This window comes from Streptomyces sp. NBC_00236, assembly GCF_036195045.1.
Lineage (GTDB): Bacteria > Actinomycetota > Actinomycetes > Streptomycetales > Streptomycetaceae > Streptomyces.
The window spans coordinates 6,225,647-6,282,827 of the sequence record NZ_CP108100.1 but is presented as its reverse complement, the minus strand read 5'-3'; the positions used below and the strand labels follow the sequence as shown (position 1 = coordinate 6,282,827).

Below are 57,181 nucleotides of genomic sequence, written 5' to 3'. Positions count from 1 at the left end.
CATCGTCGCCGAACTGGCCGCGCACCACCCCGACTCCAAGGTCCCCACCGCCCCGGAGGCGCTGGCCGACTACTTCTCCTTCACCGACTTCGGCCACTTCATCGAGGTGTACCTCTCGGTCGTGGACCTGATCCGCACCCCGGAGGACGTCCGGCTGCTGACGTTCGAGGTCGCCCGGGACATGGCGCGGCAGAACATCCGATACGCGGAACTGACCGTCACCCCCTTCTCCTCCACCCGCCGCGGCATCCCCGAGCAGGCCTTCATGGAGGCCATCGAGGACGCGCGCAAGGCCGCCGAGTCCGAGCTCGGAGTCGTCCTGCGCTGGTGCTTCGACATTCCGGGCGAGGCAGGCCTGGAGGCCGCCGAGGAGACCACCCGACTCGCCGTGGACCTGCGGCCGGAGGGGCTCGTCTCCTTCGGCCTCGGCGGCCCGGAGATCGGCGTGGACCGCCCGCAGTTCAAGCCCTACTTCGACCGGGCGATCGCCGAGGGCCTGCACTCCGTGCCGCACGCCGGGGAGACCACGGGACCGCAGACGATCTGGGACGCGCTGACCTCGCTGCGGGCCGAGCGCATCGGCCACGGCACCAGTTCGGTCCGCGACCCGAAGCTGCTGGCCCATCTCGCCGAGCACCGCATCGCACTGGAGGTGTGCCCCACCTCCAACTTCGCGACCAGGGCGGTCACGGACATCGAGCAGCACCCGGTGAAGGAGATGGTGGAGGCCGGTGTCCTGGTCACCATCAACAGCGACGACCCGCCGATGTTCGGTACCGACCTCAACAGTGAGTACGGGGTGGCGGCCCGCCTCCTGGACCTCGACGAGCGGGGTCTCGCGGCGCTCGCGAAGAACGCCGTCGAGGCGTCCTTCCTCGACGCGGCCGGCAAGCGCACGCTGGCCGCCGAGATCGACACGTACACGACGGACTGGCTGGAGCACACCGGGCGGTGACCCCTCGGTGGTGACAATGGCCCCATGGCCACTGTCACCCCTGTCACCCCTGTCGCCCCTGTCACCGCCGTCGCGCACCGCGGAGATCCCTACCGCGTCCGCGAGAACACCCTCCTCTCGATCCGCTCCGCCCTCGAACGGGGGGCGGACGCGGTCGAGATCGACGTCCGGATCACCCGCGACGGCGTACCGGTCCTGCTGCACGACGCCACGCTGGAGCGGCTGTGGGGTCATGACGTGCGGCTGGACCGGCTCACGCACCAGGAGCTGACCGAGCGGACGGAGGGCGCGGTGCCCACCCTGCGCGAGGCGTTGCTCGTCGCCGGGGCGCACCGCCTCATGCTCGATCTGCCCGGGTCCACGGCCGATTCCGTCCGCAGGACCGTCGGCGTGGTCCGTGAGTGCGGGGCCGGTGAGCGCGCCTACTACTGCGCGGGGCCCGAGGCGATGCTGCGGGTACGGACCGCCGACCCGTCCGCCGAGATCGCGATGACCTGGACGACACTGGCCCCGCCCCGGGCGGCGCTGCTGGAAGCCGTACGGCCCCGCTGGCTGAACTACCGGTTCGGCCTGGTGAGCCGGGAACTGACGGACCGCAACCACCGTGACGGGCTGCTGGTGTCGGCGTGGACGGCGGACACCGGCCGCACGATGCGCCGGCTGATCCGGCAGGGCGTGGACTCCATCACCACCAACCGCATCGACGTCCTGCACAAGGTGATCCTCAACTCCAGCACGCCTCAGGGATCTTGACCGGTCCGGCATCATGGACGGGACCTCATCGTCCTGATGCCAGGCCCGGCGCCAAGGAGCCAGACGTGACCGCCCCCCGCAGCAATTCCCTCCCCGCCCCCGTCCGTTCCGACGTCGCCCACAACGCCCGCGTGTGGAACTACTGGCTCGGCGGCAAGGATCACTTCCCGGTGGACCGTACGGTCGGTGACCAGGTCACCGGCATGTATCCGAGCATCGGCGAAGTGGCCCGGGCCGACCGGGCGTTCCTCGGCCGGGTGGTGCGGCATCTGGCCGGCGACGCGGGCATCGGCCAGTTCCTGGACATAGGCACCGGCCTGCCGACGGCGGACAACACCCATGAGGTGGCCCAGCACACCGCGCCCGACGCCCGCGTCGTCTATGTCGACCACGACCCGATCGTCCTGGCGCACGCCCGCTCACTGCTGACCAGTTCGCCGGAGGGCGCGACCGAGTACATCGACGCGGACGCCCGTCACCCGGACCGGATCCTGCGGGCCGCGGAGCCCACCCTCGATCTGGAGCGCCCGGTCGCGGTCATGCTGCTGGGCATCCTGAACTTCGTCCTCGACACGGACGAGGCGCTGCGGATCGTCCGGCAGTTGATGGCCGCGGTGCCCTCCGGCAGTTACCTGGTCCTCACCCACCCCACCCTGGAGCTGGGCGGCGAGGGCAACGAGGCGGCGATGCGGTTCTGGAACGAGAACGCCACTCCCCCGATCACCGCCCGCGGCCGTTTCGAGTTCGCCGCGTTCCTGGACGGGCTGGACATCCTCGATCCGGGCATCGTCTCGTGCGCGCGCTGGCGCCCCGGTCCCGGCCCGGCCGGACCGGAGGTCGCCCAGTTCGGCGCGGTGGCGCGGAAGCCCTGACGGCGCCGCCCGACGCGCCTACGCGACATCACCGCGCGAGCAGGGCGGGCCGGTCCCGGAACGGTCGGCCACCTCATCGCGCTTCCCACGGCGCCGGACATCCTGGTGGCCGCCTCCGGCGCCCCGACGGGCAGGTGACTCAGGCCGCCGGGGCGGGCGCCGCGGCAGGCGCCGGCTCCGGTGTCCTCCCCATCGCCTCCAGCCGCTTGATCTTGCGGTGCACGATCAGCAGCGGGATCACCCCGAAGACCCCGAAGGACATGTCGATGACCGACCACCAGAAGGGGATGTCGCGGATCGGTCCGCAGATCAGGGCGAGCGGGATGATCCCGGCACAGGCGATCATGCCGAACTCGATGACCCAGATGTTGCGGACCGGATCGCGGTACGGACCGTAGAAGGCGACCGCGATCACGAGATGCGCGAAGGCCAGCCAGTCGGTGCCGTAGAGCACGAACGGGTACTCGGCATCGGCCGTGTCGATGCCGGTGCGGACACGGCTGATCCATTCCATCAGGGCCGGGAAGTGCTCGGGCACGGGCGAGGCCGAGGAGCTCAGCAGGTCCTCGGCCCAGCGCAGTTCGTGAACGAGCGGGAAGGCGGTCAGCCCGCTCAGAACCAGACACACGATGAAGACGGCCAACCACACGCGTATACGCCTTCGCAGGGCGCTTCGCTCGCTCATGTCCGCAGCGTACGCCCGTGTTTACCGGCCCTTTACGCCGCCCCTGGACGTCATCACAGACCGACGACGGCGTTCCACTTCTTGGCGAATTCCGTGCGTTCCCCGGACGTGATGTCACGGGCGATGGCCAGCCGCTTGCGCATGTCGTCGTCGGGGAAGATCAGCGGGTCCTCCGCCAGCGCGGCGGTCTCCTCGTCCTTGGAGGAGGCGAGCACCTCACGTGCGGCCGGCACCGGGCAGACGTAGTTGACCCAGGTGGCGAGTTCGGCGGCGACCTCGGGCTCGTAGTAGTAGTCGATCAGCTTCTCCGCATTGCGCTTGTGGCGGGCGAGGTTGGGGATCATGAGCGACTCCGCCCACAGTTCGGCCCCCTCCTCGGGCACCACGAACTCGATGTCGGGGTTGTCCGCCTGGAGCTGGATGACGTCACCCGAGTAGGCCTGGCAGGCGAGCACGTCTCCGGTGGAGAGGTCCTTGATGTAGTCGTTGCCGGTGAAGCGGCGGATGTGCCTGGTCCTGACCAGCTTCTCCACCTGGTCGCAGATGTCGTAGAAGTCGTCGCGCTTCCAGCGGGTGATGTCGACACCGTTGCCCTGCATCAGCAGGGCGAAGGACTCGTCGAGCCCGGACAGCAGGGTGACCTTGCCGCGCAGGTCGTCCGCCCACAGCTCGCTCGTGTGCCGGATCTCCCGGCCGAGCCTCTTGCGGTTGTACGCGATACCGGTGATGCCGGACTGCCAGGGCACGCTCTGCGTCCGGCCCTTGTCGAAGGCGGGCGAACGCAGCTGGGGGTCGAGGTACTTCGTCACGTTGGGCTGCTTGGCCCGGTCCATCTCCTGGACCCAGCCGAGCCGGACGAACCGCGCCGCCATCCAGTCACTGATGACGATCAGGTCGCGGCCGGCCTGCTGGTGGTTCATGAGGGCCGGGCTGATCTTGCCGAAGAACTCGTCGTTGTCGTTGATCTCCTCGGTGTACGTGACGGAGATCCCGGTCCGCTCGCTGAAGGCGTCGAGGGTGGGCCGCTTCGACTCGTCCTCGTCGTCCGTGTCGATGTAGAGGGGCCAGTTGGCGAAGTGCAGGGTGTGATCGCCGGCGGAGTAGTCGCGTCCGGCACGGTCACCCGGCTCCACGAAGGCGGCGGGGACTCCGCAGCCGGCCAGCGTGGCGCCGGCCGCTCCCGCCCCGAAGGCGCGGAGCAGGGACCGGCGGGACATGGGGTGGTTCGGAATCGCTCGCACCTGCGCAGGATGCCGGTCGGCCGGAGCGGCGGGCAATGGACCAACCGTCCAGCGCTGCCCGCCCGCCGCGCACAGCCTGTCGAGGGGTCAGGCGCGGCGGGTGCGGGGTACGGACACGGCCCCGGGCGCTCGCACTGTGCGCCCGGGGCCGTGTCCGTGACGGATGCCGTGAAGGTCAGCCGTCGAGCGAGGTCATGACGTGCTTGATGCGGGTGTAGTCCTCGAAGCCGTAGGCGGAGAGGTCCTTGCCGTAGCCGGACTTCTTGAACCCGCCGTGCGGCATCTCGGCGACGAGCGGGATGTGGGTGTTGATCCACACGCAGCCGAAGTCGAGGTTCTTGGACATCCGCATGGCGCGGCCGTGGTCCTTCGTCCACACCGAGGAGGCCAGCGCGTAGTCGACGCCGTTCGCCCACTCCAGGGCCTGGGCCTCGTCCGTGAAGGACTGGACGGTGATGACCGGGCCGAAGACCTCGTTCTGGATGATCTCGTCGTCCTGCTTGAGCCCGGAAACGACGGTGGGCGCGTAGAAGTAGCCCTTCTCGCCGACCCGGTGACCGCCTGCCTCGACCTTGGCGTGGGCGGGGAGCCGCTCGATGAAGCCGCTGACCTGGGCGAGCTGGTTGGCGTTGTTGAGCGGTCCGTAGAGCACGTCCTCGTCGTCCGGCTGCCCGGTCTTCGTGTCGGCGGCGGCCTTGGCCAGCGCGGTGACGAACTCGTCGTGGATCGACTCGTGGACGAGCACGCGGGTCGCCGCCGTGCAGTCCTGCCCGGCGTTGAAGTAGCCCGCGACCGAGATGTCCTCCACGGCCTTGGCGAGGTCGGTGTCCTCGAAGACGACGACGGGGGCCTTGCCGCCGAGCTCCAGGTGGACCCGCTTGACGTCCTTGGCGGCGGACTCGGCGACCTGCATGCCGGCCCGGACCGAACCGGTGATGGAGGCCATGGCCGGGGTCCGGTGCTCGACCATCGCACGGCCGGTGTCGCGGTCGCCGCAGATGACGTTGAAGACGCCCTTCGGCAGGATCTGCCCGATGATCTCGGCGATCAGCACGGTGGACGCCGGGGTGGTGTCGGACGGCTTGATGACCACGGTGTTGCCCGCGGCGAGCGCCGGGGCGAACTTCCACACGGCCATCATCATCGGGTAGTTCCACGGCGCGACCTGCGCGCAGACACCGACCGGCTCGCGGCGGACGATGGAGGTCAGACCCTCCATGTACTCACCGGCCGAGCGGCCCTCCAGCAGCCGGGCCGCGCCCGCGAAGAAGCGGATCTGGTCCACCATCGGCGGGAGCTCTTCGGTGCGGGTCAGCCCGATCGGCTTGCCGGTGTTCTCGGACTCGGCCGCGATGAGGTCCTCGGCACGCTCCTCGAAGGCGTCCGCGATCTTCAGCAGGGCGCGCTGGCGCTCGGCGGGCGTGGCGTCGCGCCACGCGGGGAAGGCGGCAGCGGCGGCGTCCATCGCGGCATCGACGTCGGCCTCGCCGGACAGCGGGGAGGTCGCGTAGACCTCCTCCGTCACCGGGTTGACCACATCGATGGTCCGCCCGTCGGCAGCGTCCCGGAACTCGCCGTTGATGTAGTTGCGCAGACGGCGCACCTCGGTGGTCACAACCACCCCTCCTGTCGACACGTCCAATGGGTGAGACACCCAGCCTAGTCGCATGGGTAACGGTTTCGACATACCCAACCGCCGCGAACTTCGGATTCAGTGTGATCCGAGCCCCTCCACAACGAATTTCATCGATTGAGGGTTGCGAGACAGACGAGTCCCGGTGCAGAGTGGCCCCGTGGCCAGTCGCAGCGCAGACTCCAGGACCGGGAACGGATCGTCCCCAGCGGTCGATGCCGTGTCCCTCGCAATCATCGAGCAGCTCCAGGAGGACGGACGCCGTCCGTACGCCGCGATCGGCAAGGCCGTCGGCCTCTCCGAGGCGGCCGTGCGGCAGCGCGTCCAGAAGCTGCTCGACCAGGGCGTGATGCAGATCGTCGCCGTCACCGACCCGCTCACCGTGGGGTTCCGGCGGCAGGCGATGGTGGGGATCAACGTCGAGGGTGACCTCGACCCCGTCGCGGAGGCCCTGTCGGCCATGACCGAATGCGAGTACGTGGTGATGACCGCGGGCTCCTTCGACCTGATGGTGGAGATCGTCTGCGAGGACGACGACCACCTGCTGGAGACGATCAACAAACGCATCCGGGCCATTCCCGGTGTGCGCTCCACCGAGAGCTTCGTCTACCTCAAGCTCAAGAAGCAGACCTATATGTGGGGAACCCGATAGCCGTGAGCAAGGACCTCAGCCGGACCGCGTACGACCACCTGTGGATGCACTTCACCCGCATGTCGGACTACGAGAACGCGCCCGTTCCCACCATCGTGCGTGGCGAGGGCACCTACATCTACGACGACCAGGGCAAGCGCTACCTCGACGGCCTGTCGGGCCTGTTCGTCGTCAACGCCGGCCACGGCCGTCACGAGCTCGCCGAGGCCGCGTACAAGCAGGCGCAGGAGCTGGCCTTCTTCCCGGTGTGGTCCTACGCCCACCCGAAGGCCGTCGAGCTGGCCGAGCGCCTCGCGGACTACGCCCCGGGCGACCTCAACAAGGTCTTCTTCACCACCGGTGGCGGCGAGGCCGTCGAGACCGCCTGGAAGCTGGCCAAGCAGTACTTCAAGCTCAAGGGCAAGCCGACCAAGTACAAGGTCATCTCGCGTGCGGTCGCCTATCACGGCACCCCGCAGGGCGCCCTGTCCATCACCGGCCTGCCGGCCCTCAAGGCCCCCTTCGAGCCGCTGGTCCCCGGCGCGCACAAGGTGCCGAACACCAACATCTACCGCGCCCCTCTCTTCGGCGACGACCCGGAGGCCTTCGGCCGCTGGGCCGCCGACCAGATCGAGCAGGAGATCCTCTTCGAGGGCGCGGACACCGTCGCGGCCGTCTTCCTGGAGCCCGTGCAGAACGCGGGCGGCTGCTTCCCGCCCCCGCCCGGCTACTTCCAGCGCGTGCGCGAGATCTGCGACAAGTACGACGTGCTGCTCGTCTCCGACGAGGTCATCTGCGCCTTCGGCCGCCTCGGCACGATGTTCGCCTGCGACAAGTTCGGCTACGTGCCGGACATGATCACCTGTGCCAAGGGCATGACCTCGGGCTACTCCCCGATCGGTGCCTGCATCATCTCGGACAAGCTCGCCGAGCCGTTCTACGAGGGCGACAACACCTTCCTGCACGGCTACACCTTCGGCGGCCACCCGGTGTCCGCGGCGGTCGGCCTCGCCAACCTCGACATCTTCGAGCGCGAGGGCCTCAACCAGCACGTCCTCGACAACGAGAACGCCTTCTTCACGACGCTCCAGAAGCTGCACGACCTGCCGATCGTCGGCGACGTCCGCGGCAACGGCTTCTTCTACGGCATCGAACTGGTGAAGGACAAGGTCACCAAGGAGACCTTCACCGACGAGGAGACCGAGCGCGTCCTGTACGGCTTCCTCTCCAAGGCGCTGTACGAGAACGGCCTGTACTGCCGGGCCGACGACCGCGGCGACCCGGTCGTCCAGCTCGCCCCGCCGCTGATCTCCGACCAGTCCACGTTCGACGAGATCGAGGGCATCCTGCGGTCCGTCCTGACGGAGGCCTGGACGAAGCTCTGACCGATAGCCCGGACGGCCCAACGGCCGACACCGGCTTGACCACCGCTTGACCGTCCCCCGACGGCCCTCCAGCGGTCATTTCATACGGCCCACGCGGCCCGGATGCGCCCATTCGAGTGGGAAGAAGCGCACCCGGGCCGCGTGCTGTGCGCACACCGCGGTCCGAATCCTTACGGTGCCGAGTGACCGATCGGCCCCGCCTTCGTTCCCCCGTACGGGGGAACGGGATATCTGATCTGAACCGAGGTGTACGCCATGGTGGCCCCGCCGGACAACGACGTGATCTGGGCGCGTTCCCTGCAGCACTCCCACAACGGCTCACCCGCGCTCGGCGGGGTCTCCCTGGGTATCCGCGACGGTGAGATCCTCGCGGTGACCGGCCCGCGCGGCAGCGGCAAGACGACCCTGCTGCACTGCCTCTCCGGCCAGCTCGTGCCCCAGCAGGGCGAGGTGTGGTTCAACAGCGTCCCCGTCCACACCATGGGCCCCCGGCTGCGCGAACGGCTGCGCCGCGACAAGTTCGGCTGGATCGCCCCCGAACCCCAGCTCGTCCCGGAACTGAACACCTGGGAGAACACCGCCCTGCCGCTGATGCTGCGCGGCACCGGGCACCGGGAGGCCAAGAAGGCCGCCATGGAGTGGCTGGAACGTCTCGACATCGGCATGTGCGCGCGGAAGCGGCCGCACACCCTCCAGCAGAGCCAGCGGCAGCGGATCTCGGTGGCCCGCGCACTGGCCGCCGCACCCTCGGTGATCTTCGCCGACGAGCCGACCGCCACGCTGCACCGCACCGACCGTGCCCACGTCCTGCGCACCCTCACCAGCGCGGCCCGCTCGCACGGCATCACGGTGGTGCTCGCCACGCACGACGCGGAGATCGCCGCGCTCGCCGACCGTGTGGTGCCGCTGCTGGACGGACGCCGGGTCGCCACGGCCGCCCTGCCCGCCGTGACCGATACGGAGGGCCGCGCGGCGTGCTCGCTCTCCGTCTAGCCCGCGGTTCCCACCCACTGGTCCTGATGCGGCGCCTGCTCGTCGCGGCCGCCTCCGCAGGGGTCGGCTTCCTCCTGCTGTGCACCCTCGGCTACGCCTCCGGGCATCCGGCGCACTCCGCCGGTTCCGTACTGCGGCTGCTGTGGTGCTTCGTACCGCTGGCCGCCACCGTGCAGTTCGCGGTCGCGGTGGCGCGTACCGACCCCAGCACCCGCCCGCGCGCCGGACTGTCCGCCGTCGGCCTCGGGCCGGTGCGGCTCAGCGTGCTCGCCGCGGTCTCCACCGCCGTCTCGTGCACCCTCGGCTCGATGGTGGCGCTGCTCTTCTTCCTCCACCTGCGCGGCGACCTGTCCGGGCTGCCGTTCGACGGCGCCGCGGCCGGCCTCCTGGGCGCCGAGGCACCGCTGCCCCTGGCCGCCGCCCTCGTCCTGCTGACGCTGGTGCCCGCAGCCGCCGCGACGGCGAGCGCGATGGCGCTGCGCACCGCCCCACCGCGGGCCACGGGCGCGCCGGAGGACGCCGACGACCTGCTGCCCGAGGAGCAGATCCCGGCGCCGGCGGCGCCGCCCGCAGGGCTGCCCTGGGGTGTCGCCCTGACCGCCGCCGGACTCGCCGTCGAGGCGTACGCGAACCGCGGTTCGACCGGCAGCCCCTTCCCGCTCCCCGGCAAGCTCGACTCCGCACCCGCCTGGGTCCTGGTGGGATGGACCCTGACCGCGATCGGTCTCGCCACGGCGGGCCCGGGACTGACCTACCTGTGCGGACGGCTGCTCCAGGCGGTGCGTCCGGGAGCCGTACGCCTGCTGGCGGGCCGCGTCCTGATGAACGAGGCGCGCCGGATCGGCCGGCCGCTGGGAGTCGTCTGCGCGGTCCTCTCCGCGGTCGTCGCCGCGTTCGCGCTGTACGGGACGGGGCCGCGCCCCTTCGGCCCGCTCACCGCACTCGGCGCCGTACTCGTCATCGGCTGCACCACCGCGACGCTGCTGACCTCCGCGCTGGAGGCGAAGCAGGCCCGCGCCGAGACGGCCCGGGCGCTGCTGCGGCTCGGCGCCCCGGCCTCGGCGCTGCGCGCGGCGACGGCGCTGCGCGCGGCCGCCCTCCTTCTCGTGTTCGCCCCGCTGACCTGGGCGATCGCCGAGCTGGCCGCACTGCCGCTGACCGCCTGATCGGTTCCGGCCGGGGCGTGTTCCCCGGCCGGTCCGTAGCATGGCGGTGTGCAGAACCCGCGAGAGAGCATCCCCGCGCCCGGCGTCGAGATCGAGACGCTCGCCGAGTTCGACGCGGCGGTCGCGGCCGGCCCGCTGACCGGACACCGCGTCCAGTCCGTCGACCTGACCGGGCGCAGCGCGGCGCTGCTGACCACCGACACCTCCGGCGCCGTCTTCCTCGGCTGTCGGATGGAGCCCGGGGCCGCCGAGAAGGTACGGGCCGACGGCGCGTTCGTCTTCCCTCCGGTACCCGGTCTCCCCTTCGACCCGTACCGCGGCCTGTTGTACTCCCCCGGCGCCCTCTACGACGGGCTCGCGCAGGGCGGTTACGAGGCCACGCCCGACGCCCGCGCCTACCGCTGGTTCTGCCGCACCCGCTCGGACGGGGACGCCTTCGCCTCGATGCTGCGAGCGCTCCACGACGACGCGGTCTCCGACGCGCTGGACGAACTCCTCGTCGGGGAACGGGTCGTCGGCGTGATGGGCGGCCACGCGACACCCCGCGGCAGTGCCCCGTACACGGCCGCGGCCCGCCTCGGCAGGACCCTGGCCCGCAGCGGCCTGACGGTGGCCACCGGCGGCGGCCCGGGCGCGATGGAGGCGGCGAACCTCGGCGCCTACGCGGCCCCGCACCCCGACGCGATGCTGGACAAGGCCTGCGAACTCCTGGGCACGGTCCCCTCGTTCACCCCCTCGGTCACCGACTGGGCGCTGGCGGCATTCGCCGTGCGGGAGCAGTGGCCGGGCGGCGGCGGGTCCGTGTCGATCCCCACCTGGTTCTACGGCCACGAGCCGCCGAACCCGTTCGCGGGCCACATCGCCAAGTACTTCGCCAACGCCCTGCGCGAGGACGGTCTGCTGGCCCGCTCGACCGCGGGAGTCGTCTTCCTGCCGGGCGCGGCCGGCACCGTCCAGGAGATCTTCGACAGCACCACCCCGAACTACTACGGGTCCCGCGGCGAGCCGTCCCCGATGGTGCTGGTCGGCCGTGACCACTGGACGCGTGAGCTGCCCGCCTGGCCGCTGCTCCGGGCCCTCGCGGCGGGCCGGCCGATGGAGTCGCGCATCGCGCTCGTGGACACGGTCGAGGAGGCGCCGGGGGCGCTTGCGCGGCTTTCGGCGGCTTAGAACCCGCGCCGCGTCACCGCACAGCGGGCAGCACGACGCTCTCCGCCGCTGCGAAGGTGACGCCGACCTGTGCGCCCTCGTCCGGAGTGCCGTTCAGCGCGCACGCCGCGTCCAGGACGGGGCCGCGCTCCGGGTGCAGTTTCACCGCGACGTGGTTGCCGCGGAAGGTGCGCGCGCCCACGGTGCAGCGCAGACCGTCCTGCGGGCCGCCGATGAGGACCCCGGCCGGCCGGACCAGTAGATCGCAGGCCCCCTGCGGCGATCCGGCCGGCACCGGCACCTTGCCCCAGTCGGTAGCCGCGACCTCACCGGTGACCGTCGCGTCCACCACGTTGTCGAAGCCGAGGAACCGGGCGACGAAGGCGGACGCGGGGCGCTGCCAGACCTCCAGGGGGGTGCCCACCTGGGCGATGCGTCCGTCCCGCATCACGACGACGCGGTCGGCGAGCGCGAAGGCCTCGCCCTGGTCGTGGGTGACGGCGAGCACCGTCGTCCCCAGACGGCCGAAGAGCGTGCGCAGTTCGACGACGAGGCGTTCGCGCAGACTGCGGTCCAGCTGGCCCAGGGGCTCGTCCAGCATGAGCAGTTTGGGGCGGGGGGCCAGGGCCCGGGCGAGGGCGACGCGCTGTTGTTCCCCTCCCGAGAGCGCGGCGACGGCGCGCCGTTCGGCGCCGGGCAGGCCCACCAGGTCGAGGAGTTCGGCCACCCTGCGGTCCTGCTCGGTGCGCTTCACACCGTGCATCCGCAGCCCGAAGGCGACGTTGGCGCCGACGTCGCGGTGCGGGAAGAGCTGGTGGTCCTGGAACATCAGGCCGAGGCCGCGCCGGTGCACCGGAACGCCGTCCTGGTCCGCGCCGTCGAGCAACACCCGTCCGCCGTCGGCCTGCTGGAGTCCGGCGACGATCCGCAGCAGCGTGGACTTCCCGCTGCCGCTGGGCCCGAGAACGCAGACGATCTCGTGTTCCGCGACCTCCAGGTCCACGGCATCGAGCGCCGCGCGGTCGCCGAAGCGCACGGTGGCCGATTCGAGTGTCAGCATCCCTAGAACTCCCCGGATCGGTCGGTGCGGATACGTTCGAGCAGCAGCAGCGAGACCGCGCACACGAGCATCAGAATGGTGCTGAGGGCCATCGCCTGGCCGTAGTTGAGCTCCCCGGACCGGCCCAGCAACCGGGAGACGGCCACCGGGAGCGTCGGGTTGTCGGGCCGTGCGATGAAGACCGTGGCGCCGAACTCGCCGAGCGACACGGCGAACGCGAAGCCCGCCGCGACCAGCAGCGCCCGGCGCACCAGCGGCAGGTCCACCTCCCGCCAGGCCCGCCACGGCGAGGCACCGAGCACCGCGGCCGCCTCGCGCAGCCGTTCGTCCACCGCTCGCAGGACCGGCAGCATGGTGCGTACCACGAAGGGCACCCCGACCAGGGCCTGCGCGAGCGGCACCAGGATCCAGGAGGTGCGCAGATCCAGCGGCGGTTCGTCGAGGGTGATCAGGAAGCCGAAGCCGACGGTGACGGCGGAGACGCCGAGCGGCAGCATCAGCAGCGCGTCGAACCCCCGGACGAGCCGGCCCGCCTTCCTGGTCAGGGCCGCCGCGGCCAGCCCCCCGACGACCAGGGCGATCAGGGTGGCGACCAGGGCGTAACGCAGCGAGTTCCCGATCGCCTCGATGGGGGCGACCAGGAACGTACCGCTGTTCGCCTCTGCCGATCCGAGCGCACGATAGAAGGCGAATCCGTGCCCGCCGGACACGTCGAGCGACCGCTCCACCAGGACGGCGAGCGGCAGCAGGATCAGCGCCAGCACGGTCAGCAGTACCCCGCCGAGCAGCGCCCACTGCCCCGTGCCGCGCGGCCGACGGGCCGTCTGTGCCGGGTCGACGAGCTTCAGCGCGGTCTCCCGGCGCCGCACGGTCCACGCGTGCACGGCGAGGACGGCGCCGACCGCGACGAACTGCACCAGGGTCAGCACGGCGGCGGTGGGCAGGTCGAGCAGCTGTGCGGTCTGCCGGTAGATCTCCACCTCCAGCGTGGAGAAGCCGGGGCCGCCGAGGATCTGGACGACGCCGAAGGAGGTGAAGGTGAAGAGGAAGACCATCAGCGCGGCAGCGGCCACGGCGGGACCGAGCGCGGGAAGGGTGACCCGGCGCCAGGCGGCGAACCGTCCGGCACCCAGGACCCGCGCGGCCTCCTCCTGCCGGGGGTCGAGCTGCGACCAGAGTCCGCCGACGGTGCGCACGACGACCGCGTAGTTGAAGAAGACATGGGCGAGCAGGATCGCCCACACCGTGGTGTCGAGCCGTACGCCCCACAGCTCGTCGAGAAAGCCACCACGGCCGAGCAGCGCGAGGAACGCGGTGCCGACCACGACGGTCGGCAGCACGAACGGCACGGTGACGACAGCCCGCAGCAGTTGCTTGCCGGGGAAGTCGAACCGGGCGAAGACGTACGCGCCGGGCAGCGCGATCAACAGGGTCAAGGCGGTCGAGGCGAGGGCCTGCCAGAGCGTGAACCAGAGGACGTGCTGGATGTCCGGCCGGCTCAGCACCTCGCCGAACCGCCCGAACTGCCACCCGCCGTCGGCCTTGAGCCCTCGTCCGACGATCGCGACGACGGGGTAGGCGAAGAACAGCGCGAAGAACGCGACGGGCACCGCCATCAGGCCGAGCCGCACCGCTCCCCCGTGCAGCGACCGGGCGCGCGCGGACCTCCCGCGCGCGCCCGGTCCGCGTACGGGAGTCTTCGCTACTTCACTACGAGCGAGGACCATGACTGGACCCACTGCTCACGGTTCTTGGCGATCTCGTCAGGGGCGACGGTCGTCGGCTTGTCGACCGTGGCACCGAACTTCGTGAAGAGGTCCGGCACCTTCGCGCCCTTGGTGACCGGGCTGACGAACATGTTGAGCGGCATGTCCTCCTGGAACTTCTTGCCGATCAGGAAGTCCAGCAGGGCCTTGCCGCCCGCCTCGTTCTTCGCTCCGTCGAGCAGGCCGGCGAACTCGATCTGGCGGAAGCACGTCCCGGTGGCGACGCCGGTGGGGGCGGTCTTCGGCTGCGGGTCCGCGTACAGCACCTCGACGGGCGGGCTGGAGGCGTAACTGACGACGAGCGGCCGGTCCGCCTTGGCCTTCTTGCCGCCGGCGGAGCCGGAGAACTCCTCGTTGTACGCCTGCTCCCAGCCGTCGACGACCTTGACGCCGTTGCTCTTCAGCTTCTTCCAGTAGTCCTGGTAGCCGTCCTCGCCGTAGGTGGCCACGGTGCCGAGGAGGAAGCCGAGGCCGGGCGAGGAGGTCGCCGCGTTCTCGGTGACGAGGAGGTCCTTGTACGCGGGCTTCGCCAGGTCGTCGAAGGTCTTCGGCGGCGCGAGCTTCTTGTCGGCGAAGTACTTCTTGTCGTAGTTGATGCAGATGTCGCCGGTGTCGACCGGGGTGACCCGGTGCTTTTCGGCGTCCAGCTGGACATCGGCCGCGACCTGGTCGAGACCCTTGGCCTCGTACGGCGTGAACAGGCCGTTGTCGAGAGCGCGGGAGAGCAGGGTGTTGTCGACGCCGAAGAACACGTCGCCGCGCGGCGAACCCTTGGTCAGGATCTCCTGGTTGAGGGCGGCGCCGGCGTCACCGCTCTTCAGTACCTTGACGGTGTAGCCGGTCTCCGCGGTGAACGCCTTCAGCACGTCCTTGGAGGCGTTGAAGGAGTCGTGGCTGACGAGGGTGACCGTCTTGGAGCCGGAGTTCCCGGTGGGTCCGGAGCCGGACGCCGAGTCCTCGGAGCTTCCGCAGCCGGCCAGCGCGGTGGCGCCGAGTGCGGCGGCCACGGCCGTCACCGCGATCTTCTTGGTGGTGCTCATGTGATTCCTCCTGGAGTGACCAGGAAGAGACGCGGCCCTGCCCGCCCCGGTGGAAACCGGAAGCGGGCAGGGCGCAACAGCTTGAGTAAGGTCCGAACTTCCTACCCGGAATGACCCGGGCGAGGTTCAGAGGGTCTGCGGCCAACCTGTCCTTGGTGCCGCACTCTCAGCGCTGTGGCGCTCCCCTGTCGGAATATGAAGTTGATTTCGAGCCCAGGCTACACGGCCGGTTTCGGCCGTGCGTGAGGCCCTCAGCGCTCGGATGCCGCCAGCTGCCCGCAGGCCCCGTCGATCTCCTGGCCGCGGGTGTCCCGGACGGTGACCGGCACCCCGTGAGCGGCGATCGCCTCGACGAACGCCTTCTCGTCCTCGGGCCGCGAGGCGGTCCACTTCGAGCCGGGAGTCGGGTTCAGCGGGATCAGGTTGACGTGGACCCGCTTGCCCTTGAGCAGCCGGCCGAGCCGGTCGCCCCGCCAGGCCTGGTCGTTGATGTCGCGGATCAGCGCGTACTCGATGGAGATGCGACGACCGGACTTCTCCGCGTACTCCCACGCGGCGTCCAGCACCTCGCGGACCTTCCAGCGGGTGTTCACCGGCACGAGGGTGTCACGCAGCTCGTCGTCCGGGGCGTGCAGCGAGACGGCGAGACGGCACTTGAAGCCCTCGTCGGCGAACCGGAGCATCGCGGGCACGAGGCCGACGGTGGAGACCGTGATCCCCCGCTGCGAGAGCCCGAGACCGTCGGGCTCGGGGTCGGTCAGCCGACGGATCGCGCCGACCACACGGTTGTAGTTGGCGAGCGGCTCGCCCATACCCATGAAGACGATGTTGGACAGCCGGGCAGGCCCGCCCGGAACGTCACCGTCGCGCAGGGCCCGCATGCCGTCGACGATCTGGTGGACGATCTCGGCAGTGGACAGATTGCGGTCGAGGCCCGCCTGTCCGGTGGCGCAGAACGGACAGTTCATGCCGCACCCGGCCTGCGAGGAGATGCACATCGTGACGCGCTCGGGATAGCGCATCAGAACGGACTCGACCAGCGTCCCGTCGTGCAGCTTCCAGAGCGTCTTGCGCGTGGTGTCGTCGTCGCAGCTGATGTGACGGACCACGGACATCAGATCGGGGAACATCGCCTCGGCGAGCTTGTCCCTCGATCCGGCCGGGATGTTGGTCCACTCCGCCGGTTCGTGCGCGTACCGCGTGAAGTAGTGCTGCGAGAGCTGCTGGGCGCGGAACGGCTTCTCGCCGATCGCGGCGACGGCTTCCTTGCGCTCGGCGGGCGTGAGGTCGGCGAGGTGCCGCGGGGGCTTCTTGGCTCCGCGGGGCGCGACGAAAGTGAGTTCTCCGGGCTTAGGCATGGTTCTTCCAGTGTCGCAGACAGAACAGCGAGGGCCCGCCGCCCTGTGGACAACGGACCCTCACTCATAAAAACGCAGGTCAGAATGGGTGACCCACAAGCTTCTCAGCCGGAGCCGACGAAAATCACCATCAGCAGCCAGACGACCGGTGCGGTCGGCAGCAGGGAGTCCAGCCGGTCCATGATCCCGCCGTGCCCGGGGAGGAGCGTGCCCATGTCCTTGATCCCGAGGTCACGCTTGATCATGGACTCGCCCAGGTCGCCGAGGGTGGCGCTGGCGGCGACCGCGAGGCCGAGCAGCAGGCCCTGCCACCACGTGCCGTCGTCGATCAGGAACTGCATGCACAGCGCACCGGCCACCATCGCGAAGGCCACGGCTCCGAAGAGGCCCTCGCGGGTCTTTCCGGGGCTGATGCGCGGAGCGAGCTTGTGCTTGCCGAAGCGCCAGCCGACGGCGTACGCCCCCGTGTCGCTGACCACGGTCAGCAGCAGGAAGGTCAGGACCCGCTGCGGCCCGTCGTCGGCGGTCAGGAGCATGGCGACGAAGGTGGCCAGGAACGGCACGTAGAACGCGGCGAAGACACCGGCCGTGACGTCCTTGAGGTAGTCCTCCGGCGGCTCGGTCATCCGCCAGACGAGCACCGCCAGGGCGGTCAGCGCCATGGCGATCCAGGCACCCTCCGCACCCCGCGCGTAACCGGCCACGACCATGGCCGCGCCACCGATCGCGAGCGGCACGAGGGGCGCCTTGATGCCCTTGCGCTCCTCCAGCCGCGAGGTGAGCTCCCACAGGCCCACGACGACGGCCACGACGATCACGCCGACGAAGACGGCCTTGACGATGAAGAGCGAGGCGACGACGACGGCACCGAGCCCCACGCCGACCCCTATGGCGGCTCCCAGATCACGGCCCGCACGTTTCTTCTGCGGGGGTGGTGGCGCGGTGGACATGGGCTCCTGCGGCTTCTCGTCGCGGAACAGGGGGCCGCCGCTCAGGCGTCCGGCCCCCTGGTTCCGGTCATCACGGTCGTCAGCGTCTCTACCTGCGTCGGGAACGTCCGGCACGATGGGCATGGGCCGAGTCTGCTGGGCGTCATGCACATCGTATGCAGGACCCGCCGGAGCGGCCCGCATCTCGGGCGCAGCCCGATGACCGACGCCCTGCGGGACGCCCCAGGAGGAGTCGTTCATCAGACTTCGAGCAGCTCGGCTTCCTTGTGCTTCAGCAGCTCGTCCACCTGCGCGACGTACTTCGCGGTGGTGTCGTCGAGCTCCTTCTCGGCGCGGCGGACCTCGTCCTCGCCGGACTCCTTGTCCTTGACCAGCTTGTCCAGGGTCTCCTTCGCCTTGCGGCGGACGGCCCGGATCGAGATCTTGGAGTCCTCGGCCTTCGTCTTCGCGACCTTGATGTAGTCGCGACGGCGCTCTTCGGTGAGGTCCGGGAAGTTCACCCGGATGATATTGCCGTCGTTGCTCGGGTTGACGCCGAGGTCCGAGTCGCGAATGGCCTGTTCGATGTTGCGCAGCGCGGTCTTGTCGAACGGCGTCACGACGGCCATACGGGGCTCGGGCACCGAGAACGAGGCGAGCTGGTTGATCGGGGTCAGCGCACCGTAGTAGTCGGCGACGATCTTGTTGAACATCGCCGGGTGCGCACGGCCGGTACGGATCGCGGCGAAGTCCTCTTTCGCGACCACGACGGCCTTCTCCATCTTCTCCTCGGCCTCGAGGAGGGTTTCTTCGATCACCACGTGCTCCTGCGTGTCTTGAGTGGGCCCGGCGTGCTCGGGCCCTGCGGGTCCTGCGTCGCGTCCTCACCTGCACGGTGTCCGACCGGCAGGCCGTTGTCCATCCTTCGGGGGCGCCCCCTGCGCCCCCGGGACCCCACCGGGTCGCCCCGGTACGGTCCCCCCGGTTGTCAGGCCCGGGTGCCCTGGTCACTCACGAGCGTGCCGATCTTCTCACTCTTGACGGCGCGGGCGATATTGCCCGCGGTGGTCAGCTCGAAGACGAGGATCGGCAGCTGGTTGTCGCGGCAGAGCGTGATGGCGGTGGCGTCGGCGACCTTGAGATCGCGGGCGAGCACCTCGCTGTACTCCAGCGCGTCGAACTTCACCGCGCCGGGGTTGGTCTTCGGGTCGGAGTCGTAGACCCCGTCCACGCCGTTCTTCCCCATCAGCAGTGCCTCGGCGTCGATCTCCAGGGCGCGCTGTGCCGCGGTGGTGTCGGTGGAGAAGTACGGCATGCCCATGCCGGCGCCGAAGATGACGACGCGGCCCTTCTCCAGGTGCCGTACCGCGCGCAGCGGAATGTAAGGCTCCGCGACCTGGCCCATGGTGATGGCCGTCTGGACGCGGGAGTCGATGCCCTCCTTCTCCAGGAAGTCCTGGAGAGCGAGGCAGTTCATGACGGTGCCGAGCATGCCCATGTAGTCGGACCGGGCCCGGTCCATGCCGCGCTGCTGGAGCTCGGCACCGCGGAAGAAGTTGCCGCCGCCGATGACGATCGCGATTTCCGCACCGTCGCGGACGACGGCCGCGATCTCGCGGGCGATGGCGTGCACGACGTCGGGGTCGACACCGAGACCCCCGCCGCCGGCGAACGCCTCTCCGGACAGCTTCAGCATGAAGCGTCCGCGCACCTTGCCGTCGTCGCGCTTGTGGTCACCTGTTGCGGCGTCCGCGCCCTTGTTCATGGAGATTCTCCTCGTGCACATACGAAGAAGGCCATTGCCGGTGGGTCTGGTGTCCCTCAGCGGCAATGGCCTCCTCGTCAGATCTGCGGTCGTACGGCGGTGTGCGGCCGTCGACTGCACCAGACCCTATCGGGGTCCACCGTTTTTCGCGGACGGACTCAGATGCCGACCTTGATGCGCGAGAAGCGCTTCAGGGTGACACCGGCCTCGTCCAGGACCTTCTGGACGGACTTCTTGTTGTCCAGCGCGTACGGCTGGCCGAGGAGGGTGGCCTCCTTGAAGAAGCCGTTGACGCGACCCTCGACGATCTTCGGGAGCGCGGCCTCGGGCTTGCCCTCGGCGCGCGTGGTCTCCTCGGCGACGCGGCGCTCGGCCTCGACGACCTCGGCCGGAACGTCCTCGCGGGACAGGTACTTCGGCGCGAAGGCGGCGATGTGCTGGGCAATGCCCTTCGCCAGGTCGGCGTCGGCCTTGTCCAGCTCGACCATGACACCGATCTGCGGCGGCAGGTCGGGCATGGTGCGGTGCATGTACACGGAGACGAAGGCACCCTGGAACTGCGCGAAGCGGTCCAGGACGATCTTCTCGCCAAGGTTGGCGTTGGCCTCGTCCACGTACGCCTGGACGGTCTTGCCGGGCTCGATCTCGGAGGCGAGGAGCGCCTCGATGTCGGCCGGGGAGGTCGCGGCGACGTGAGCGGCGAGCGTGTTGGCGACGGCCTGGAACTTGTCACCCTTGGCGACGAAGTCGGTCTCGCACTTCAGCTCGAGCAGAACGCCGGACGTCTTGTCCTCGGAGACGACGGAGACGACCGCGCCGTTCTCGGCAGAACGGCCTTCGCGCTTGGCGACGCCCTTCTGGCCCTTGATACGGAGGGCTTCGACGGCTCCGTCGACGTTGCCGTCGGCCTCGTCGAGCGCCTTCTTGCAGTCCATCATGCCGGCGCCGGTGAGCTCACGGAGCTTCTTGACGTCAGCGGCGGTGTAGTTCGCCATGAGTCTGTATTTCTCTCTCGAAGTCTGAAAGATCTACGGGTGAACGGCGGGGGCGGTGCCTGTGGCACCGACCCCCGCCGTCTTCAGCCGTGACGGGTGTCAGGCCTGCTCGGCGTCCGCGGCCGGAGCCTCGGCAGCGGGGGCCTCAGCCGCAGGGGCCTCGGCGGCAGCGGCGGCCTCGGCGGGAGCCTCAGCGGCCTCCGCGTCGGCGACCTTCTCGGTCTCGGCGGAGGTCTGGACCTCGGCGTCAGCCTTCTTGTCGCCCTCGAGCAGGTCGCGCTCCCACTCGGCGAGCGGCTCGCCGGCGGCCTTCTCGCCCGGCTTCGAGTCGCCGGTCGCAGCGCCGGAGCGGGCGATGAGGCCCTCGGCGACGGCGTCGGCGATCACGCGGGTGAGCAGGGTGACGGAGCGGATCGCGTCGTCGTTGCCCGGAATCTTGTAGTCGACCTCGTCGGGGTCACAGTTGGTGTCGAGGATCGCGACGACCGGGATGTGGAGCTTGCGCGCCTCACCGACGGCGATGTGCTCCTTCTTGGTGTCGACGATCCAGACGGCGCTCGGCACCTTCTGCATCTCGCGGATACCACCGAGGGTCTTCTCCAGCTTGGCCTTCTCGCGGGAGAGAACCAGGAGCTCCTTCTTGGTGAGGCCGGAGGCGGCCACGTCCTCGAAGTCGATGAGCTCGAGCTCCTTCAGACGCTGAAGGCGCTTGTAGACGGTGGAGAAGTTGGTGAGCATGCCACCGAGCCAACGCTGGTTGACGTACGGCATGCCGACGCGCGTCGCCTGCTCGGCGATGGCCTCCTGGGCCTGCTTCTTCGTACCCACGAACATGATGGAGCCGCCGTGGGCGACGGTCTCCTTGACGAACTCGTAGGCGCGGTCGATGTACGACAGCGACTGGAGCAGGTCGATGATGTAGATGCCGTTGCGCTCCGTGAAGATGAAGCGCTTCATCTTCGGGTTCCAACGACGGGTCTGGTGACCGAAGTGGACGCCGCTTTCCAGCAGCTCCCGCATCGTGACGACGGCCATGGCCGTACTCCTTGAGGTGCTCGGTTATCGCGACCGCAGGTTTGCTGTCGCGCCTGACGCCCCGACGCGCCGTGCCACGAAGGACCGAGGAGCGCGGCCACCTCCGCAGAGAAGGAGGTGGCGGGGCGTGCGAAGTCGACCCGGTGACCCGGATCGCCAGAAGAAGTGTACGGGACCCGCCGGGTGCCGGGTGACGGCGCTGTCCACAACCGGCCGGTAGTCCACAGATCCACTCCATGATCCCCGCGGATCCCCGGGGCGGGGGACGGTGGACGGCATGAGATTCACATCGGAACGTCGTTGTCAGCGGATCCGGTCCGGTCGCCGTCCTGCCGCGCGCCGCGGTGTGCCGGACGGCGGGAGCGGGCGGCGGGCCGGCAGCTCCGGGCGGCGGGGCCGCGCCTCCGGGTGGTCGGCCCGCACTTCCGGGCGGGCCCGTGTTTCCGGGTGGTCGGCCCGCACTTCCGGGCCGCGGGGCCGCGCCTCCGGATGGTCGGCCCGCACTTCCGGGCGGCGGGCCCGTGTTTCCGGACGGACGGCCGGCCGCGCGGTGACGGCCGTCTCGGGTCTGCTGCTCGTGGGACTGCTCGCGATGGGATGCGGCGGGCTGTACGCCCGGGCGGCGCAGCGGCCACCACCGAGCCCGCTGGGGGATGCGGATGAGGTGGTGACTCCGGGTGCGGCGGAGGGACGTGCAGCCGCCCCGGTGGATCCGGCCGGTGGGCGGAGCTGGCCGCTGGAGGGCAGACCCCAGGTCGTACGGGGGTGGGAGCCGCCGGCCACCGAGTACGGGCGCGGACACCGCGGAGTGGACCTCGGCGCCGGACCGGGCGCACGGGTCCTCGCGGCTGCGGCGGGCCGGGTGTCCTTCGCGGGCGGCGTGGCGGGGCGTGGAGTGGTCGTGATCGAACTGGCCGGGACGGGCGATCCGCCGCTGCGGACCACCTACGAGCCGGTGCGCCCGTTGGTCGCGAAGGGCGACGAGGTCGCGGCGGGGCAGGTGGTGGCGATCATGTCGGCCGGGGCGTCCCACTGCGCGTCCGGCTGTCTGCACTGGGGCCTGCGGCGTGCGGAGGCGTATCTGGACCCGCTGTCTCTGCTGCCGCCGTCCCTGCTGCGACGCGGGCCCTCGCGGCTGCTGCCGGTGTGGGGCGTGCCCGCACCCGGTCCCCCGTAGGCCTTGACGACGACAGGAAGCACTCTGCCCGGCCCGTGCGGCGCGGGCGGTCAGCCCTGGTCGTCGCGGATGCCGCGGACGCCGTTCAGGACCATCGCGACGGCGGTGTCCGCGATCACGGCCGGTTCCTCCGCCACGCTCAGCTCGATGCGCCGGACCGCCGCGTCCACGGAGCCCTGGAGCAGCATGGCCGCCAGCCGGGGCTCCTCGTGTCCGAGATCGCCGAGCGCCTCCACGATCATGGTGATCAGACCACCGTGTGCCGCCCGGATCTTCTCGCGCGCACCCGCGTCCAGTTCGCTCGCGGAGATCGCGACGACGGCCCGGTGGCGACGGTCCCCGACGAGGCCGAGCTGACTCCGGACGTACGCCTCGATCTTGTCCTCGGGCGTCCCCGCCCGCTCCATCGCGCTCTCGACCTCCGCCGCCCACACGGGGAAGTCGACGGCGCAGAGCTCCTCGACGACGGCGGCGCGGGAACGGAAGTACTCGTAGACGGAGGACCGTGCGAGGCCCGTGCGTTCGGCGAGGGCGGGGAAGGTCAAGGCCTCCGTGCCGCCCTCGGACAGCAGGGAGCGCGCTGCGTCCAGGAGGGCGCCGCGCTGCATGGTCCGGTGCTCGGCCACGGAGGCCGCTCGAATCCTGGGCACACGACCACTCTACGGCGGCCGGTGTCGGAGAGGGTGCGGGCGGCCCTGATCGGTTGGCCGAAGCGTCCCTGCCGGGCCACCCACGGCCCGTTCACGCCACTCGGACCCCTCCGGAGTCCGCCCGGCGCCTGTTCGCCTCTGCCCGGTGCCGGTTCGCGTCTGCCCGGTGCCCGGCCCGTTCGCCTTGGCCCGGTGCCTGTCCGCCTATGCCCTACGCCTGTTCACCTCTGCCCGGTGCCCGGTGCCCGCCCGGTGCGGGGTCCGGGTCCCGTACGCCGTCTCAGCGGCCGGCGTCGGCCAGCTTCGCGCGCAGTTGCAGCACCGACTTGGTGTGGATCTGACTGACCCTGCTCTCGGTGACCCCGAGAACGTTGCCGATCTCGGCGAGGGTGAGGCCCTCGTAGTAGTAGAGCGTCACGACCGTCTTCTCACGGTCCGGGAGGGTGTTGATCGCGCGGGCGAGAAGCCTTCTGAGCTCACGGTCCTCGGCCACTTCCACCGGGTTGTCGGCGGCTGTGTCCTCCAGCGTGTCCATCAGGCTCAGCCGGTCACCGCCCTCACCGCCCACATGGAGCAGCTCCTCCAGCGCGACGACGTTGGCGAGCGACAACTGGCTGAAAACCGCGTGCAGTTCCTCCAGCGCGATGCCCATCTCGGCGGCGACCTCCGTCTCCGAGGGCGTGCGTCTGAGCTGTGCCTCCAGGGTGGCGTAGGCGCGCTCCACCGCGCGCGCCTTCTGGCGTACGGAGCGCGGGATCCAGTCCAGCGCCCGCAGTTCGTCGATCATCGCGCCCCGGATGCGGGTGATCGCGTACGTCTCGAACTTGATCGCGCGCTCGATGTCGAACTTCTCGATCGCGTCGATCAGCCCGAAGACGCCCGAGGAGACGAAGTCCGCCTGCTCGACGTTGGACGGCAGACCCACACTCACCCGGCCCGCGACGTACTTCACCAGGGGTGAGTAGTGCAGGATCAGCTGTTCCCGCAACCGCCCGTCGCCCGTGGTCTTGTACGAACGCCACAACTCGTCGAGCGAGGAGGGAGCGGGCGGGCGCACAGTGCCACGCGCAGCCGGTGGTACTGCCGCGCGGTCAGACCCGGAGGTGTGCTGGGGCATGTGGTGCCTTGAGCCGTTCTGCCGTGAAGTGCTGGGGGACTTGCGTCTGGGCCGGAATCCTTGTGAGCGTAGCGTGACTGAAGTGTCGCGGTCCGCGCAGGATAGGGGATCGGTGCTGTGCGCTTCCCGGCGAACGGACATGGGGCGGGGCGTGGCGGCGGACACGACTGCGCACCTGAGCGAGGACATGACGGACGTCCGGGGCCGCCGCGTCACGCGCCGGCCCCGGAAGCGCCACCGAAGGATCCACCGAGGTCATCGGGATCACCTTTTCACCCGAATGCCCCAGGTCAAGAACCGCCTCGCCGCGCGTCGCCATTGCATGTGGGCCGCTTCGTCAACCTCCATCCGTCGCCTTCGCGTTCGACGAACCCCAGTGAGTGCAGTTCGTACAGTTTGCCGAGCGCCTCGTCCTCACTCGTCGCCGCCGCTCGCGCCACCTCCCGCCCGTTGACGGAGCCGTGGGCCGGCAGTGCGTCAAGCACCCTGCCGCAGACGGGATCCAGGTGGTCGCGGGGCAGCATCGGACCACGCCTCGGTGGAGCCAGATCCCCGATGTCACCCACCATCTCGGCGACTTCCGCGGCATCCGTCACCAGCACGCCCTCGCCTCGCAGGAGTTCGTGGACACCTGCCGACAGGCCGCTGGTGGCGGGACCCGGCACTCCCATCGTGTGACGGCCGAGCCGTTGCGCGCATCGGGCCGTGACCAGTGAACCGCTGCGGTACTCGGCCTCGACGACGACGGTGCCCCGCGTCAACGCGGCGATCACCCGGTTCCGAAGGATGAATCTGCTGCGGGTGGGGTGATCGGCCGGTGGCAGTTCACCGAGGACGAGTCCTTGTTCGACGATGCGTCCGATCAGTTCGGCGTGACCGCGGGGGTAGGCGACGTCCACCCCGCAGGCCAGCACCGCCATCGTCGCGCCGCCGGCTGCCAGGGCGCCCCGGTGAGCCGCCCCGTCGACGCCGAAGGCCGCGCCCGAGACGACCACCCACCCCCGCTCCGCGAGCCCGGCGCCGAGGGCCGTCGCCATGTGGGCCCCGTACGGTGTGCAGGCGCGAGCCCCGACGACGGCGACCGAGCGCAGCGCCCACAGCCTCAGATCGGGCTTTCCCCGCACCCAGAGCCCCGTCGGCCGGGCGTCGCCCAGGTCGTCCAGCTGGCTCGGCCACTCGCGGTCACCGGGGCAGACGAAGCGTCCGCCGGCCGCGGCCGCCGCCGCCAGGTCCCGCTCGGGCTCGGCCGTCCGGGCCCGCAATCGGTATCCGGCCAGCCGTCTCGCCGTCATCCCGGTCAGTTGCTCGGCCGAACCGTCCGGGGTGGTGATCCGCCGCATCAGCTCCGTACCACCGCATTCCCGCAGCCAGCGCCCACCGCGCACGTCACCCGGCTCCAGGACCCGGGTCAGCGCCGCCCGGGCCAGCCGTTCCCGCTCGCCCGCCCCGTCGCGGCCAGCCGTGCGACCGTGCATCCGCCGGTCATCGGGCGCCCGCCGGTCATCGGGCATCCGCCCTCGCGGCCCGCCCGAGCCGCCCGCTCCCCCGGCGGCGTCCGGGCAGTTCCCCGTCCCCTGCCCCGTCATGACGCCCCCGCGCCCATCGGGGCCCCGCGCGGGATCCCGGTGCGCAGTTCCAGGGCCACCCCGATGTCCGAGGCGTCCGGGCGGTCGGCTCCGCGCAGATCCGCCACCGTCCACGCCACCCGCAGCACCCGGTCGAGACCGCGCGCCGTGAGCATGCCCCGCTCCATGTCCCGCTCGGCCGCCATCAGCGCGCCCGGTGCCGCGGCCAGCCGGGTCCGCAGCTCATGCCCCGGCACCTCACTGTTCGTGGTCCACGGGGTGCCGGCCAGCCGCTCCGCGGTCCGCGCCCGGGCCCTGATCACCCGGGCGGCGACCGTCTCCGTCGACTCGCCCCGGCCACCGCGGCCCATCAGGTCCTCGCGTCTGACCGGGTCGACGGTCACCCGCAGGTCCACCCGGTCGAGCAGCGGCCCGGAGAGCCTGGCCTGGTACCGGCGGACCGCCGAGGGCGGGCATTCGCACCCGGCCCCGCTCAGGGTGTGCCGCCCGCACGGGCAGGGGTTCGCGGCGAGCATCATCAGGAACCGGGCCGGCAGCCGCACCACACCGGCGCTGCGGGCCACCACCACGTGCCCCGACTCCAGCGGCTGGCGCAGCGCGTCCAGCGCCCTCACCGAGAACTCCGGCGCCTCGTCCAGAAAGAGAATCCCGCGATGCGCCAGCGAGACCGCACCGGGCCGCGGCAGTCCGTTGCCGCCGCCGACCAGCGACTGCATGGTCGCCGAGTGGTGCGGGGCGCAGTAGGGCGGCCGGGAGACCAGTGGTTCGCCCGGCGGCAGGATGCCGGCCACCGAATGCACCGCGGTCACCTCAAGGGATTCCTGCCTGGTCAGCGGCGGCAGGATGGCGGGCAGCCGCTCGGCCAGCATGGTCTTGCCCGCGCCCGGCGGTCCTGACAGCAGGAGGTGGTGGCCGCCCGCCGCGGCGACCTCCAGGGCCATGCGCGGCCGCTCCTGGCCCGCGACGTCCGCCAGATCCGGCCGGCTTCCCTCGCCCTGCGCCGAGCCCCGGGCGATCCCCGTTCCCATGCCGGCACCCGGCACCATCAGACCGGCCAGCATCGTGTCGGGGCGGCCCTCGTCGTGGGCGGCCGTCTCCTCGGGCACCGGCTCGTCACAGAGCACGGCGATCAGCTGCCGCAGGCTCCGGACCCCGAGCACGGAGACCCCGGGGACCAGTGCGGCCTCGCCTGCGGTCTGCTCGGGCACGACCACCTGCCGGTATCCGGCCTCCGCCGCGGCCAGGACGGCGGGCAGCACCCCGCGCACGGGCCGCACCCTGCCGTCCAGCCCCAGCTCCCCGATCATCACCACGTCGGCGATCGACGCGGGATCGATCCGTTCGGCGGCACCGAGCACCGCGCACGCGACAGCGAGATCGAATCCCGAGCCCCCCTTGGGTACCGAGGCCGGCGACAGTCCCACCGTGAGCTTCTTCTGCGGCCACTCCGCCCCGGAGTTGACCACGGCCGCCCTGACCCGGTCCCGGCTCTCCACCAGGCTCTTGTCCGGCAGCCCCACCAGGGTGAACGCGGCAACCCCGGCCTCCAGGTCCGCCTGGACCTCCACCACCACGCCCTCGACACCGACGAGGGCGACCGAGCAGGCCCGCGCGAACGCCATCAGGCCACCCCCCGCGCGTGCTCGGCCAGCGGCGCACCGCGCCTGGGCAGCACCACACCGACCAGGTCGATCCGCACCCCACCGGGCGGCGGGCCGCCGCGCCCGGCCAGCCAGATCCCGGCCAGCCGCCGCAGGCGTTCCGCCTTGACCGGTGTGACCGCGGCCATCGGGTGCTCGAAGGCCCCCGCCCTGCGGGTCTTCACCTCGCAGATGACGAGCGCGTCACCGTCCTTAGCGACGATGTCGATCTCACCGGCGCGACAGCGCCAGTTCCGTTCCAGTACGGACATGCCGGCATCGGTCAGCAACCGTGCCGCCACATCCTCGCCGTACCGCCCGAGTGCCCCCCGTGCGTTCATATCGGCACCACCTCCGGCACCGACTGTGACGCGTCCGCCCCCAACTAGTGGATCTTGGTGGACAACTCGGCCGTTGTGGAGAACTCAGCCACCCGGAAGCTCGAGATCGCTCTTGTTGAGCTCCTCGATGTTGACGTCCTTGAACGTCAGGACCCGTACCTGCTTGACGAAACGTGCGGGCCGGTACATGTCCCAGACCCAGGCATCCGCCATGGACACCTCGAAGAACACCTCGCCCTGGACCGAGTGCACCTGCATCTCGTAGTCGTTGGTGAGGTAGAAGCGCCGTTCGGTCTCGATCACATATTTGAACAGACCGACGACATCGCGGTACTCCCGGTAGAGCTTCAGCTCCATCTCGGTCTCGTACTTCTCGAGGTCCTCGGCGCTCATTGGCATGTTCCCCTTCAGCCGTGCGTTCCCCCATTGTGCGCCAGGGCCCGGTACCCCGGTCGCTCAGGCGATTTCGGGGGCGAGAACCAGCGGCGTACGCGGAGGACCCTCGTCGAGCAGCGTGCGCAGCAGCTCGGCGAGTCTGGTCGGGTACACCGTCTCACGCGCCGCCGACAGTTCGGCGGAGGTCCACCACCTCAGACCCGCGACACTGCGGCGTTCCAGCCCGGTCTGCCCGCTGGTGTCCGTCGCGGTCTGCGTCGTGCGGGCCAGGAAATACCACTCGTCCTGCTCCCAGCGCCGCCCGTCGAACGGGAAGGAGCACATCCGCTGCCAGAGCAGCGGGCCCAGCTCGACATCCGTGATCCCGGTTTCCTCGGCCAGCTCGCGCAGGGCGGCCTGCTCGCGGGTCTCGTCGCCTTCGAGGCCGCCGCCGGGGGTGAACCACCAGGTGCTCCCAGGGTCCTCCGGTTCGAACCCGTGCATCAGCAGAATGCGGTCCTCCGGATCAAGGAGCACCAGGCGGGCGACCTTGCGTGCCTCAGCGGGCACCTGCGGTCACCGTCTCCCGCTTGTTCCGCCTCGACCGGGCGGACCGCGCCGCGACCGGCCCGTACACGGCACCACCGAGGATGAGCACCACGCCCGCGGCCATGGCCCCGAGCTGAAGCTTCAGCGGCCCCTGAGCGGACACTCCGCCGGGCAGGGAGGCGAAGGCCTGCGGCCGCCCGATCATGCCGCCCAGCGGCCAGGCGACGGCATCCACCCGGGCCTGTACGGCGCTGCGCGGCACCGCGCCCTGGTCGCCCTCCTCCAGGTGGACCCGGGAATCCAGCGAGGACCTGCGGTCGTCACCCAGGAGAAAGAGCTTGCCCTGCGGCACCTCGGCCGTGAAGTCGTTTCCCGAGGCGGGTTCACCGGCCCGAAGATACGGTTCCGCGACGGGTACGCCGTTGACCGTGAGCCGGCCGTCCTTCTCGCAGCAGGCGATCTTGTCGCCGCCGATCCCGACGACCCGCTTCACCATCGGCATGGCACCCCACGCCTGATCCGTGAACACCACCACGTCGCCCCGGCGCACCTCGCTGCCGTCCACGCGCTGCGCGAGGACCCGGTCGCCGGCGTTCACCGTCGGGGTCATCGACTCGGTCGGCACCGTGTACGGCCGGTACACCACGGCTGCCCAGGCGAAGCCGCCGAGGAAGAGCACACAGCCGACGGCCACGGCCAGCCCCGACAGTTTGCTGCCGAGCCGGCCGCGGCCGTCTCCCGTACGTCCTGTTGCACTCATCGCAGCGTCCCCCATCGGAGATCGACAATCGCTGATCCGAGTCGGCACCCTACCCGGCGGTACGCCCGCCGGTCAGCCTCCGTCGCCGCCAGAACACGAGGGGCAGCGCACCGGCTACACCGAGTGCTCCCGGCGCCAGCCCCATCGCGGCGTTCAGCCCCGGCTGGTCGAAGGTCTTCGGGATCGGCAGAGTCGCCCAGCGGTTGACCGGCCACGCGATGACCACGGCACGGCCGACCACCTCGTCGGTGGAGACGGTGCCGCCGCCCGGCAGCTCCTGGTGGTACCGCGAGTCGAGGGAGTTCTGACGGTGGTCGCCCATGACCCAGATGCGGTCCTTGGGAATCTTGATCGGGCCGAACGGCTCGTCGTTGCAGGGAGTGTTGCCCTCGAAGATGAACGACTTGTCGTCCAGTGCCTTGCCGTTGACCGTGACCGGCCCGTCCTTCTTGCACTCCACCGTGTCACCGCCGACCGCGATGACGCGCTTGATCAGGTCCTTCTCCTCGGCCGACGGCATCAGACCGATGAAGCTGAGGAACTTCTGCACCACGTTCGGGTCGGGTGCGGCGGTGTCCTCCAGCCAGCCGCCCGGGTCGTGGAAGACGACCACTTCACCGCGCTCGGGCTCCGAGCCGAACCACGGCGTCAGCTTGTCCACCAGCACCCGGTCGCCCCGCTGAAGCGTGTTCTGCATCGAGTCCGAGGGAATCGAGAACGCCTGCACCAGGAATGTCTTGATCAGCAGCGCGAGGATGAGCGCGATACCGATGAGGAGGGGCAGCTCCTTCCAGAAGGAGCGGGGCTTCTTCTGCGCCGTGCTGCCACTGCCCGGGGAGCCGCCGTCACTCTCCGTCGAGTCCGCCGTCGTCCCGTCGGACTCGGCGTTCCCCGGATTGTCCGGCCGGTCCTCGGGTTCGTCGTGTCCGGATCGTGCGCCGACCGCCAAATCCCCCACATCCACTCCTTATTCCGTGCCACCGCCTGCGCCCTAGCCGGTGCAGGCCCACCACTCCCATAACGAGCGGGAGTTCCGCAGGGGTCGGGAGCCGGATCAATCCGTTGGGATCCTGGGACACACTATTCGACGGCCGGGGGGCAGCCGCCGTCCCGGCGCGCGCGTCCGGGACCGAGGAGAAGGCAGATCGTTCCTCCAGCTCGCGCCAGTGGCCGAAGGGCCAGGCGATCACCACGGCACGGCCCACCACGGCATCCTCGGAAACCGTGCCGTGACCCGTCTTGTCCAGGTGGAAACGCGAATCGGCGGAATTGGAGCGGTGGTCCCCCATCACGAAGATTCTCCCGGCTGGAACCTTTACCTCGAATTTGATCGTGGAGGGCGAATCGCCGGGATAGATGTAGGGCTCGTCGACCGCCACCCCGTTCACGATGAGCCTGCCGTCCTGCTCGCAGCACTTCACCGTGTCGCCGCCCACGGCGACCACCCGCTTGATCAGGTCCTGCTCGTCGTCGGAGGGCAGCAGCCCGATGAAGGTCAGCACCTCCTTCACCTGCTTGATGACGACGGGGGACTCCTCGGTCTCCCCCACCGGGTTCGGCGGCGGCCAGTCGGAGGGGTTCTTGAACACGACGACGTCGCCGCGCTCAGGCTTCGACCCGAACCAGGGCGTCAGCTTGTCCACGAGGACCCGGTCACCGATCCGGATGGTCTGTTCCATCGACCCCGACGGGATCACGAAGGCCTGCACCAGAAACGTCTTGAGGACCAGGGCGATCAGCAGGGCCACGGTGATGAGGAGGGGTATCTCCTTCACCGCCGACCTGCGCCGCTTCCGCTTCACCTTGCGGGCGAGCTTGCGCCGCTCCGCGCGGGTCGGCAGCGAGCGCGCGGCTGTCGGCCGGGTCCCGGTGGGCAGCGGGATCTCCGGATCCGCGGCGCCGTGCCTCCGCCCGCGGTTACCCATGCGCCGGACCGGGAGCGGGTATGCCGTCGAACGCGGCAGTGTCCGGAACGGCGCCCAGCCGGCCCAGCGGCCAGCCGAACCAGTCGGCCCTGCCGATCACCTTGTCGACGGGCACCATGCCGCCGCCCGGTTCGCCCAGGTGGTCGCGGGAGTCGCGGGAATTGCTCCGGTGGTCGCCCATCATCCAGAGCGTGCCGTCCGGCACGACGATGTCGAAGGGCACCCGGGACGGTGCGTCCCCCGCGAACAGGTAGTCCTCGTTCACCGGCCGGCCGTTCACCTCGACCCGCCCGCGTCTGTCGCAGCAGACCACCCGGTCACCCCCCACGCCCACCACCCGTTTCACGAAGTCGGTCTCGGCGGGCTCCGCGAGCCCCAGGGAAGCCGCCGCACCGTGCAGCAGCCCGGTCACAGGGTTCTCCGGCGGCGTCTCCTGAACGAAGGATCCGGTGCCGTCAAAGACCACCACGTCGCCGCGCTGGGGTACGGAGCCGAAACGGTACGCCAATTTGTTGACGAGCACCCGGTCCCCGATCTGCAGGGTGGACTCCATCGAGCCACTGGGGATCAGGAAAGGCTGCACCACGAACGTGCTGAAGAGCAGCACGCCGACCGAACAGACGGCCCCGAGCGCAAGGGTGCGCCGCCACGACACCGTGGCGGCGAAACGGTCCGTGATACGCGAGAAGCGCGACCCCTCCTCCGATCCCGTAGTGGGTGCGGAGGAGCGATCGCGCTCCAGGTGCTCTGCTTCCGTGTCCATCGGGGCCAGAGCTTATCCGGCCGTCCTGTGGACCAGGGAGTCAGCTCAGCGGTCGCGCTTCTCCTTGATCTTCGCGGCCTTGCCGCGCAGCTCACGGAGGAAGTACAGCTTGGCGCGACGCACGTCACCGCGGGTGATGAGCTCGATCTTCTCGAAGATCGGGCTGTGCACCGGGAAGGTGCGCTCGACGCCGACCTGGAAGGAGACCTTGCGGACCGTGAAGGTCTCGCTGATGCCCGCGCCCTGGCGGCGGATGACAATGCCCTTGAACTGCTGGATACGGGAGCGGTTGCCCTCGATCACGCGGACGTGGACGTTGACGGTGTCGCCGGGGCGGAAGGCGGGGACGTCGGTACGCAGCGAAGCGGCGTTGACGTCATCGAGCAGGGAAGCCATGGTGTCTGCTTTCTTCGCCGATGCCACAGGTCATCGACGGGAGAGTGGTGAGTTCGGGGTGCTGATCGCGTCGGACGGGCGTCTTTCCCCCTGTGGCAGGGGCGCACGCGGACGTACAGCAGCGGCCTATTCTTCCACGGCCTGGGGCCTGCGCCAAAATCGGCCGCCGGGCTCCGGTGACCAGCCGAGGATGGAGAGCATCTCGCGGTCCTTCTTGTCGAAGGCGCTCGCCTCGCAACGCTCGATCAGATCGGGCCGGTTGAGTGCGGTACGGCGGAAGGCCTCGTCCCGGCGCCAGCGCGCGATCCGCCCGTGATGGCCGCTGAGCAGCACGTCAGGGATCCCCCGGCCGCGCCACTCGGGCGGCTTGGTATAGACGGGGCCCTCCAGCAGGTTGGCCATCGCGCCCGGGGCGAAGGAGTCGTCCCGGTGCGACTCGGCGTTGCCGAGGACGCCGGGCAGCAGCCGGGCCACCGCCTCCGTGATGACCAGCACCGCGGCCTCGCCGCCGGCCAGCACGTAGTCGCCGATGGACACCTCGACGACCGGCATCCGGGTGGCGTACTCCTCCGTCACCCGCCGGTCGATGCCCTCGTAACGAGCCGGGGCGAAGATCAGCCAGGGCTGCTCGGACAGCTCGACGGCGAGCTCCTGGGTGAACGGCCGGCCGCTCGGGGTGGGGACCACGAGCACCGGGGAGTGCGCCCCGGACTCGTATCCGTCCGCCAGTGCCTCGTCCAGCGCGTCGCCCCAGGGCTCGGTCTTCATGACCATGCCGGGGCCGCCGCCGTAGGGGGTGTCGTCGACCGTGTTGTGGCGGTCGTACGTCCACTCCCGCAGATCGTGCACCTGTACGTCGAGGCGCCCGCGGGCGCGGGCCTTGCCGACGAGCGAGACGTTCAGCGGCTCCAGGTACTCGGGGAAGATCGTGACGACGTCGAGGCGCATCAGGCGTCTTTCCCGGCGTCGCCGGAACCGGCCTGCGAGGACCCGTCCGCCGCGGAGTCCGCTTCCTCGTCGCGCGTCGACACCACGATCGCCTGGCTCTCGTCGATCAGCCCGGGCGGCGGCGTGATCACCGCGCGCTGCTCCTCCAGGTCGATCTCGGAGACGATCTCCTCGACGAACGGGATCATGACCTCGGTGCCGTCCGGACGCTCCACGATGAAGAGGTCCTGGGACGGCAGATGCGTGATCTCGGTGATCCGGCCGATCTCGGTGCCGTCGGCGAGGACGACGTCGAGGTCCATCAGCTGATGGTCGTAGAACTCCTCGGGGTCCTCCGGGAGTTCCGCCGGGTCGACCTCGGCGATCAGCAGTGTGTTGCGCAGCGCCTCGGCGGCCGTACGGTCCCGTACGCCCTCGAAACGCAGCAGCAGCCTGCCGCTGTGCACCCGGCCGGTCTCGATCGTCAGCGGCCCCGTGGAGGCCGGCTCGGTGGCCAGTACGGCGCCGGGCCCGAGCCTGAGTTCCGGCTCGTCCGTGCGCACCTCGACGGTGACCTCGCCCTTGATGCCGTGGGCGCGACCGATCCGCGCGACTACCAACTGCACCTTGTGTCTCTCCTGTCGTACGACGACGGGCCGGGGTGGGCGCATGGCCCTCCCCGGCCCGTGCCGGTGTTCAACTCTGTCAGCGAACCTGGTCCACATCGACGAGGTCGACGCGGATACCGCGGCCGCCGATGGCGCCCACGACGGTACGCAGCGCGCGTGCGGTGCGGCCGTTGCGGCCGATCACCTTTCCGAGGTCATCCGGATGGACCCGAACCTCGAGCACACGACCACGACGCAGGGTGCGCGAGGCGACCTGCACGTCGTCGGGGTTGTCGACGATGCCTTTCACGAGGTGCTCGAGAGCCTCCTCGAGCATGCTCAGGCCTCGGTCGACTCGGCGGGCGCGGCAGCGTCAGCAGCCTCGTCCGCCTTCTTGTCGGCCTTCTTCGCCTTCTGCGTGATGGCCTCGCCCTTGGACTCCTCGCCGGCGTCCTTGGTGAGGGCCTCGAACAGGGCGCGCTTGTCAGCCTTGGGCTCCGGCTGCAGCAGCGGCGCGGGGGCCGGGAGGCCCTTGTGCGCCTGCCAGTCACCGGTGAGCTTCAGGATGGCGAGAACCGGCTCGGTCGGCTGGGCGCCGACGGACAGCCAGTACTGCGCACGCTCTGCGTTGACCTCGATGCGCGAGGGGTTCTGTACCGGGTGGTACAGGCCGATCTCCTCGATGGCCCGACCATCACGGCGGGTACGGGAGTCGGCGACGACGATGCGGTAGTGAGGCGAACGGATCTTGCCCAGACGCTTCAGCTTGATCTTGACTGCCACGGAAGTGGTGTCTCCTGGTCTATGACGTGGTTGGGCACAACTAGATGCCACGTGGGGTTGCGGTACTCGGAGTGCCCGATGGACGCGTCAGCCGGAGGAGAGAGGGGTCCTGTGCGACTGTCGAGTACAGCTAGCCATTGTGCCACACCACGCCGCCTCACCCCACCGCGACCACTGCCTCCGGGATCCGGAACGGCTTTCCGCAGCCGCCGCAGACGATCGGGGCCTGCGCGAGGACCGACGGGACGACGCGCACGTTGCGACCGCAGTCGCAGACGGCCTTGACCCGGACGCCTCCTCCGGAGGAGCCGTGCCGGGCCGCGGGCCCGCGGAAGGAGCGCTTCGTGTCGGCGGCGGTGGCCACGGTGTGCGCCTTGAGGGCGCGCTGCAGCCGTTCCATCGTCGGCCGGTACCGGCGCTTGGCCTCGGGATTGAGCGTGACGAGCGAAAAGCCGCTGCTGGGGTGGGGTTCCTCGGCATGATCGAGGCCCAGCTCCTCGGCGATCGCGAGGAATCGACGGTTGTGGTATCGGCCGGCGCGCGAGGTGTCACGGACACCTCGGGCGGCGGCAATGCCGTGGACTGCCTCATGGAGCAGTCGCTCGAAGGAGAGCTCGGCGCCACAGGCGGACGAGGACTCTCCGATCAGGGACTCGGGCGCGGCAAGATCGGGCAGCTCGGAGTGGTACCGCTGAATGTCGGCCCACGCCTGTGCCAGCTCTGCGGCAAGTACAGGTGGTGTCGTGCTCACGTCGTGACAACGAGCGCGAGTGCCCCGGTGTTCCGATTCCGGGCCATCCCAAATATTTTGCACGTACCAGTCAGTTGCCGTTCATGCGTCCTGACGAGGGCGGGTGCGCTGATCTGCGGAGAAGACGCACAGCTCACACCAAGGTGGTACGTAGCGCCGGGTACGCCCCGGCGCGTAGACGGCGCGTACGCCCGCCCGCCGATGGCGCGGGCGCCGGGCCCGGACACCGACAGTACCCGCGGCGCACCGCCCGCCCCGCACCCCTCCCCCGAGCAGCGCCGCAGGCGGCGTCCGGCCCGGGCCGGAGCGCTCGACGTGCCCGCCCCCGCGCGCCGGGTGAGACTGGACCGCAGCACGGGAAAGCGGAAACGCCGGGCACCCCTGTCCACGGGCGCCCGGGCTCCGGGCGCATCGCGTGCCGCCACCGCGGGCAACCATTGCCCGTGGACCCCTGGACGCGGCGGCGGATGCGCAGTTCTCTGGCATACGGGGGAAGCGCGGACGTACGACCACGGGGAGATCGTCCATTCAGGCTCGACCGATCGGTACGGCCGACCGGTATGACCGGCATCTCGGCGGATTGGGGCGCATTCCATGACACCAACGCTCGTCCGGCACCACACGCAGGCGGAGCCGTCCGCGTCCGTGGACACCGGTTCCCGTGCCCGCGACTGGGCCGAGATCCAGGAGCGGATGCTCGCGCCGCTCTACGAGGCGGTGTACACGCGGCTCGAAGTCGGACCCGCCACGCGCATGCTCTCGCTCGGCTGCGGATCCGGGCTCGCGCTGCTGATCGCGGCCGGCCGCGGAGCCCACGTCACCGGCGTCGATCCCGACCTCGAACGTCTGTCACTCGCCCGGATCCGGCTGCTGCCCGGTCCGGAGGAGGAGAGCGGGCCCGGATCCGCCGAACCGCAGCTGCTGGAGTCCGTTCCGGCGCCGGCGCCGGGTCATGAGCCCTACAACCTGATCACCGCCTTCACCCCGATCGGCTGCTCCCCCGACGACGGGGAGGAGCTGGTGCGGACGCTCGGTGCCGCGGTGCCCTCGGCCGGCCGGCGCAGCACGGTCGTCCTGACCGGCTGGGGGCCGCCCGAGCGGTGCGCCACCGATGCCGTGCTGCGGGTGGCGACCCGGCTCGCGGAGGGGCCGGACGCCGTGAACGGGCGTGGAGCACGGCGGGACGACCTGGAGAACGTGGCGTTCCGGTCCGGTCTGCGGCCGGACGGCTCGGGGCGGGTGGCGTGCCCGTTCGGCTACGCGGACGTGGACAGCGCGGTACGGGGCCTGCTGTCGACGCGGCTCTTCGACGCCGCGGTACGGGCGACGGACCGGTCCCAGGTGGAGAAGGAGGTCGCGGAGGCCCTGCATCCGCATCTGCGCCGGGACGGCACGGTGTGGATGCCGAACGTGTTCCGCTACCTCGTCTGCACCACGTAGGACCTCACGGAACCTCGCAGGACGGTGGCCGGCCCGTGTGCGGGCCGGCCACGGAAGGGCTACTTCGCCAGCCGGGTGATCCCGGCCGCCCGGTAGGCGTCCGCCTCGTCCAGCGTCTCGTTCGCCAGCAGCGCCGCGGCCAGCGAGTCGAGCCGGTCCCGGTTCTCGCGCAGCAGTCGGCACGCGTCCTCGTAGCACTCGTCGACGATGCGCCGCATCTCACCGTCCACCGCGTCCAGGGTGGCCGGCGCTGCCGAGAGTCCGTACGCCTGCTGCGCATCACCCGGGATCGCCGTCAGCCGGCCCACCTTGTGGCTCATGCCCCAGCGGCCCACCATGCCGCGGGCGAGGTGGGTGACCTGCTCCAGGTCGCTCTCCGCTCCGGTGGTGATGACGCCGAACACCACCTGCTCGGCAGCCATGCCGCCGAGCGCACCGATGATCCGGCCGCGCAGGTACTCCTCGGTGTACGCGTACTTGTCGGCGTCCGGCGTCGAGAGCGTGACGCCCAGCGCACGGCCACGCGGCACGATGGTGACCTTGCGGACCGGGTCCGCGCCCGGCTGGAGCATCCCCAGCAGCGCGTGCCCGCTCTCGTGGTAAGCGGTCCGCCGGCGGTCCTCGTCCGACATGACGAGCGAGCGTTCCGCCCCGAGCTGTACCTTCTCCAGCGCGTCCGAGAAATCGGCGCCGTTCACCTTGGGCTGCCCCCGCTTCACCGCGAGGAGCGCGGCCTCGTTGGCGAGGTTGGCGAGATCCGCGCCGGACATTCCCGGGGTCGTGCGGGCCACCTGGGACAGGTCCACGTCGTCGGCCATCGGGATCTGCCGGGTGTGGATCTCCAGGATCGCCTCGCGGCCCGTCTTGTCCGGCGGGCTGACCTGGACGACGCGGTCGAACCGGCCGGGCCGGGTGAGCGCCGGGTCGAGGACGTCGGCGCGGTTGGTCGCCGCGAGGACCACCACGCCCTCCGAGCCGGAGAAGCCGTCCATCTCGGTGAGGATCTGGTTGAGCGTCTGCTCGCGCTCGTCGTGCCCGCCCATGCCCGAGCCGCCGCCGCGGGCGCGTCCGATGGTGTCGATCTCGTCGATGAACACGATGGCGGGGGCGACCTTGCGCGCCTCGGCGAACAGCTCGCGGACCCGGCCGGCCCCGACCCCGACGATCATCTCGATGAACTCGGAGGCCGAGGCCGAGAAGAACGGCACCCCCGCCTCTCCCGCGACCGCCCTCGCCAGCAGCGTCTTACCCGTACCGGGCGGGCCCGCGAGCAGCACGCCCCCGGGCATCCTGGCGCCCATCTTCCGGTAGGCGGCCGGGTTCTTCAGGAAGTCGACGACATCGTTGAGCTCGCCCTCGACCTCGTCGATGCCCGCCACGTCCTTGAACGTCGTACGCCGGTCCCCCTCCAGCTCGACCGGTTTCGGCGGGGCCTTGCGGCCGAAGCCGCCCATGCCCCCGCCCATCCCGCCGCGGGACATCCGCCGGGCGATGAACACCCACAGCAGGACGAGCAGCAGCATCGGCGCCAGCGAGATCAGCAGGTTGGCGAGAAAGCTGCGCTCCTGGACGACCGGTTCGGCGGTGACGGTGACGTTGTCCTTGACGAGTTCGCCCCAGAGGTTGTCATCGGCGAAGGCGGGCCGCTGCGTGACGAACTTCGTGTACTTCTCGTCGCCGCCCGGGACCTTCGCCTCCTTCTTCAGCTGCCCCTGGATGGCATCGCCCTTGGAGTAGATCTTGGAGACGTTGCCCGAGGTGACCTGCTTGCTGAACTCCGTGTACGCGATCGTCGGCTCGTCCTTGCCGTTGAAGAACGACAGCACCAGATTGGCGATCAGGTAGACGGCCAGCGCGGTGAGCAGAAGTCCGCCCCAGCCTCCCGGCATCTTCCGTCCGGGTGGCGGCGGTTTCGGTGCGCCCTCGGAGCGCCAGGGCTGGTCGGTGCGGTCGCGGGGAGGTACCGGGTTGGTCACGTGTGCTCCTCTACCGACGGCGACTTATGGCCGACATTAAGGGAGAAATCACACAAAAACCTCCGGAGTATCTGACACCTCGTAAGAATCCTTGTCAATATCCAGAATCCTGTTTACTGTTCCCTTCGTGAACGCTTTCGATGACCGCTTCCTCACGCGCAACGGACTGGCAGCCCGCCAGCTCGCGGTCCTGCTGCTCAACCACGAGCCGGACACCCGGCTGCCCCGGGTGCGGGACTACGCCGAGGAGCTGGGCTGCGGAAACGGCACGGTCCAGGCGGCCCTGCAACTGCTGGAGGAGTCCGGGGCCATCGGGACGACCGCCCGGGGACACCTCGGCACGTTCCTCGTCCACTCGGACCGCTCCATACTCTGGCGGCTCTCCGGACTCGGAACACTGCTGGCCGCGATGCCCCTGCCGTACTCCCGCCGGTACGAGGGCCTGGCGACCGGGCTGCGCAGCGCCTTCGAGGAGGCCGGCGCGCCCTTCGCGATCACCTTCATGCGAGGCGCCGGAGCCCGTACCGCCGCACTGCTCGAAGGCAAGGTCGACCTCGTCGTCCTCTCCCGCTTCGCCGCCGACGAACTGATCGCCGAACATCCGGTGGAGCTGGTGGCCGACCTGGGGCCCGCCACCTATGTCGGTGCGCACGGCATGCTCCTGCGGCACGGGGTGGACGTGAACACGCCGGGCCTGCGGGTGGCGGTCGACCACGCGTCGGAGGACCTTCGGATGCTGGTGGAGCGGGTCTTCGCCGGGCGGGACGACATCCAGTGGCTGGAGGCCTCGTACATGCAGCTGCGCGATCTCTTCGCCCGTGCCGAGGTCGACGCCACCGTCTGGAACCTCGACGAGGTACAGGACCGGCTCGGGCTCGGCCTCGTCGACGTGCTCCCGCTGGGGGACGAGGTCACCCGCGAGCTGTCACTGCGCAACTCCAGCGCGGCGATCATCGGCCGGACCGACGGGACCAAGGCCCTGGCCGCCGTCCGGGACTCACTGAACCTCTCGCTGATCACCTCGCTCCAGCGCGAGGTGCTCCAGGGCACGCGCGTGCCCTCGTACTGACCGGCCCGGCGGAGAGGACCAAGGTCCTGCCTTCACGGGACCTTCGCCCCCATCAAAATACAAAATCCTGGTTACTGTCGATTTTAGGAGGATCTCCATGGACGACCAGCTGGCACTGCGAATTCAGCTCTTCCGCGAAGGCGGACAGATCAAGCCCGAGGTCGCCGACTTCGTCGAGGCCGAGCTGGCCGGCCTCGAAGCGGAGGGCCGCACCGTGACCGAGGCGACCGCGGGCATGCTGACCAGTCATCTGATGATGGCGCTCACCCGGCTCCTGAACGGCGAGGCCATCGAACAGTTCCTCACCGACGACCAGGTCGCCGCCGAACTGGCCGGACACCCCGACGCCGTCTCCCGCGCCCGCGCCGTCGCCGAGCGCGCCCGGCGGGAACTCGGGGCCGCCCTCCCGGAGTCCGAGGTCAACTTCCTCGGCATGCACCTCGCGGTGCTGTCGCAGCAGACCCCCGCCACACCCTCCTCCTGACCACTCCGCCCCCGGGGCCGGCGCGATCCGGCCCGGACCACCACGGAAGAAGCACAGCCATGACGAAGATCCTCGCAGGCGGCGTCGGCAAGACCGAGGTCACCAGCACCATCAAGCAGCTCGGCATCGACGGACTGGACATCGTCGCCTCCAGCGACATGGACGCCGCGATGAAGCTGCGCGTCGGACAGGCCGACTACTACCTGGGCACCTGTCACACCGGCGCGGGCGCCTCGCTCGGCGTGCTCGTCGGCCTGATGGGCAGCGCCGTCTGCCACACCTTCGGCCGCAGCGTCCCCACCGAGGAGCAGATCACCGCACTGCTCGACGAGGGCAAGAAGGTCTTCGGCTTCTCGATGGACCAGATCGACGCCATCGCCCCTCTCATGGCGCGCGCCATCGCCGCCCGCGGCTGACCCCAGCCACCCAGATCTGATCGCCCCGGGCACAAAGGAGTGACCCCGTGAGCACCACACTCGCAGCCGGTGCAAGCCTCGATTTCTCGCTGGCCCAGCAGCTGACCGTCATAGCCCTCTGTGCGCTGACCGCGTACATCTCGCACATGGCACTGGCCGTCTTCAACGACGGCGTACGTCCGTTCCTCCTGGACTTCATCCAGGGACGCACGACCCGCAGCGCGACGACGGCGGTCTCGTTCGGACTCTCGGCCGGGTTCATCTTCGGGCTCGGCGCCCCGATGGCCCTGTCCACCGGTGTGCTGAACCCGTGGCTCCTCTTCCTGCCCACCGACATCCTCGGCATGCTGTCGCCGAAGAAGTGGCTCGCACCGATCCTCGGCGGCGCCTGGGGCGCGGTCGTCGTCTTCGGCCTCAACGGCGCCAACAACGTGGCGCACGACCTGCCGGTCGACTTCATCACCGCGATGCAGCAGATGTCGACCCCGATCCTCTTCCTCTTCACGCTGTTCCCGGTGCTGGCCATCACCAAGCAGTTCGGCCGCAAGTGGGGCGGCATCGCGGGGCTGCTGGAGTTCGCCCTGGTCGTCATGACCATGAAGCTGTGGCCCAACATGTTCGCCGGCGCGCTGGCGATGGCCGTCGGCGTGCTGATGCTCATCGGTCTCGCCGTCGCCAAGGACCTCGCCCAGCGCAAGGCCGACAGGGCCGCGGGCGTGAGCGAACCGGTCGTCGAGGGCGACGATCCGATGGCCTCCCTCTTCAGCGCCAGCGCGGCCCGCCTGCGCAGGTACCTTCCCCTGTTCATGGTGCTGGGCGCCGGAGTCTGTGTGCTCGCCCAGATGCACATATTCGGCGGCGGCGAGGCAACCAGCTTCCTGATCGCCAAGGGGAACTACTCCGAGGCCGCCCAGGTCGACTTCTACCGGGTCTTCGGCTTCATCCCGCTGATCGCGACCACCGCGCTGGCCTCCGGCGCGTACGGCATCGCAGGCTTCACCCTCGTGTACCCCATCGGCTACCTGATGCCGAACCCGTACGTCGCAGCGATCGTGGGCGCCCTGGTCTTCGCGGCCGAAGTGCTGGCCCTCTCCTACATCGGCAAGCTCCTCGGCCGGCTGCCCAGTGTCCGTGACTCCTCGGAGCACCTGCGCAGCGCGATCAGCGACACCCTCCAGCTGGCGATCCTCTTCGGTTCGCTGATGGCGGCCAACGCCATGGGCGGCGGCCTCGGCATCCTCGTCGTCGGCGGGCTCTACCTGCTGAACGAGGCCATGGGCCGGCCAATCGTGCGCATGGCCGCGGCACCGGCCGCGGTGATCGTCGGCGGCATCCTCCTCAACCTCCTGTACTGGCTGGACCTGTTCACACCGATCAAGGGATAGCGCCCCTCCCCTGATCGCGCAGGCCAACCCAGGAAGGACCCCCCACGATGAACAGCTCCGCCCCCGTGCTCCGTACCGTCCTCGGAGATCTCGTCCCCGACGCGGTACGCGGCCCGGCCCTGGCCCACGAACACCTCGTGCTCGACCTCGACCACCGGGGTGACGGCGCCGCCGTGCTCGCCCCCGGCCGGCACACCGCCGCCGTCACCGCCGAACTGGCCGCACTCCGCGAGGAGTACGGACTCGCCCTCGTCATCGAGCTGACCTGCCGCGGCATGGGCCGCGACGTGCGCACCCTGGCCCGGATCTCCCGGGACGCCCAGGTCGCCGTCGTCGCCGCGACCGGCTGGTACTACGAGCCGTTCCACACCCCCGAGATCGACCGCGGCAGCGTCGAGGAGCTCACCGCCACCCTCGTCCGCGAGATCGACGACGGCATCGACGCCACCGGCATCCGCCCCGGCGTCCTCGGCGAGATCGGCAGCCACGGAGACACCCCGACGCCGTCCGAGAGCAAGGTGCTCCGCGCGGCGGCGCGGGCAGCCGGAGCCACCGGCCTCTCCGTCTCCACCCACGCCCAGCTCGGCCGCGGCGGCCTCGCCCAGCTGGAGCTGCTCACCGCCGAGGGCCTTCCCCCGCACCGCATCGCGATCGGCCACCAGGACCTGCTGGACGACCGGGCGGTGCACCGGGAGCTGGCCGCGAGCGGCGCGTACGTCGCCTTCGACACCGTCGGCAAGGACGGCTACCAGAGCGACGACACCCGGCTGCGGCTGCTGCTCGCCCTCCTGGAGGCGGGGCACGCCGACCGGGCCCTGCTCAGCTGCGACATCTCCCGCCACGGCTACCTCACCTCCGAGGGCGGCCAGGGCTACGGCCACCTGTTCGGCAGCTTCCTGCCCAAGGCCCGCGCGGCAGGCGTGGACGAGGACCTGATCGACCTGATGACCCGCCGCAATCCGCTGCGCTTCCTCACCGGCGCGAGCGTGGAGGAGATCTGACCATGAACCCCGTACTCCCCCGGACGTTCCCGCTCGCGACCGTGGCCCCGGCCGACGCCGTCGCCCGGCAGTTCCGGCTCATCGAGGCCACCGCCCGGCACTTCGAGGGCCCGCAGCTCTTCGCCTCCGACGCCGGGGTGGTGCCCGGCCTCGGACGCCCGGCCACCACCGCCCGCGTCGAGGCCGTCCTCGCCGACTTCTTCGGTGCCGAGGACGCCGCGTTCGTCCAGGGCGCGGGCACCGGCGCGATCCGGGCCGCCCTGAACGCCGCCGTCCGGCCGGGCGACCCCCTCCTCATCCACCGCGCGCCCGTCTACCGCACCACGGAGGTCACGCTGCGCGGCATCGGCGTCCAGACCGTCGAGGCCGACTTCAACGACCCCGACGAGCTGCGCGAGGCGCTGGAGTCCGGCCGGTTCCGCTGGGCGTTCGTCCAGCACACCCGGCAGCGGCTCGCCGACTCCTACGACCCCGGAGCCGTCCTCGCGGCCTGCCGGGCGGCCGGTGTCCGCACCGTCGTCGACGACAACTACGCCGTGATGCGCACCCCGGCGGCCGGGGTCGAACTGGGCGCCGACGCCTCCTGCTTCTCCCTGTTCAAGCTGCACGGCCCGGAGGGCGTCGGCATCGTCGTCGGCGCCCGCGACCTGGTCGAGCACATCCGGCGGGACAACTACTCCGGCGGCGGCCAGGTCCAGGGCCACCAGGCGCTCGACGCGCTGCGCGCGCTCACCCACGTACCGCTCATGTGGTCCGTGCAGTCCCAGGTCGGCGCGGAGGTCGCCGAGCGGCTGGCCGCGGGTGAGGTCCCCGGTGTCGCCGAAGTGCGGATCGCCAACGCGCAGGACCGGTGCCTGCTGGTCCGACTCGACCGGCCGGTCGCCAGGGAACTGCCCGCCGTCGCCGCCCGCTTCGGCGCGGCCCCCTACCCCGTCGGTTCCAACTCCCGTTACGAGATCACGCCGCTCTTCTACCGGATGTCGAGTTCCGCCCTGGACGACTCACCCGAACTGGCCGACTGGACCGTGCGCATCAACCCGATGCGGGCGGGCGCGGACCTCGTGATCGAGATCCTGCGCCGCTCGCTGGCCGCCCTGAACGACCCGAAGGACCACTGACCGTGTTTCTCGACACCGTACTGACCCGCAACCCCGGGCTCGTCGAGGCCGCGGCCGCGCTCCACCGCGACGGCGAAATCCCGCCCGACACCTATGTGATGGACCTGGACGCCATCGAGGCCAACGCCGCGCTGCTGGCTGCCGAGGCCGAGCGGGTGGGCATCTCGCTCTGGTTCGTCGTCAAACAGCTCGGCCGCAACCCCGAACTGATCCGGGCCATCGCCCGCCACATCCCCCGGTACGCCGCCATCGACCCGTCCGAGGCCCGCACCCTGCACGCCGCCGGCGCCCGGGCCGGCAACCTCGGACACCTCGTCCAGATCCCCCGCCGCACCCTGCCCGAGATGCTGGCGTGGCGCCCCGAGACCGCCACCGTCTACGACCTGGCCAACGCCCGTGCGGTCTCCGACGCCGCCGAGCGGCTGGGGTTCGTCCAGGACGTCCTGATCCGCCTCGAAGGCGCCGAGGGCAGCGTCTACCCCGGCCAGGAGGGCGGCGTCCCGCTCGCCCGGCTCGACGCCTTCGCCGACGCCGCCGAGCGGCTGCCCGGCATCCGGATCGCGGGCGTGACCGCCTTCCCGTGCGTGCTGTGCGACCCCGGGACCGGGGTCCCGTACGCCACACCCAACTTCGCCCTCGCTCTCAAGGCCCGCGAGACACTCGCCGGCCGCGGCCACCAGGACCTCAAGCTGAGCGCTCCCAGCGCCACCTCGATGGCCTCCCTGCCACTGCTCGCCGGCCTCGGCGCCACCCACGGCGAGCCGGGCCACGCCCTGACCGGCACCACCCCGCTGCACGCGCTCGACCCGTCGCAGCCCGAGACGCCCGCCTACGTGTACGTCACCGAGGTCGCCCACACCCTGGACGACGGCCGCCCGGCCGTCTTCGGCGGCGGGTTCTACGCCCGCTCCCACATCAGGAGCGCCCTGCTGCCGCGCACCGGCGCACGTCTGAACGTGCAGGACGCGCCCGCCGAGAACATCGACTACTACCGGCTGCTCGACGCACCCGCCCCCGGACAGGACGTCCGGCTCGGCGACACCGCGCTGCTCGCCTTCCGCACCCAGATCTTCGTCACCCGCTCGACCGTCGCCGTCGTCTCCGGAATCGCATCCGGTGCGCCCCGTCTGAACGGTCTGTACGACGCCCAGGGCCGGTCCCTGAGCTGAGGAGGCACCCCATGGCCAAGACCGTCATCGTCGTGATCGACGGATTCGGAATCGGCGCCATACCCGACGCGGGCACCCAGCGCCCCGGCGATCTCACCGCCGACACCTGCGGACATGTGCTGGACCACTGCCGGGAGGCGTTCGGCCGCCCACTGCGGCTGCCGGTGCTTGGCTCGCTCGGTCTCGGCCTCGTCCACCCGCACCCCGACCTCGCCCGGCGCACCCATCTGCCCGTCGCCGCGGGCCGGGCGGCCCTCGGCTATCCGGGCGCCGACACCTTCGCCGGCCACCAGACCATGATGGGCGCCGACTTCAGCCGGGTCACCGTCGCCCGGCTCGCCGACCACATCGGCGAGGTGACCGCCGCCCTCGAAGAGGCAGGCCACCGGGTCGAGCCACTGGACGGCAAGCCCCTCCTGGTCGTCGACGGCACGGTCCTGGTCCACGACAACCTGGAGGCCGACCCGGGGATCAACTGGAACGCCTCCGGGCGGTTGGAGGACCTGCCCTTCGACGGCCCGGGCGGCATCCTCGCCGTGGCCCGCACGGTGCGCACCGTCGCCCCCGTGGCCCGGGTCATCGCGGTGGGCGGGCACGCGGACGGCCCGCTGGAGCGCTTCGTGCGGGCCGGCGAGGAGGGCACGGTCGGCCTCGACACCCCCGCCACCGGCTTCTACCGCAACGGCGGCCTCGAAGTGCAGCACCTGGGCGCCGACATCGACCACACCCGCCAGCTCCCCGACCTGGCCGCCCGCGCGGGCATCCCCGTCACCCTGGTGGGGAAGGCCGCCGACATCCTGGCCTGCGACGCCGCCGTCCGGTTCCCCGCCGTGGCGACCGCGGACGTCCTCACACACACCCTCGAAGCGGTACGCGCCCCCGGCGACGGCCTGGTGGTCACCAACATCCAGGAGACCGACCTGGCCGGGCACCAGCAGGACACCGAGCGCTACGGACATCTCCTGGAACAGGCCGACGCCGGACTGGCCGCACTCGTCGCCCTGCTCGACGCACCCGGTGACCGCCTCATCGTGACCGGCGACCACGGCAACGACCCGACGGCCGGGCACGCCTTCCACACCCGTGAGTACGTTCCCGTCCTCATCCACCGGCCCGGCGCGGACGGCGTGGAGCTGCTGCCGGACTCGGGGAGCCTGGCGGATGTCGGCGCGACCGCCGCCGTGTCGCTGTCGCTGGACCCGGAGGGCCTGGCCAACGGCCGGGAGCTGCGGACGGGCCGACGGGCGGCCTGACCCGGACATGTGTGAGGGGCGCCCGCCGGAAGCGGGCGCCCCTCTCACATGCGTCAGCCGGCTGTCAGCCCATGAACTTCTTGAACTCGTCCGGCAGCTCGAAGTTCTTGTCGGCCTGACCGGCCGGCAGCCCGAGCGCGCCGCCCTGGGCCGCCTGCTCACGGCGGGCGGCCTCGGCCGCTTCCTCGGCCTTGCGCTTCATCGGGTTGCCGCTCTTGCGCTTGCCCTTGGCCTGCTTGACCTGCTTCTTCTGCCGGCCGGGACCGCCGCCCATGCCCGGCATCCCGGGCATCCCCGGCATGCCGCCGCCCTGTGCCATCTTCGACATCATCTTGCGGGCCTCGAAGAACCGCTCGACCAGGTTCTTCACGGCGCTGACGTCGACACCGGAACCCTTGGCGATACGGGCCCGCCGCGAGCCGTTGATGATCGTCGGCTCGGCGCGCTCCTTCGGGGTCATCGACTTGATGATCGCGGCGGTGCGGTCGACATCGCGCTCGTCGATGTTGTTGATCTGGTCCTTGATCTGCCCCATGCCGGGCAGCATCCCGAGCAGCTTGGAGATGGAGCCCATCTTCCGGACCTGCTCCATCTGGGCCAGGAAGTCGTCGAGGGTGAAGTCCTTCCCGCCCTTGCTGGACGCCAGCTTGGAGGCCATTTGAGCGGCCTCTTCCTGGCTGAAGGTCTTCTCCGCCTGCTCGATCAGGGTGAGCAGGTCACCCATGTCGAGGATGCGGGAGGCCATGCGGTCCGGGTGGAAGGCGTCGAAGTCCTCGAGCTTCTCACCGTTCGACGCGAACATGATCTGCTTGCCCGTGACGTGGGCGATCGACAGGGCCGCACCACCGCGGGCGTCACCGTCGAGCTTGGAGAGGACCACACCGTCGAAGCCGACGCCGTCGCGGAAGGCCTCGGCGGTGTTGACCGCGTCCTGGCCGATCATGGCGTCGACGACGAAGAGGATCTCGTCCGGGCTGACGGCGTCGCGGATGTCCGCGGCCTGCTGCATCAGTTCCTGGTCGATACCGAGGCGGCCGGCGGTGTCGACGACGACGACGTCGTACTGCTTGGTCCGGGCGTACTCGATCGAGTCCTTGGCGACCTGGACCGGGTCGCCCACGCCGTTGCCCGGCTCCGGCGCGTACACCGCGACGCCCGCGCGGTCGGCGACGACGCTCAGCTGGTTCACGGCGTTGGGGCGCTGGAGGTCACAGGCGACGAGCAGCGGGGAGTGGCCCTGGCCCTTGAGCCAGACGCCGAGCTTTCCGGCGAGGGTCGTCTTACCGGCACCCTGGAGACCGGCCAGCATGATCACGGTGGGGGCGGTCTTGGCGAACCGCAGCCGACGGGTCTCGCCACCGAGGATGGAGACGAGCTCCTCGTTGACGATCTTGACGACCTGCTGGGCGGGATTCAGCGCCTGGGAGACCTCGACGCCGCGCGCCCGCTCCTTCACGTTGGCGATGAAGGCCCGGACGACGGGCAGCGCGACATCCGCTTCCAGCAGGGCGATACGGATCTCGCGAGCCGTGGCGTCGATGTCCGCCTCGGACAAGCGGCCCTTGCCCCTGAGGTTCTTGAAAGTCGCGGCAAGGCGGTCGGAGAGAGTATCGAACACGGCGCTCGTCGGTCCTCAGGGTCGGGGGCGTGGGCAGGTAGTCGTCCCCCAGGGTATCCGGACGCCGGGGAACGCAAAGCCCTCGCCCGGTTTACGTGACGAACGAGGCCGGGCGAGGGGGGTGCGAGGGCTCAGCCGAGCGCCTTCTCGATCTCCCGGGCCAGCTCCGCGGCCCGCTCGGCGGACAGCGGCTCGCCCTCCGCGTCCGTGACGTAGACGGTGTCCACCGCGTTCGCCCCCAGCGTCGACACATGCGCGCTGCGCACCCGTACCGCGCTCTGTTCCAGCGCCCGGCCGATCCGGTGCAGCAGACCCGGGGCGTCCTGGGCGCGCACCTCGATCACCGTGGCCAGCTGCGAGCCGGCCGCCGCGACCGTCACCCTCGGCGGCGGGGCCTTCACCCCTCGGCGCCGAGGGTAGGCCGCCTCCCGCTCGGCGAGACGGGCCTGGATGTCCAGCGATCCGTCCAGGGCACGGACGAGGTCGGCGCGCAGCCGGGCGGCCTGGGGCAGGGAGCCGTACTCGGCCGCCACGCGCCAGCTGAGCAGGAGCAGGTCCGCCCGCTCGCCCAGTTCCGTGGGGAGCTCGACGGCCCTCAGGTCGGCGGCGCGGACGGTCAGGCGGTGCAGGGCGAGGACCCCGGCGGCGGCGGGCAGGACGCCGGGCCGGTCGGGAAGAGCGATGAGGAGTTCGACGCCGACGGGTTCGGGCCCGCCGTCCTCGTGCGGGGCCTCGGGCTGGGTGTGCAGGGCGAGGACGGGTTCGCCGGTGCGCAGGGCCTCGACGGCCAGGCGCTCCTGCTCGGCGCTGGGCGCCTCGGGCGCGGGTTCCTCGGGTGCCTCGCCGGCGAGGACGGCCGCGACGCGCTTGACCAGGTCGGTGACGAGGGAGGCACGCCAGGTGGACCAGGCGGCGGGCCCGGTGGCGAGCGCGTCGGCCTCGGTGAGCGCGTGCAGGAGCTCCAGGGTGGCGGCGCTCCCGACGGCGGTGGCGACGGAACGGACGGTCGCCGGGTCGTCGAGGTCGCGGCGGGTGGCGGTCTCGATGAGCAGCAGGTGGTGGCGCACGAGGGTGGCGATGACACCTACGTCGTGCTGGTCGAAGCCGATCCGGGCGGCCATGTCGCGGGCGATGACCTCGCCGGCGACGGAGTGGTCGCCGGGCCAGCCCTTGCCGATGTCGTGGAGCAGTGCGGCGACCAGCAGGAGGTCGGGGCGGCCGACGCGGCGGGTGAGGGAGGAGGCGCGGACGGCCGCCTCGACGAGGTGGCGGTCCACGGTCCAGGTGTGGACGGGGTTGCGCTGGGGCCGGCAGTGGACCCGTTCCCAGTCGGGCAGGAGCCGGGTGATGAGCCCCTCGGCCTCCAGCGCCTCCCAGACGGGGACGGTGGCCTCGCCCGCGCCGAGCAGGGTGACGAGTTCCTCCCGGGCCTCGGCGGGCCAGGGCACCGGCAGCGGTTTGGCCGCGGTGGCGAGGTGCCGAACGACGTGGCGGGAGAGCGGGAGCTCGGACTGCGCGGCTGCCGCGGCGGCCCTCAGGACGAGGACCGGGTCGCGTTCCGGTCGGGCGGTGCGGGCCAGCACGACCTCGCCGTCGGCCTCGACGACGCCGTCGGCGAGCGGGGTCCGGTCGTTGGCCGGGGCGCGGCCACCGCCCAGCATGGCCCGCAGCCTGGGCCGCGCCGAGCGGGCGCGCAGCACCCGGTTGACCTCGCGCCAGGTGACGTCGGTGGCGTACGAGACGGTGCGGGCGGCCTCGTACACCTGGCGCAGCAGCGCGTCGGCGTCGAGGAGGCCGAGGGCGGCGGCGACCTGGTCCTGTTCCTGGAGGGCGAGCCGGTCGGTGGCGCGGCCGGTGGTGAGGTGCAGGGCGTCGCGGGCGTCGAGGAGGACGCGGCGGGCCTCGGCGAGTCCCTCGCGGGGCGCGTCGGCGACCCAGGAGGCGGCGACGGCGCGCAGGGCGGTCGCGTCGCGCAGTCCGCCCCGGGCCTCCTTGAGGTCGGGTTCCAGGAGGAACTGGAGCTCGCCCTGGCGCTCGGCCCGTTCGCGGCAGAGCTCGTCGAGGGCGGGCAGGCGCTTGGGGGCCTGGTTGCGCCAGTCGGCGAGGATCGCGGTGCGCAGGGAGGCGACGAGACCGAGGTCCCCGGCGACGGGCCGGGCGTCGAGCAGTCCCAGCTGGACCTTGAGGTCCTCGCCGGCGGTCTTGCGGGCTTCGGCGGGGGTGCGTACGGAGTGGTCGAGGGCAAGGCCCAGGTCCCATACCGGGTACCAGACGCGGTCGGCGAGTGCCGCCACCGCTCCGGCGTCGGCGCTGCCGTCGTGCAGGAGCAGGAGGTCGAGGTCGCTGCGCGGGGAGAGTTCGCCGCGGCCGTAGCCGCCGACGGCGACGAGGGCGGCGCCCCGGACACCCGCGTGCTCGGCCGCGGCGGTGAAGAGGACGGTCAGCCACTCGTCGGTGAGCGTGGCGAGGGCCGCACGGCGCGGCGGCCCGGACTGCGCCTTCTGCTGGAGAAGGCGCAGCCGGGCCGCCGCGTAGCCGCTGGGTCCCGATTCCTCGGATTCGGTGGTCACTTCGGTGCTCGTCACCCAGCTGCCTTTCCGTGTGCGGAACAGTCGGTCAGAGTGCGTCCGGGCCGCGTTCGCCGGTGCGTACCCGGATCGCGGTCTCGACCGGGACGCTCCAGACCTTGCCGTCACCGATCTTGCCCGTCCGGGCGGCCTTCACGACGACGTCGATGAGCTGTTCGGAGTCCTCGTCCTCGACGAGGACCTCGATGCGGATCTTCGGGACGAGGTCGACGGTGTACTCGGCGCCCCGGTAGACCTCGGTGTGGCCGCGCTGACGCCCGTAGCCGCTGGCTTCCGTGACCGTGAGGCCCTGGACGCCGAAGGCCTGGAGGGCCTCCTTGATCTCGTCAAGCCGGTGGGGCTTCACGACTGCGGTGATGAGCTTCATGCGTCCACCTTCTTTTTCGTCGGGGCTGCCGTGGTGCCGGGCGCGGGGGGCGCGGGGCGGGAGGACGAACCGCCGCCCGCACCGCTGAAGTCGTATGCCGTCTCGGCGTGTTCGACCTGGTCGATACCGGAGACCTCGTCGTCCTCCTCGACCCGCATCCCGATGGTCTTGTCGAGCAGGAAGGCGAGGATCGCGGAGACGACCAGAGAGTACGCGAGGACCGCGAAGACACCGACGGCCTGCTTGCCGAGCTGGTCGAGTCCACCGCCGTAGAAGAGCCCCTTGGCGTCGGACTGGACCCCGCCGGTGGCGAAGAGGCCGACGAGGAGCGATCCGGCGATACCGCCGACGAGGTGGACACCGACGACGTCCAGGGAGTCGTCGTAGCCGAACCTGTACTTGAGGCCGACCGCCATGGCGCACAGCACACCGGCGATGGCGCCGACCGCGATGGCACCGAGCGGGCTGACCGCGCCGCCCGCCGGGGTGATGGCGACGAGTCCGGCGACGGCGCCGGAGGCGGCACCGAGGGTGGTGAAGGAGCCGTGGCGGAGCTTCTCGTAGCCGAGCCAGGCGAGCATCGCGGCGGCGGTGGCGACCTGCGTGTTGACGAACATGACCGCGCCGACGCCGTCGTCGTTGCCGAGCCACGACCCGGCGTTGAAGCCGAACCAGCCGAACCAGAGGAGACCGGCGCCGAGCATGACGAGCGGCAGGCTGTGCGGCCGCATCGGGTCCTTCTTGAAGCCGACGCGCTTGCCGATGACGAGGATCACGCCGAGGGCCGCGGCACCCGCGTTGATGTGGACGGCCGTACCGCCGGCGAAGTCGATGACGCCGAGCTCGAAGAGCCAGCCGCCCGCGCCCCAGACCCAGTGCGCGACCGGGAAGTAGACGACGGTGACCCAGAGGGTGATGAAGAGCGCCCACGAGGTGAACTTGACCCGGTCGGCGAGCGCACCGCTGATCAGGGCCGGGGTGAGCACGGCGAACATCAGCTGGAAGACGGCGAAGACGTACACCGGGATGGTGTAGCCGTCCCAGAGTTCCGTGACGCCGATCCCGCTGAGGCCGACGAAGTCCTGACTCCATCCGATGATCGAGCCGGCGTCGGTGCCGAAGGCGAGGCTGAATCCGTAGAGCACCCACAGGATCGTGACGATCCCGAGGCTGATGAAGCTCATCATCAGCATGTTGAGGGTGCTCTTGACGCGGACCATGCCTCCGTAGAAGAAGGCCAGGGCCGGGGTCATGAGCATCACCAGGGCCGAACAGATGAGCATGAACCCGGTGTTGGCGGCAGACAGCGTCGGGGCGTCTGCTGCAAGCGTCGTGATGCCTGGGGGCATCGGCGTCTCCTCGTCGTCGGTGCGGCCGCGTGCGGGGGCGGTGGGGGCGTAACCACGTGCGGGACCACTGGGGAAAAGGTGCGGGCCGGTTATGGCCATGAGATTCACCCAGCGCCGTTTCCACCGATGCCACACGATGTTTCGCCGCAGTGACTATGAGGACCGTCGTGTTACGTCCCCATGAACCGCCCGTGCCGTACCCGCGCTCGGGCCTACTCTGCGGCCGGAGCCGCATACGGTGCGGTTACGACGCTCCGGCAGGGGAACGACCACACGAACCGGCCACGACGACCACCCGCTGACCAGGCAATCGGGGGAGCCGAAGTCGGTCGGTGCGGGGTGGCCGTCGTGGCCGGGGCAGAGGTGCCGCTCAGACCGCTTCGGCGGTCTCGGGCAGTTGTTCGGTGAGGAGGTCGGTGAGCCGGGCGACCTCGGGAATGTCCCCGAAGTCCCTGGCAGCGGTGTCGACGGTCTTGCGCAGCCGGGTGTTGACCCGCTCCGAGCGGACCTTCTTGGCGACGCGCAGCGCCTTCTCGGCCAGCACGGTGGACTGCTCGGGCTCGCGCTTGAGGAGGTGGACGGTGGCGAGGCCGACCAGGTTGAGCGCGTACGACCGCTGGTGCTCGTCGTCGTCGCCGAAGAGCTCGACCGCCCGCTGCATGACGGGTTCGGCGAGCGAGGCGTACGTGGGGCTGCGGCCGGCCACATAGGCCAGGTCACGGTAGGAGTGGGAGTTCTCGCCGTTGAGCTCGGCCTCGGAGAAGAAGCGGATCCAGTCGGGCTCGGGCTCGCCGTCCATCCCCGCGTCGAGGAAGGTGTCCTCGGCCATCCGCACGGCACGCTTGCACTTGCTGGGCTGGCCCATGTTGGCGTAGGCGCGGGCCTCCATCGCATACAGCATGGCCTGGGTCCGCGCGGTGGCGCAGTCACGGCTGCCGTACTGCGCGAGGTGGATGAGTTCGAGCGCGTCGTCGGGGCGGCCGAGGTGGATCATCTGGCGGCTCATGCTGGACAGGACGTACGAGCCCAGTGGCTTGTCGCCGGCCTCCTTCGAGGCGTGCAGGGCCAGCACGAAGTACTTCTGGGCGGTGGGCTGGAGGCCGACGTCGTAACTCATCCAGCCCGCCAGTTCGGCCAGTTCGGCGGCGCAGCGGAAGAGGCGCTTCGCGGTGGCCGCCGGCTGCGGCTCCTGGAGCAGGTCGGTGACCTCGTGGAGCTGGCCGACGACGGCCTTGCGGCGCAGTCCGCCGCCGCACTGGGCGTCCCACTGGCGGAACATCGCGGTGGTGGACTCCAGCAGGTCGAGCTCGGGGCCGGAGAGGCGGGACGGGCGGCGGGCGGCCGCCTCCGACTCCGGCTCGACGGACCCGCCGGCGGTGACCGGAACCAGCCAGCGCTGCATGGGTTCGATGAGGGCGGGCCCGGCGGCGAGCGCGAGGGAGCTGCCGAGGAATCCGCGGCGGGCGAGCATCAGGTCGCTGCGGGAGAACTCACTGAGCAGGGCGACGGTCTGAGGACCGGCCCAGGGGAGATCGACGCCGGCCACGGAGGGTGCCTGATGGGCGGCGCGCAGCCCCAGGTCCTCGACGGCGACGACGGAGCCGAAGCGTTCGGAGAACAGCTCGGACAGGATGCGCGGGATCGGTTCGCGCGGCTGCTCACCGTCGAGCCAGCGGCGCACCCGTGAGGTGTCGGTGCTGATGTGGTGGGCGCCCATCTGGCGCGCTCTGCGGTTCACCTGCCGGGCGAGCTCGCCCTTCGACCAGCCGCTGCGCACGAACCATGATCCCAATTGCCCGTTGGGGCGCTTACCGGCATTCGCATCGCCTGCGCCGCTGCCACTCACTGGAACGCCCCCATCCGCCGAATACTGTCGCGCGAACCTCTATCAGAATGCCGTGAACCGATGCTGCCCGTATGCAGGTTGCCCACCATCGAACAGAAAGTCGAGTTGCCTCCGGCATACCCATGGGCGCACATACTTCCATGGTTCGTGTACCGACGGTAATCCTACGATCACCCTCTCGGCGAGGGCGTTTACAGAAACGCCACCATTCGCCACCCCTTCGAATGAACGCCACCACGGCCAGGCGCGATTCACTTGACAGACAGCGACCAGCGGTAGGCGCAGGGATGCATTCAGGGGCGCGCACAAGGTCTCGCACCCCGGGGGCGCACCCCGCGCTCACACCGGTCGCCGGGAACGGCGGAGTGTCACGTGTGCACTCCGGTTCGTAACCACTGGCGCGTTGGACCCGTTGGAGGGGGCATGGGCTTCACGATCGGCGGCATCCGTGAGAGGCGATCCGGCGTGCGGCGCCGCAGCCGTGCGGCCGAGGGCACGGCGGTGGCCGAGTACACGGGACTGTGGGGCTGGGCGGTCGTGCCCGGCGCGCGCGCCGCGGACGGCAACTGCTCTTGCGGAGAAGCGGGTTGCCTCTCCCCCGGCGCCCATCCGCTGGACTTCGCGCAGGAGGTTCCCGCCGGGGCGACACTCGACACAGCGGCGCGCGCGTGGGCCGAGGTGCCCGGGGCCTCGATGCTGCTGCCCGTGGGCCGCAGCTTCGACGTCCTCGACGTCGCGGAGCAGGCGGGGCGCCGGGCGCTGGTGCGGATGGAGCGGATGGGGCTGCCGCTGGGCCCGGTGGCGGTGACCCCGGCCGGGCGGGCGCAGTTCTTCGTCGCCCCGGGTGCGGCCTCCGAGCTACCCCGGCTGCTGTACCGGATGGGCTGGGACGACGCGGGCCTGGACCTGCGGGCGTTCGGATCCGGCTCCCACATCACCGCGCCCCCGTCCGACCAGGGCGGCCTCGGCCCGGTCCGCTGGCTGCGTCCGCCGGCCCTGGAGACCGCGGCGGCGCCCCCGCAGGCGCGGCTGCTGCTGGGCACACTGGCGTACATCTGCCACCGGCTGGCCCCCTGCGACTGACGGCAGTCCGGCAGCACGGCCGCTACAGCGAGGAGCCCGGCCGCACAGTGCGTGCGGCCGGGCTCCTCGCTGTAGCGGTACGAGGGGTTCAGTCCCCGATCAGGGCGTCCACGAACGCCTCCGGCTCGAACGGGGCCAGATCGTCCGGCCCCTCGCCGAGCCCGACGAGCTTCACCGGTACGCCCAGCTCGCGCTGGACGGCGATGACGATGCCGCCCTTGGCGGTGCCGTCGAGCTTGGTGAGGACGATGCCGGTGATGTCGACGACCTCGGCGAACACCCGCGCCTGCACCAGGCCGTTCTGGCCGGTGGTGGCGTCGAGGACGAGCAGGATCTCGTCGAGCGGTCCGTGCTTCTCGACGACCCGCTTGACCTTGCCGAGCTCGTCCATCAGCCCGGTCTTGGTGTGCAGCCGGCCCGCCGTGTCGATGAGCACGACGTCGGCGCCCTCGGCGATGCCTTCCTTCACGGCGTCGAAGGCGATCGACGCCGGGTCGCCGCCTTCGGGTCCGCGCACGGTGCGGGCACCGACGCGCTCGCCCCAGGTCTGGAGCTGGTCCGCGGCGGCGGCACGGAAGGTGTCGGCCGCGCCGAGCACGACGCTGCGGCCGTCGGCCACGAGCACCCGGGCCAGCTTGCCGGTGGTGGTGGTCTTGCCGGTGCCGTTGACGCCGACGACCATGACGACGCCGGGGGTCTCCGCGCCGCCGTCCGTCTTGACCGCGCGGTCGAAGTCGGTGCCGAGCAGGGTGAGGAGCTCCTCGCGCAGCAGCTTGCGCAGTTCCTCGGGGGTACGGGTGCCGAGCACGCGGACGCGCTCGCGGAGCCGTTCGACCAGTTCCTGGGTGGGGGCGACGCCGACGTCGGCGGTGAGGAGGGTGTCCTCGATCTCCTCCCAGGTGTCCTCGTCGAGGTTGTCCCGGGACAGGAGCGTGAGCAGCCCCTTGCCGAGGGAGTTCTGCGAGCGGGCGAGCCTGGCCCGCAGCCGTACGAGCCGGCCGGCGGTGGGCTCGGGGACGTCCAGCGCGGGGGCGGCGGGCGTCTCGGGTTCTGCGGTTTCGGGGGCCTCCCCGGGCGGAAGGCCGACCTCCTCGATGGTGCGGCGCGAGGTGTCGCGCGGCGTCTCGGCCTCCTCGCCGACATGGGGCTCGGCGGGAGGAGTGATGGTCGGCGTGCTCGACGGTGCCGGGGGCAGCTGCTTCTTCTTGCGGCTGCTGACCACGAGCCCGCTGATCACGCCGACCGCGACCAGGGCGATGA

General features: G+C 70.8%; 55 protein-coding genes (2 of these 55 cut by a window edge). 19 read left to right on the top strand and 36 right to left on the bottom strand.

What is annotated here, in order from left to right; translation table 11 throughout:
* The 3 genes from OG446_RS28230 to OG446_RS28220 all read left to right on the top strand — a co-directional run.
* Positions 1 to 955, top strand: the 3' portion of a protein-coding gene (locus tag OG446_RS28230; protein ID WP_328896641.1) for an adenosine deaminase. 80 nt of this gene lie to the left of the window's left edge; only the last 955 of its 1,035 coding nucleotides appear in the window; the start codon falls outside the window, past its left edge; the stop codon is at positions 953 to 955.
* A gap of 24 nt (positions 956 to 979) precedes the next feature.
* A complete protein-coding gene (locus OG446_RS28225; RefSeq protein ID WP_328896640.1) occupies positions 980 to 1,708 on the top strand; it encodes a glycerophosphodiester phosphodiesterase in 729 nt (242 codons plus the stop codon).
* A gap of 65 nt (positions 1,709 to 1,773) precedes the next feature.
* On the top strand, positions 1,774 to 2,580 hold the full coding sequence (locus OG446_RS28220; protein ID WP_328896639.1) for an SAM-dependent methyltransferase: 807 nt from the start codon (positions 1,774 to 1,776) through the stop codon (positions 2,578 to 2,580).
* A gap of 139 nt (positions 2,581 to 2,719) precedes the next feature.
* Here the strand turns inward: OG446_RS28220 and OG446_RS28215 are convergent, their stop codons facing one another.
* The 3 genes from OG446_RS28215 to OG446_RS28205 form a co-directional block, all read right to left on the bottom strand.
* Positions 2,720 to 3,265, bottom strand: a complete 546-nt coding sequence (locus OG446_RS28215) for a hypothetical protein (protein ID WP_328896638.1) — start codon at positions 3,263 to 3,265, stop codon at positions 2,720 to 2,722.
* Between the two features lie 53 nt (positions 3,266 to 3,318).
* A complete protein-coding gene (locus tag OG446_RS28210; RefSeq protein ID WP_328898439.1) occupies positions 3,319 to 4,482 on the bottom strand; it encodes a polyamine ABC transporter substrate-binding protein in 1,164 nt (387 codons plus the stop codon).
* A gap of 199 nt (positions 4,483 to 4,681) precedes the next feature.
* Positions 4,682 to 6,121 (bottom strand): gamma-aminobutyraldehyde dehydrogenase, encoded by a 1,440-nt coding sequence (locus OG446_RS28205; RefSeq protein ID WP_328896637.1) that lies wholly within the window; start codon positions 6,119 to 6,121, stop codon positions 4,682 to 4,684.
* Between the two features lie 163 nt (positions 6,122 to 6,284).
* Between OG446_RS28205 and OG446_RS28200 the strand changes: the two genes are divergently transcribed.
* From OG446_RS28200 to OG446_RS28180, 5 genes are all read left to right on the top strand, one after another.
* A complete protein-coding gene (locus OG446_RS28200) occupies positions 6,285 to 6,791 on the top strand; it encodes an Lrp/AsnC family transcriptional regulator (protein WP_328896636.1) in 507 nt (168 codons plus the stop codon).
* The gene (locus tag OG446_RS28195; protein WP_328896635.1) at positions 6,776 to 8,155 is read left to right on the top strand and encodes an aspartate aminotransferase family protein; all 1,380 of its coding nucleotides are present in this window, start codon (positions 6,776 to 6,778) and stop codon (positions 8,153 to 8,155) included. Before OG446_RS28200 ends, OG446_RS28195 begins: the two co-directional genes overlap by 16 nt.
* Before the next feature lie 255 nt (positions 8,156 to 8,410).
* Positions 8,411 to 9,148 (top strand): ABC transporter ATP-binding protein, encoded by a 738-nt coding sequence (locus OG446_RS28190; RefSeq protein ID WP_328896634.1) that lies wholly within the window; start codon positions 8,411 to 8,413, stop codon positions 9,146 to 9,148.
* Positions 9,130 to 10,314, top strand: a complete 1,185-nt coding sequence (locus OG446_RS28185; protein ID WP_328896633.1) for a hypothetical protein — start codon at positions 9,130 to 9,132, stop codon at positions 10,312 to 10,314. Before OG446_RS28190 ends, OG446_RS28185 begins: the two co-directional genes overlap by 19 nt.
* Before the next feature lie 48 nt (positions 10,315 to 10,362).
* Positions 10,363 to 11,484, top strand: a complete 1,122-nt coding sequence (locus tag OG446_RS28180; protein WP_328896632.1) for an LOG family protein — start codon at positions 10,363 to 10,365, stop codon at positions 11,482 to 11,484.
* Positions 11,485 to 11,497: 13 nt separating this feature from the next.
* Here OG446_RS28180 and OG446_RS28175 read toward each other — a convergent pair whose 3' ends face one another.
* The 9 genes from OG446_RS28175 to rpsB all read right to left on the bottom strand — a co-directional run bounded on the left by OG446_RS28175 (position 11,498) and on the right by rpsB (position 21,411).
* Entirely contained in the window at positions 11,498 to 12,523 is a 1,026-nt protein-coding gene (locus tag OG446_RS28175; protein WP_328896631.1) for an ABC transporter ATP-binding protein, read from the bottom strand.
* A 2-nt stretch (positions 12,524 to 12,525) separates the two neighbouring features.
* A complete protein-coding gene (locus OG446_RS28170; protein WP_328898438.1) occupies positions 12,526 to 14,139 on the bottom strand; it encodes an ABC transporter permease in 1,614 nt (537 codons plus the stop codon).
* Positions 14,140 to 14,225: 86 nt separating this feature from the next.
* Positions 14,226 to 15,329: a thiamine ABC transporter substrate-binding protein gene (locus OG446_RS28165; RefSeq protein ID WP_328896630.1), complete on the bottom strand. Its 1,104-nt coding sequence runs from the start codon at positions 15,327 to 15,329 to the stop codon at positions 14,226 to 14,228.
* 251 nt (positions 15,330 to 15,580) lie between these two features.
* A complete protein-coding gene (gene rlmN, locus OG446_RS28160) occupies positions 15,581 to 16,687 on the bottom strand; it encodes a 23S rRNA (adenine(2503)-C(2))-methyltransferase RlmN (protein ID WP_326657604.1) in 1,107 nt (368 codons plus the stop codon).
* 104 nt (positions 16,688 to 16,791) lie between these two features.
* Positions 16,792 to 17,877: a phosphatidate cytidylyltransferase gene (locus tag OG446_RS28155; RefSeq protein ID WP_328896629.1), complete on the bottom strand. Its 1,086-nt coding sequence runs from the start codon at positions 17,875 to 17,877 to the stop codon at positions 16,792 to 16,794.
* Positions 17,877 to 18,434 carry a ribosome recycling factor gene (gene frr / locus OG446_RS28150; RefSeq protein ID WP_024488459.1) on the bottom strand — a complete coding sequence of 186 codons (558 nt, stop codon included), beginning with the start codon at positions 18,432 to 18,434 and terminating at the stop codon, positions 17,877 to 17,879. Before frr ends, OG446_RS28155 begins: the two co-directional genes overlap by 1 nt.
* 170 nt (positions 18,435 to 18,604) lie before the next feature.
* The gene (gene pyrH, locus OG446_RS28145; protein WP_148021169.1) at positions 18,605 to 19,381 is read right to left on the bottom strand and encodes a UMP kinase; all 777 of its coding nucleotides are present in this window, start codon (positions 19,379 to 19,381) and stop codon (positions 18,605 to 18,607) included.
* A 158-nt stretch (positions 19,382 to 19,539) separates the two neighbouring features.
* Positions 19,540 to 20,376: a translation elongation factor Ts gene (gene tsf / locus OG446_RS28140; RefSeq protein WP_328896628.1), complete on the bottom strand. Its 837-nt coding sequence runs from the start codon at positions 20,374 to 20,376 to the stop codon at positions 19,540 to 19,542.
* 99 nt (positions 20,377 to 20,475) lie between these two features.
* On the bottom strand, positions 20,476 to 21,411 hold the full coding sequence (gene rpsB, locus OG446_RS28135; RefSeq protein ID WP_328896627.1) for a 30S ribosomal protein S2: 936 nt from the start codon (positions 21,409 to 21,411) through the stop codon (positions 20,476 to 20,478).
* Between the two features lie 550 nt (positions 21,412 to 21,961).
* Between rpsB and OG446_RS28130 the strand changes: the two genes are divergently transcribed.
* Positions 21,962 to 22,588 carry a M23 family metallopeptidase gene (locus tag OG446_RS28130; RefSeq protein ID WP_328896626.1) on the top strand — a complete coding sequence of 209 codons (627 nt, stop codon included), beginning with the start codon at positions 21,962 to 21,964 and terminating at the stop codon, positions 22,586 to 22,588.
* Positions 22,589 to 22,638: 50 nt separating this feature from the next.
* Here the strand turns inward: OG446_RS28130 and OG446_RS28125 are convergent, their stop codons facing one another.
* The 17 genes from OG446_RS28125 to OG446_RS28045 all read right to left on the bottom strand — a co-directional run bounded on the left by OG446_RS28125 (position 22,639) and on the right by OG446_RS28045 (position 35,759).
* A complete protein-coding gene (locus OG446_RS28125) occupies positions 22,639 to 23,214 on the bottom strand; it encodes a TetR/AcrR family transcriptional regulator (protein ID WP_328898437.1) in 576 nt (191 codons plus the stop codon).
* A gap of 304 nt (positions 23,215 to 23,518) precedes the next feature.
* Entirely contained in the window at positions 23,519 to 24,355 is an 837-nt protein-coding gene (whiG, locus tag OG446_RS28120; protein ID WP_328896625.1) for an RNA polymerase sigma factor WhiG, read from the bottom strand.
* 290 nt (positions 24,356 to 24,645) lie between these two features.
* Complete coding sequence (gene dprA / locus OG446_RS28115; RefSeq protein WP_328896624.1) at positions 24,646 to 25,830, bottom strand: DNA-processing protein DprA; 1,185 nt, start codon at positions 25,828 to 25,830, stop codon at positions 24,646 to 24,648.
* Positions 25,831 to 25,937: 107 nt separating this feature from the next.
* Positions 25,938 to 27,563, bottom strand: a complete 1,626-nt coding sequence (locus OG446_RS28110) for a YifB family Mg chelatase-like AAA ATPase (RefSeq protein ID WP_328896623.1) — start codon at positions 27,561 to 27,563, stop codon at positions 25,938 to 25,940.
* Positions 27,563 to 27,922, bottom strand: coding sequence for a YraN family protein (locus OG446_RS28105; RefSeq protein ID WP_328896622.1), 360 nt, complete (start codon positions 27,920 to 27,922; stop codon positions 27,563 to 27,565). The genes OG446_RS28110 and OG446_RS28105 overlap by 1 nt, the downstream gene beginning before the upstream one ends.
* An 84-nt stretch (positions 27,923 to 28,006) precedes the next feature.
* On the bottom strand, positions 28,007 to 28,315 hold the full coding sequence (locus tag OG446_RS28100) for a DUF2469 domain-containing protein (RefSeq protein WP_003965949.1): 309 nt from the start codon (positions 28,313 to 28,315) through the stop codon (positions 28,007 to 28,009).
* A gap of 63 nt (positions 28,316 to 28,378) precedes the next feature.
* Positions 28,379 to 28,867 (bottom strand): NUDIX hydrolase, encoded by a 489-nt coding sequence (locus OG446_RS28095; protein ID WP_219568050.1) that lies wholly within the window; start codon positions 28,865 to 28,867, stop codon positions 28,379 to 28,381.
* On the bottom strand, positions 28,857 to 29,606 hold the full coding sequence (gene lepB, locus OG446_RS28090) for a signal peptidase I (protein ID WP_328896621.1): 750 nt from the start codon (positions 29,604 to 29,606) through the stop codon (positions 28,857 to 28,859). The genes OG446_RS28095 and lepB (OG446_RS28090) overlap by 11 nt, the downstream gene beginning before the upstream one ends.
* A 49-nt stretch (positions 29,607 to 29,655) precedes the next feature.
* Positions 29,656 to 30,555, bottom strand: a complete 900-nt coding sequence (lepB, locus tag OG446_RS28085; protein WP_328898436.1) for a signal peptidase I — start codon at positions 30,553 to 30,555, stop codon at positions 29,656 to 29,658.
* Positions 30,452 to 31,531, bottom strand: a complete 1,080-nt coding sequence (gene lepB, locus OG446_RS28080) for a signal peptidase I (protein WP_328896620.1) — start codon at positions 31,529 to 31,531, stop codon at positions 30,452 to 30,454. The genes lepB (OG446_RS28085) and lepB (OG446_RS28080) overlap by 104 nt, the downstream gene beginning before the upstream one ends.
* The gene (lepB, locus tag OG446_RS28075; RefSeq protein WP_328896619.1) at positions 31,524 to 32,294 is read right to left on the bottom strand and encodes a signal peptidase I; all 771 of its coding nucleotides are present in this window, start codon (positions 32,292 to 32,294) and stop codon (positions 31,524 to 31,526) included. The genes lepB (OG446_RS28080) and lepB (OG446_RS28075) overlap by 8 nt, the downstream gene beginning before the upstream one ends.
* A gap of 45 nt (positions 32,295 to 32,339) precedes the next feature.
* Positions 32,340 to 32,690 (bottom strand): 50S ribosomal protein L19, encoded by a 351-nt coding sequence (rplS, locus tag OG446_RS28070; protein WP_136329605.1) that lies wholly within the window; start codon positions 32,688 to 32,690, stop codon positions 32,340 to 32,342.
* 126 nt (positions 32,691 to 32,816) lie between these two features.
* On the bottom strand, positions 32,817 to 33,638 hold the full coding sequence (gene trmD / locus OG446_RS28065; protein WP_328896618.1) for a tRNA (guanosine(37)-N1)-methyltransferase TrmD: 822 nt from the start codon (positions 33,636 to 33,638) through the stop codon (positions 32,817 to 32,819).
* Positions 33,638 to 34,243, bottom strand: a complete 606-nt coding sequence (gene rimM / locus OG446_RS28060; RefSeq protein ID WP_328896617.1) for a ribosome maturation factor RimM — start codon at positions 34,241 to 34,243, stop codon at positions 33,638 to 33,640. The genes trmD and rimM overlap by 1 nt, the downstream gene beginning before the upstream one ends.
* A gap of 79 nt (positions 34,244 to 34,322) precedes the next feature.
* A complete protein-coding gene (locus OG446_RS28055) occupies positions 34,323 to 34,562 on the bottom strand; it encodes an RNA-binding protein (RefSeq protein WP_003980229.1) in 240 nt (79 codons plus the stop codon).
* Between the two features lie 2 nt (positions 34,563 to 34,564).
* Entirely contained in the window at positions 34,565 to 35,008 is a 444-nt protein-coding gene (gene rpsP, locus OG446_RS28050; RefSeq protein WP_148021156.1) for a 30S ribosomal protein S16, read from the bottom strand.
* Between the two features lie 157 nt (positions 35,009 to 35,165).
* Positions 35,166 to 35,759: a hypothetical protein gene (locus OG446_RS28045; protein WP_136329609.1), complete on the bottom strand. Its 594-nt coding sequence runs from the start codon at positions 35,757 to 35,759 to the stop codon at positions 35,166 to 35,168.
* 594 nt (positions 35,760 to 36,353) lie between these two features.
* Here OG446_RS28045 and OG446_RS28040 point away from each other — a divergent pair.
* Positions 36,354 to 37,199, top strand: a complete 846-nt coding sequence (locus OG446_RS28040) for an SAM-dependent methyltransferase (RefSeq protein WP_328896616.1) — start codon at positions 36,354 to 36,356, stop codon at positions 37,197 to 37,199.
* Positions 37,200 to 37,258: 59 nt separating this feature from the next.
* Here OG446_RS28040 and ftsH read toward each other — a convergent pair whose 3' ends face one another.
* The gene (ftsH, locus tag OG446_RS28035) at positions 37,259 to 39,175 is read right to left on the bottom strand and encodes an ATP-dependent zinc metalloprotease FtsH (RefSeq protein WP_328896615.1); all 1,917 of its coding nucleotides are present in this window, start codon (positions 39,173 to 39,175) and stop codon (positions 37,259 to 37,261) included.
* A gap of 127 nt (positions 39,176 to 39,302) precedes the next feature.
* Between ftsH and yhfZ the strand changes: the two genes are divergently transcribed.
* The 8 genes from yhfZ (at position 39,303) to OG446_RS27995 (ending at position 47,070) form a co-directional block, all read left to right on the top strand.
* On the top strand, positions 39,303 to 40,244 hold the full coding sequence (yhfZ, locus tag OG446_RS28030; protein WP_328896614.1) for a GntR family transcriptional regulator YhfZ: 942 nt from the start codon (positions 39,303 to 39,305) through the stop codon (positions 40,242 to 40,244).
* A gap of 97 nt (positions 40,245 to 40,341) precedes the next feature.
* Positions 40,342 to 40,728, top strand: a complete 387-nt coding sequence (locus OG446_RS28025) for a transcriptional antiterminator (RefSeq protein WP_328896613.1) — start codon at positions 40,342 to 40,344, stop codon at positions 40,726 to 40,728.
* Between the two features lie 59 nt (positions 40,729 to 40,787).
* Positions 40,788 to 41,144 carry a DUF2620 domain-containing protein gene (locus tag OG446_RS28020; protein WP_328896612.1) on the top strand — a complete coding sequence of 119 codons (357 nt, stop codon included), beginning with the start codon at positions 40,788 to 40,790 and terminating at the stop codon, positions 41,142 to 41,144.
* A gap of 47 nt (positions 41,145 to 41,191) precedes the next feature.
* The gene (locus OG446_RS28015; RefSeq protein ID WP_328896611.1) at positions 41,192 to 42,529 is read left to right on the top strand and encodes a YhfT family protein; all 1,338 of its coding nucleotides are present in this window, start codon (positions 41,192 to 41,194) and stop codon (positions 42,527 to 42,529) included.
* Between the two features lie 47 nt (positions 42,530 to 42,576).
* Positions 42,577 to 43,530: a phosphotriesterase family protein gene (locus OG446_RS28010; protein ID WP_328896610.1), complete on the top strand. Its 954-nt coding sequence runs from the start codon at positions 42,577 to 42,579 to the stop codon at positions 43,528 to 43,530.
* A gap of 2 nt (positions 43,531 to 43,532) precedes the next feature.
* Positions 43,533 to 44,648: an aminotransferase class V-fold PLP-dependent enzyme gene (locus OG446_RS28005; RefSeq protein WP_328896609.1), complete on the top strand. Its 1,116-nt coding sequence runs from the start codon at positions 43,533 to 43,535 to the stop codon at positions 44,646 to 44,648.
* A gap of 2 nt (positions 44,649 to 44,650) precedes the next feature.
* Positions 44,651 to 45,817 carry an alanine racemase gene (locus tag OG446_RS28000; protein ID WP_328896608.1) on the top strand — a complete coding sequence of 389 codons (1,167 nt, stop codon included), beginning with the start codon at positions 44,651 to 44,653 and terminating at the stop codon, positions 45,815 to 45,817.
* A gap of 11 nt (positions 45,818 to 45,828) precedes the next feature.
* Complete coding sequence (locus tag OG446_RS27995) at positions 45,829 to 47,070, top strand: phosphopentomutase (protein ID WP_328896607.1); 1,242 nt, start codon at positions 45,829 to 45,831, stop codon at positions 47,068 to 47,070.
* A gap of 64 nt (positions 47,071 to 47,134) precedes the next feature.
* Here OG446_RS27995 and ffh read toward each other — a convergent pair whose 3' ends face one another.
* The 5 genes from ffh to nsdA all read right to left on the bottom strand — a co-directional run bounded on the left by ffh (position 47,135) and on the right by nsdA (position 54,838).
* Positions 47,135 to 48,688: a signal recognition particle protein gene (gene ffh, locus OG446_RS27990; RefSeq protein WP_328896606.1), complete on the bottom strand. Its 1,554-nt coding sequence runs from the start codon at positions 48,686 to 48,688 to the stop codon at positions 47,135 to 47,137.
* 131 nt (positions 48,689 to 48,819) lie between these two features.
* The gene (locus OG446_RS27985) at positions 48,820 to 51,273 is read right to left on the bottom strand and encodes a [protein-PII] uridylyltransferase (RefSeq protein ID WP_328896605.1); all 2,454 of its coding nucleotides are present in this window, start codon (positions 51,271 to 51,273) and stop codon (positions 48,820 to 48,822) included.
* Positions 51,274 to 51,304: 31 nt separating this feature from the next.
* Positions 51,305 to 51,643 carry a P-II family nitrogen regulator gene (locus tag OG446_RS27980; RefSeq protein ID WP_136330688.1) on the bottom strand — a complete coding sequence of 113 codons (339 nt, stop codon included), beginning with the start codon at positions 51,641 to 51,643 and terminating at the stop codon, positions 51,305 to 51,307.
* Positions 51,640 to 52,992: an ammonium transporter gene (locus tag OG446_RS27975; protein ID WP_328898435.1), complete on the bottom strand. Its 1,353-nt coding sequence runs from the start codon at positions 52,990 to 52,992 to the stop codon at positions 51,640 to 51,642. Before OG446_RS27975 ends, OG446_RS27980 begins: the two co-directional genes overlap by 4 nt.
* Positions 52,993 to 53,362: 370 nt before the next feature.
* Entirely contained in the window at positions 53,363 to 54,838 is a 1,476-nt protein-coding gene (gene nsdA, locus OG446_RS27970; protein ID WP_328896604.1) for a transcriptional repressor NsdA, read from the bottom strand.
* A gap of 423 nt (positions 54,839 to 55,261) precedes the next feature.
* On the opposite strand from nsdA, the gene OG446_RS27965 reads away from it, so the two are divergent.
* Positions 55,262 to 55,921, top strand: a complete 660-nt coding sequence (locus tag OG446_RS27965; protein WP_328896603.1) for a bifunctional DNA primase/polymerase — start codon at positions 55,262 to 55,264, stop codon at positions 55,919 to 55,921.
* A gap of 88 nt (positions 55,922 to 56,009) precedes the next feature.
* On the opposite strand, the gene ftsY is transcribed toward OG446_RS27965, so the two are convergent.
* Positions 56,010 to 57,181, bottom strand: partial view of a signal recognition particle-docking protein FtsY gene (gene ftsY, locus OG446_RS27960; protein ID WP_328896602.1) — the 3' portion only. Its footprint extends 25 nt past the window's final position; only the last 1,172 of its 1,197 coding nucleotides appear in the window; the start codon falls outside the window, past its right edge; the stop codon is at positions 56,010 to 56,012.

Coding starts and splice junctions, on each gene's coding strand:
- OG446_RS28225 (WP_328896640.1), top strand. CDS start 980: ATGGCCACTGTCACCCCTGTCACCCCTGTCGCCCCTGTCACCGCCGTC.
- OG446_RS28215 (WP_328896638.1), bottom strand. CDS start 3,265: ATGAGCGAGCGAAGCGCCCTGCGAAGGCGTATACGCGTGTGGTTGGCC.
- OG446_RS28210 (WP_328898439.1), bottom strand. CDS start 4,482: ATGTCCCGCCGGTCCCTGCTCCGCGCCTTCGGGGCGGGAGCGGCCGGC.
- OG446_RS28190 (WP_328896634.1), top strand. CDS start 8,411: ATGGTGGCCCCGCCGGACAACGACGTGATCTGGGCGCGTTCCCTGCAG.
- OG446_RS28175 (WP_328896631.1), bottom strand. CDS start 12,523: ATGCTGACACTCGAATCGGCCACCGTGCGCTTCGGCGACCGCGCGGCG.
- OG446_RS28170 (WP_328898438.1), bottom strand. CDS start 14,139: ATGGCGGTGCCCGTCGCGTTCTTCGCGCTGTTCTTCGCCTACCCCGTC.
- OG446_RS28165 (WP_328896630.1), bottom strand. CDS start 15,329: ATGAGCACCACCAAGAAGATCGCGGTGACGGCCGTGGCCGCCGCACTC.
- rlmN (WP_326657604.1), bottom strand. CDS start 16,687: ATGCCTAAGCCCGGAGAACTCACTTTCGTCGCGCCCCGCGGAGCCAAG.
- OG446_RS28155 (WP_328896629.1), bottom strand. CDS start 17,877: ATGAACGACTCCTCCTGGGGCGTCCCGCAGGGCGTCGGTCATCGGGCT.
- pyrH (WP_148021169.1), bottom strand. CDS start 19,381: ATGAACAAGGGCGCGGACGCCGCAACAGGTGACCACAAGCGCGACGAC.
- tsf (WP_328896628.1), bottom strand. CDS start 20,376: ATGGCGAACTACACCGCCGCTGACGTCAAGAAGCTCCGTGAGCTCACC.
- rpsB (WP_328896627.1), bottom strand. CDS start 21,411: ATGGCCGTCGTCACGATGCGGGAGCTGCTGGAAAGCGGCGTCCACTTC.
- whiG (WP_328896625.1), bottom strand. CDS start 24,355: ATGCCCCAGCACACCTCCGGGTCTGACCGCGCGGCAGTACCACCGGCT.
- dprA (WP_328896624.1), bottom strand. CDS start 25,830: ATGCACGGTCGCACGGCTGGCCGCGACGGGGCGGGCGAGCGGGAACGG.
- OG446_RS28110 (WP_328896623.1), bottom strand. CDS start 27,563: ATGGCGTTCGCGCGGGCCTGCTCGGTCGCCCTCGTCGGTGTCGAGGGC.
- OG446_RS28105 (WP_328896622.1), bottom strand. CDS start 27,922: ATGAACGCACGGGGGGCACTCGGGCGGTACGGCGAGGATGTGGCGGCA.
- OG446_RS28100 (WP_003965949.1), bottom strand. CDS start 28,315: ATGAGCGCCGAGGACCTCGAGAAGTACGAGACCGAGATGGAGCTGAAG.
- lepB (WP_328896621.1), bottom strand. CDS start 29,606: ATGAGTGCAACAGGACGTACGGGAGACGGCCGCGGCCGGCTCGGCAGC.
- lepB (WP_328896620.1), bottom strand. CDS start 31,531: ATGGGTAACCGCGGGCGGAGGCACGGCGCCGCGGATCCGGAGATCCCG.
- lepB (WP_328896619.1), bottom strand. CDS start 32,294: ATGGACACGGAAGCAGAGCACCTGGAGCGCGATCGCTCCTCCGCACCC.
- rplS (WP_136329605.1), bottom strand. CDS start 32,690: ATGGCTTCCCTGCTCGATGACGTCAACGCCGCTTCGCTGCGTACCGAC.
- trmD (WP_328896618.1), bottom strand. CDS start 33,638: ATGCGCCTCGACGTCGTCACGATCTTCCCCGAGTACCTGGAGCCGCTG.
- OG446_RS28055 (WP_003980229.1), bottom strand. CDS start 34,562: ATGCTCGAGGAGGCTCTCGAGCACCTCGTGAAAGGCATCGTCGACAAC.
- OG446_RS28040 (WP_328896616.1), top strand. CDS start 36,354: ATGACACCAACGCTCGTCCGGCACCACACGCAGGCGGAGCCGTCCGCG.
- OG446_RS28025 (WP_328896613.1), top strand. CDS start 40,342: ATGGACGACCAGCTGGCACTGCGAATTCAGCTCTTCCGCGAAGGCGGA.
- OG446_RS28020 (WP_328896612.1), top strand. CDS start 40,788: ATGACGAAGATCCTCGCAGGCGGCGTCGGCAAGACCGAGGTCACCAGC.
- OG446_RS28010 (WP_328896610.1), top strand. CDS start 42,577: ATGAACAGCTCCGCCCCCGTGCTCCGTACCGTCCTCGGAGATCTCGTC.
- OG446_RS28005 (WP_328896609.1), top strand. CDS start 43,533: ATGAACCCCGTACTCCCCCGGACGTTCCCGCTCGCGACCGTGGCCCCG.
- OG446_RS27995 (WP_328896607.1), top strand. CDS start 45,829: ATGGCCAAGACCGTCATCGTCGTGATCGACGGATTCGGAATCGGCGCC.
- OG446_RS27980 (WP_136330688.1), bottom strand. CDS start 51,643: ATGAAGCTCATCACCGCAGTCGTGAAGCCCCACCGGCTTGACGAGATC.
- OG446_RS27975 (WP_328898435.1), bottom strand. CDS start 52,992: ATGCCCCCAGGCATCACGACGCTTGCAGCAGACGCCCCGACGCTGTCT.
- OG446_RS27965 (WP_328896603.1), top strand. CDS start 55,262: ATGGGCTTCACGATCGGCGGCATCCGTGAGAGGCGATCCGGCGTGCGG.